Genomic DNA, 55,418 nt, shown 5'->3' with positions numbered 1-55,418 from the left:
AAACCGCTTCTGTGGCGTTAATCGAAAACTTGCAGCGGGAAGAACTGTCTTCTATTGAGGAAGCGCATGCTTATGCTAGGCTGCTTGAGCTGCATGATTTAACACAGGAGGCACTCGCACAGCGCTTAGGAAAAGGGCAGTCTACAATCGCGAATAAGCTTCGGTTATTAAAGCTGCCTCAGCCGGTCCAAGAGGCGATTATGGAGAAGAAAATCACCGAGCGCCATGCCAGAGCACTGATTCCGCTGAAACAGCCTGAGCTCCAAGTCACACTGCTCACAGAGATTATTGAGAAAAGTTTAAATGTAAAGCAGACGGAAGACCGCGTGGTGAAAATGCTGGAGCAAGGCCAGAGAAAGCCAAAGCCGAGACGCAAAGCATTCAGCAGAGATACAAGAATTGCGATGAACACGATTCGCCAGTCACTATCAATGGTGGAAGACAGCGGTGTAAAATTGAATACGGAAGAAGAAGAATTTGAAGAATATATTCAATTAACGATCCGCATACCAAAATAGAAGCTCTCCTGAAAAGCAGGAGAGCTTTTTATATTTTTAATAAAAGGTAATCACTTACTTTTAGTGAATATTATTATATTAGAATTCTTTTCTTTGAGCTTGTGGATAAACTCTTCAGATTTTTGCGGTGAAATCACTGCATGTCCCCATCCCCCCTGATAATATATCGTGATGGCATGGCGAGAGCCGATCAGACGAAAACCTGACCACAGCTTCTTTTTTTGAACCACTTTTTCGATTTTTTCGTAAGGAATTTGATGTTTGATCAGTCCGGCTTTAATGATCAGGTGGTGCTCCTTCAATACATATTTCAGGTCAATAAAGCTCCAAATGATGAGTCCATTTAAAAGAGTCAGCAGAATAAAAATGATCCAGCCGGAAACTCTCATATTTCCCAGCACAAAAGGAACAATGGCATCTGCTTGTATCAGTAATATGAGAAACACAATCATCAGCGTAACGGGTACATCTCTCTTCGTTTGATAAATCATTTTCTCACCATCCTGTTTCCACGTTCTGTACTGTGACTTCTTCTTTTTTTCTTTAAGAAATTCCTTTTTTAAGTCAAAAAAACATAGAAATTGCAGAATTTATAAGAGAAAGCATAAAGCGTGCTTGAATTTTCAATTATTTCCCTTCTGATTCGGAACAAAATGATGAAAAAAATGAAACGCTTTAATCTTTTTTTGATAGAATAGAAGCAAGATAGTACATGTTCATGTGAAAGTAGGTGACATCGTGGGAAAAATCATAGCAATTACGAACCAAAAAGGCGGGGTCGGCAAAACAACGACGTCTGTCAACCTTGGGGCATGTTTGGCTTACATAGGGAAAAGGGTTCTGCTGGTAGATATTGATCCGCAGGGAAATGCGACAAGCGGATTAGGGATTGAAAAAGCCGATGTAGAGCAGTGTGTGTACGATATTTTAGTAGATGATGCAGATGTAATAGATATTATTAAAGCAACGACAGTAGAGAACTTGGATGTGATTCCTGCGACGATTCAGCTTGCTGGGGCTGAGATCGAGCTGGTTCCTACAATATCAAGAGAAGTGAGATTGAAGAGAGCGCTTGAAGCAGTAAAGCAAAATTATGATTATATTATCATTGATTGTCCGCCGTCATTGGGCTTGCTGACGATTAACGCCCTTACTGCCTCGGATTCCGTTGTGATTCCTGTACAGTGTGAATATTATGCCTTGGAGGGTCTCAGCCAATTATTAAATACAGTACGTCTTGTGCAAAAGCATTTGAATACTGATTTAATGATTGAAGGTGTATTGCTGACAATGCTTGATGCACGGACAAACCTTGGCATTCAAGTGATTGAAGAGGTTAAAAAGTATTTTAGGGATAAAGTATATAAGACAGTTATTCCGCGTAATGTCCGTCTGAGTGAGGCACCGAGTCACGGAAAACCCATCATTTTATACGATCCGCGGTCAAGAGGTGCGGAAGTATATTTAGATTTAGCAAAGGAAGTGGCTGCGAATGGCTAAAGGCCTTGGAAAAGGGATTAATGCGTTATTTAATCAGGTGGATTTGTCTGAAGAGACAGTTGAAGAAATTAAAATTGCCGATTTACGCCCTAATCCTTATCAGCCAAGAAAACACTTTGATGACGAGGCATTAGCTGAACTAAAAGAATCTGTGCTGCAGCATGGCATTCTTCAGCCGCTTATCGTCAGAAAATCTTTAAAAGGCTATGATATTGTTGCGGGTGAACGGCGTTTTCGAGCGGCAAAGCTGGCAGGTTTAGATACAGTGCCGGCCATTGTCCGTGAATTATCAGAGGCGTTAATGAGGGAAATTGCTTTATTAGAAAACCTTCAGCGTGAAGATTTATCTCCGCTTGAAGAGGCTCAGGCATATGACTCCTTGCTGAAACACTTAGATCTCACGCAAGAACAGCTTGCCAAACGTCTTGGGAAAAGCAGACCGCATATTGCGAATCATTTAAGACTGCTGACACTGCCAGAAAATATTCAGCAGCTTATTGCCGAAGGTACGCTTTCTATGGGACATGGACGCACGCTTCTTGGCTTAAAAAACAAAAATAAGCTTGAACCGCTTGTACAAAAAGTCATTGCGGAGCAGCTTAATGTTCGCCAGCTTGAGCAGCTGATTCAGCAGTTAAATCAAAATGTTCCACGTGAAACAAAGAAAAAAGAACCTGTGAAAGACGCGGTTCTAAAAGAACGGGAATCCTATCTCCAAAATTATTTTGGAACAACAGTTAATATTAAAAGACAGAAGAAAAAAGGCAAAATCGAAATTGAATTTTTCTCTAATGAAGACCTTGATCGGATTTTAGAGCTTTTGTCTGAACGAGAATCATAAATGAAAAAACCATCTTTCAAACGAAGATGGTTTTTGTTTTATATGCGCCCAGTGAGCCTTTGCAGCGGGTTAATGCGTTCTTGCCTCCACTCTGTCCGATCTGTTAAACTCAAACCTTCCGCTAGAACATTTGCCATATTCATGACCAAGTTGAGTCTAGTGTTTTGTAATACAAAATATTCCATGAAACCGCTCACATTCACGATTCCGTTAATATGAAGATCTCCCACTTCAGGAAGGTCTTTTTGTACACCGGCTCCGGGCTTTAATGGCCCGTCCCCGATTTGAAATGAACCCACACTCTTAACGCGGCCTAAGCATGCATCGACTGCTATAACAAATGGGTTTTTATGTAATTTATGAATGTCATTGATTTTATCCTTCATGTTCACAGCATGGACGGGGTCAGATAAGGTTCCGTAGACATGGAATCTGGTGAGCTGCATCTGTTTGAGTTTCATTCCTACGAGCGGGCCTAATGAGTCACCGGTTGAACGGTCTGTTCCGATACAAACCACGACAATTGGTTTGCCGGCAGCTTTACGTAAGGATGAAGAAAGGATGGTTTGGATTTGTTTTGCCGCTGCAGCATCTGTATGTGAAACATATTGCTTTACTCGTTCCTGAGAGGAAAAAAGCCCGCCTTTTCGATTCATGGGTTTCACTTCCTTGTTATAGTAGGTAACGGAATTGCTATGGTGTGTGTGTAGTTATGTAAGGTTGTTTACAGTATATCCAGCAGTATGATTTTTTATGCTTTGTGTATGGCACCGGAGATTTTAAAAAAAGTAGAGGGCATGATATGAATGGTTAGTGGGTGAATTACAAGTATTGTCCCCCATTGCCTCGATCATGATCAAGCAATGGTCTGCTTATGAAACACTTGAATAGGTAGGAATGGTTAGAAAAAAGTGAAGAGTGAAGTTCACTTCTTCATTCCGCGCGGACAAACAAATAAATATCTCTTTTTAGACTGCCTCCATTAGCAGTCTTTTTTTATGTGTATTTCGTATGATAATTCCACCTTGTATTTAAATGTCTATGAAAATATGGCATGTTTGCTTTCTTTTATTTATATAGTAACAATAACGGGAACAAGCTGAACTTTGTCTATGAGGTGATAGTGTTGTGGAGAGCCGGAATGAAGTGGATGCTGCTCATATTAGGGAGCCTGATCGGGGCCGGATATGCGAGCGGTCAGGAGATATGGCAGTTTTTTGGGGCGGAAAGCGGACTTGCTATTGTGCTGTTTACAATTATGTTCATTTTCTCGTCTTATATTGTGATGAAAATCAGTTTTAAAGTTCAATCCACTCATTTTCTGCCGGTTCTGGAGCATTTAATGGGGCCATGGCTGGCGAAAATTTATGATGTCCTCATCATTTTTTATTTGTTTTCGACGACTATGGTGATGATTGCCGGAGGCGGTGTGACCCTGCAAATGTACAAGCTTCCTTTCTGGTGGGGAATCGCGCTGATTTGCATCGTGACAGTGTGTTTGTTTTTGTGGGATGTGAAAGGAATATTATCTATAAATAGTATTTTGATTCCTGTGTTAGTAGCGGGGCTTTTATATGCGTTGATCTCCTTTCAGAGCACACATCACCATACGTGGACGATTGATTTGTCTCAGCAGTATAACTGGCCTGCGAGCATTACGTTTACCTCTTTAAACATCCTTTCAGTTGTTGCGATTTTATCCTCTGTTGGGAAAGAGATGAAAGGGCTCGGAGAAGCAAAAATCGCAAGTGTGGCAAGCGGTCTTATTTTTGGCGTGATCTCATTTGTTTATAATGAAACGTTGGTGGAGCTGGCGGGCTCCCTTTCTCAGTTTGAAATACCGCTGTTTGCCGTTCTGGAGGGTGCGCCTTATTTCCTTTTTTTATGTATGACGGCGGTGCTGTGCCTGGCGATTTACACGACGACGGTAGCTGGTTTGCTGGGGCTGTCCAGCCGGCTGATGGCGTTTATTCATATGCCTAGATGGATGATTGTGTTGATTTTGTTAGTGTTAATGGTACCTTTTACTTCTTTCGGATTTTCTGATTTGATCGCGTTCTTGTATCCGATATATGGGATGCTCAATTTGTATTTGTTAGTTTGTCTGCTCTTATATCCTATTTTGAGTAAATGGAAATAAGAGGATGGATTTCTTTTCGGGTATCTTGATTGCTCTTATGATCAGTTTTTTTGTACAATAGATACAGCAGTTTAGGAAAAGAGGTGAAGGGTCTTGGCGGATAAAGACTTTGGCCTGAATGATATCGTAGAAATGAAAAAACCGCATCCATGCGGAGCGAACAGCTGGAAAATTATACGCATGGGAATGGATATTCGAATTAAGTGTGAGGGATGCTCTCACAGTGTTATGATTCCGAGAAGAGAATTTGAAAGAAAACTAAAAAAAGTACTAGTCAAGCATGAGGAGCCTACTTCATAAATAGGCCGACACTCATGCTTTTTCATATAGAAGGTAAGGAGTAGACGGCGATGAGCAAAGTGCATCAGTCGGCATGTCCGCTGAATTGTTGGGACAGCTGCGGCTTTTTGGTGACTGTTGATGATGGAAAGGTAACAAAAGTGGACGGAGATCCCAACCATCCGATTACGGAAGGCAAAATCTGCGGCCGCGGCAGAATGCTTGAGACAAAAACAAACTCGCCTGATCGGCTTCGCTATCCAATGAAAAAACAAAATGGCGAGTTTGTGCGGATTTCTTGGGAGCAGGCACTTGATGAAATTGCCGACAAACTTCGGGAAATCAAGGAAACGTCGGAGACGACTGCTGTTTTGCACAGCCATGATTATGCGAATAACGGTCTGTTAAAAGCGCTTGATCAGCGTTTTTTTAATGGATATGGCGGCGTGACTGAAATCGTCGGAAGCATATGCTGGGGCTCCGGCATCGAGGCGCAAAGCTGGGATTTTGGCCGTTCGTACGGGCACGGCCCGCTTGATATTTACAACAGCAAGCATGTTGTTGTGTGGGGAAGAAATGTATCAAGAACAAATATGCACTTATACCATCACTTGCAGCAGGTGAAAAAGAAGGGCGCCACGATTACGGTGATTGATCCGATATTCAATCCGACTGCCAAGCTTGCCGACCGCTATATCTCTGTAAAGCCTGGAATGGACGGCTGGCTTGCGGCAGCCGTTTTGAAGGTTCTGATTGAGACGGGAAGAACGGATGAAACGTTTATTTCTGAGCATTCTGTCGGTTTTGATGATGTGAAAGAGCTTTTGAAGACCGTTTCTCTGGAAGAGTTTATTGTGAAAACAGAAACTTCTATGGAGGAGCTGGAGTATTTGGCTGGTTTGTATGCTGATGGTCCGGTGTCTACTTTTATGGGGCTTGGCATGCAGCGATATAAAAACGGCGGGGAAACGATTCGATGGATTGATGCACTTGTTGCGGCAAGCGGAAATGTCGGAATTAAGGGCGGCGGCGCGAATTTCGGAAATGTCCAGATTGGTGAGAGCTTTGCAAAAACAAAGCTGACGCTGCCGGAATTAAAAACAACATCCCGTTCTTTTTCAATGATGACACAGGCTGAAGAAGTGTTGACCGCTGCTGATCCTGCGATTGAGATGATTATTGTGACGTGCGGAAATCCGCTGACTCAGGTGCCGAATACAAATAAGGTGAGACAAGCTTTTGAAAAGGTTCCAATGACGGTCGCGATTGATTCCATTATGACGGATACCGCAAAGCTGTGTGATTATGTTTTGCCGACTGCCACTGTTTTTGAAGAAGAAGATATCTACTATTCCAGTATGTATCATCATTATGTTCAGTACGGGAAGAAGCTTGTGGAGCCGCAGGGTGAAGCGAAGTCGGACAGCTGGATCTGGTCAGAGCTTGCAAAACGTCTTGGGTTTGGCGAGCTGTTTGAATACAGCACTCAAGAATTTTTAGAGATGGGGCTTTCTTCATTGGAAGCAGAGGATGTGACACTTGAGCGTTTAAAAGAAAAAGGCCACCTCCCTCTTCCAGTAAAACAGGTGCCGTGGAATGATTATCAGTTTTTGACGCCGAGTGGAAAATTTGAATTTACTTCGTCGCTAGCTGAGCAAAAAGGATTTAGCGGCTCGCTTCAATTAAATGTGCCCGAAGAATCTGTTTTCCATAATGAGGAGTTAGCTGGAAAGTACCCTTATACGCTCTTATCCATTCATCCGCAGCGTTCCAATCATTCACAGCATGTGCCGTTTATTGAAAAGCTTCAGCACGTTCAGGTCGATATTTCTCCAGATATAGCGGCTGAGCAGGATCTTCAGGATGGAGACGAAGTTGTTATCTTTAATGACCGCGGACGCTTGAAGGGCAAGGTGAAAGTGATGAAGCAGGCTCATGCGAAGACGATTAATATAGATGAAGGCATGTGGGCGGCTTTTGGAGGGTCAGTCAATGCACTGACAAATGATACAAATTCTGATAATGGAATGGGAAGTACGCTTTTTGACTGTTTAGTAGGCTTGAAAAAAGCATAATCAAAGGGATTGGCAGGCTGAAAATGCTTTTTTGTCAGCTTGTCTTTTCCAGTGAACCTCCTTATAATTGCTCTAGGTTCAAAATACGTTCATACAATGACGGTTTTATATAGAGGAGATGAAAGAATGGCTTTAACAGCTGGAATTGTTGGTTTGCCGAACGTCGGAAAATCAACACTATTTAACGCAATTACACAGGCCGGTGCCGAATCAGCCAACTACCCGTTCTGTACAATTGATCCGAACGTGGGAATTGTAGAGGTACCGGATGATCGTCTGCAAAAGCTGACTGAGCTGGTCAACCCGAAGAAGACTGTGCCGACTGCTTTTGAATTCACTGATATTGCAGGGATTGTAAAGGGCGCATCTAAAGGAGAAGGACTCGGCAACAAGTTCCTATCTCATATTCGCCAAGTTGACGCGATTTGCCACGTTGTCCGTGCTTTTTCCGATGACAACATTACACACGTTTCCGGAAAGGTTGATCCGATTGATGACATTGAAACGATCAACCTTGAGCTGATCCTCGCTGATATGGAAACGGTTGAAAAGCGGATTACACGCGTCAGCAAGCTTGCGAAGCAAAAAGATAAAGACGCTGTATTTGAGTTTGAGATTTTATCTAAACTGAAAGAAGCGTTTGAGAGTGAAAAGCCTGCTCGATCTGTAGAATTCACTGAAGAGCAGCAAAAGCTTGTGAAGCAGCTCCATTTACTGACTTCGAAGCCTATTTTGTACGTGGCCAACGTAAGTGAAGATGAAGTTGCTGATCCATCTGGCAATGAAAATGTAGCGAAGATTCGCGAGTACGCTGCCGGCGAAAACGCAGAAGTTATCGTTGTTTGTGCAAAAATCGAATCTGAAATCGCTGAGCTTGAAGGCGAAGAAAAGCAAATGTTCTTGGAAGAGCTGGGCATTCAAGAATCAGGTCTTGATCAGCTGATCAAAGCGTCTTACTCTCTTCTCGGCCTCGCAACATATTTCACAGCCGGAGAACAGGAAGTCAGAGCTTGGACATTCAAAAAAGGCATGAAAGCCCCTGAGTGTGCAGGAATTATTCATAGTGACTTTGAGCGGGGTTTCATTCGTGCTGAGACAGTTGCTTATGAGGATCTTCTTGCGGGCGGCGGCATGGCAGGAGCTAAAGAGGCAGGAAAAGTCCGTCTTGAAGGAAAAGAGTATGTGGTTAAAGACGGAGATGTTATTCATTTCCGATTTAATGTATAGGATGCAGTTGTAAAGGAACAAGAGCTTTGGTATAATATAAAATTGTGAGTAATAGAATTATTGCTCCTTGCCCATTATGGGCCGCTTAGTCCAAAAGGAGGTGCAAACAGATGAGAAAGTACGAAGTTATGTACATTATCCGCCCAAACATTGACGATGAGTCTAAAAAAGCAGTTATCGAGCGTTTCAACAACGTTCTGACTTCTAACGGTGCGGAGATCACTGGAACAAAGGATTGGGGTAAACGTCGTCTTGCTTACGAAATCAACGATTTCCGCGACGGTTTCTACCAAATCGTAAACGTTCAATCTGACGCTGCGGCAGTTCAAGAATTTGACCGTCTAGCTAAGATCAGTGACGATATCATTCGCCACATTGTTGTTAAAGAAGAAGAATAAGCAATTTTGAAATATATAATGGTAAAAGGTGGTCTTTCTTATGCTTAACCGAGTTGTATTAGTCGGAAGACTGACAAAAGACCCAGAGCTTCGTTATACGCCAAACGGTGCGGCTGTTGCTACGTTTACTCTTGCTGTGAATCGTACATTTACGAACCAGTCCGGAGAACGTGAGGCCGATTTCATTAATTGTGTCACTTGGAGAAGACAAGCCGAAAACGTTGCAAACTTCTTGAAAAAAGGAAGCCTTGCAGGCGTAGATGGCCGTTTACAAACAAGAAACTATGAAAACCAGCAAGGACAGCGTGTCTTCGTGACAGAGGTCCAAGCTGAAAGTGTTCAATTTCTTGAGCCGAAAAACGGCGGCGGTTCTGGTTCAGGTGGATACAACGAAGGAAACAGCGGCGGAGGCCAGTACTTTGGCGGAGGCCAAAATGATAATCCATTTGGGGGAAATCAAAACAACCAGAGACGCAATCAGGGGAACAGCTTTAATGATGACCCATTTGCCAACGACGGCAAACCGATTGACATCTCGGATGATGATCTTCCATTCTAATGTGATTATCGCCTAAAATGAAAAAGAAAGGAGGGAAATGACAATGGCAGGAGGACGCAGAGGCGGTCGTGCGAAACGCCGTAAAGTGTGTTATTTCACTTCTAACGGTATCACGCACATCGACTACAAAGATGTAGATCTTCTTAAAAAGTTTGTTTCTGAGCGCGGTAAAATTTTACCACGTCGTGTAACTGGAACAAACGCTAAATACCAACGTAAATTGACTGCAGCGATCAAACGCGCACGTCAAATGGCTTTACTTCCATACGTAAGCGGTGAGTAAGCTGATGCGTAAAGAGCAAGGACCTTCGGGTTCTTGCTCTTTTTTATAGGGGGGAGGATGAAACATGAAGTTGATTTCATGGAATGTAAACGGCCTGCGGGCTGTGATGAGAAAAATGGATTTCCTCTCTTATTTGAAAGAAGAGGATGCAGATATTATATGTCTTCAGGAAACGAAGATACAGGACGGCCAGGTTGATCTCCAGCCTGAAGGCTATCATGTGTACTGGAATTATGCAGTGAAAAAAGGATATTCCGGCACAGCTGTTTTTTCTAAGCAAGAACCGCTGCAGGTCATCTACGGTATCGGAGTAGAAGAGCATGACCAAGAAGGCAGAGTGATTACGCTGGAATTTGAAAACGTGTTTGTGATGACTGTTTACACGCCCAATTCCAGAAGGGGATTAGAGCGGATTGATTACCGCATGCAATGGGAAGAGGCTTTATTGTCTTATATTCTTGAATTGGATCAGAAAAAACCAGTGATTTTATGCGGTGATTTGAATGTAGCTCATCAGGAGATTGATTTGAAAAATCCAAAGGCGAACCGGAATAACGCTGGATTTTCAGATCAAGAAAGAGGGGCATTCACTCGTTTCTTAGAAGCTGGCTTTGTTGACTCTTTCCGTCATGTTTATCCTGATCTTGAAGGCGCTTATTCCTGGTGGTCGTATCGTGCCGGCGCCCGGGACAGAAATATCGGATGGCGGATTGATTATTTTGTTGTTTCTGAAAGCCTTAAGGAACAGATTGAAGATGCCAGTATATCAGCGGACGTCATGGGTTCCGACCATTGTCCTGTTGAACTTATCATCAATATATGATGAGATAGCAGTAAGGATTTTACACTTACTGCTTTTTTTATATGAAAAGGAGAAAGAGATGGCAAATATAAAAGAGATCGCAAGACTGGCAAATGTATCTGTTTCGACTGTCTCGCGTGTATTGAATCATCATCCGTATGTATCTGAAGAAAAGAGAAAGCTTGTTCATCAAGTCATGAAGGAATTGGATTATACACCAAATCGCGCAATCGATCTCATTCGCGGGAAAACCCATACAGTCGGTGTGATTCTGCCTTATAGCGATCATCCCTGCTTTGATAAAATCGTTAACGGAATCACCAAGGCGGCTTTTCAGCATGAGTATGCAACGACCCTTCTCCCCACCAATTATAACCCCGATATTGAAATCAAATATTTAGAGCTGTTAAGAACGAAGAAAATAGACGGTCTCATCATTACTCCCGCGCCAATCATTGGGACAGCATTTTAGCTTATCAGGAATATGGGCCGATCATCGCTTGTGAGGATACCGGAGACATTGATGTCCCTTGTGCTTTTAATGACAGAAAAGCTGCTTATGTAGAGAGCTTTCGCTATTTAAAGAGCCGCGGACATGAGAATATTGCTTTTACGTGTGTCAGAGAAGCTGATAGGAGCCCGAGCACGGCTGATAAAGCTGCGGCCTATAAAGCTGTCTGCGGAAGGTTGGAAGACCGCCATATGCTGTCCGGATGCAACGATATGAATGATGGTGAGCTGGCAGCCGAACATTTTTATATGAGCGGGCGGGTTCCGACTGCTATTTATGCAAATAGTGATGAAGTGGCAGCTGGAATTCATCTATTTGCCAAAAAGAATAATTGGGATGTTGAAATCATAGGCGAGGGGAATACTTCTATCAGCCGTGTTCTTGGTTTTCCGTCGCTTGATTTGAACCTTGAGCAGCTCGGCATCGCAGCATTTTCTCTATTTTTGCAGGATGAACCCGCTGATATCAAAATTCAGCATAAATTTAAGAAAAAAGCTTGAACTGAAATGCATTTCATACCTTATAACTTCATTGAAGGCGAAGGAGGAGGAAGAAATGCAGATTGAACATACAGCGGTCTGGGTCAATGATTTAGAGCGAATGAAATCTTTTTATGAAACGTATTTTAATGGCGAAGCGAATGATTTGTATCATAATGAGAAAAAAGATTTTAAGTCTTATTTTATTACGTTTGATTCCGGAGCAAGGCTGGAAATTATGAAAAAAGGGAATGTGACCGATCCGCCCTCACAAACAATGATAGGCTGGGCACATATTGCCTTTTCCGTTGGGAGCCGGGAGAAAGTTGACGAACTGACTAATCGATTGAAGGCGGATGGTTTCGCAGTAGTAAACGGCCCGAGGACAACAGGAGACGGCTACTATGAAAGTGTGATTGAGGATGATGAAGGAAATTTGATCGAGATTACAATCTGACATGGAGTGACTTAAATGCTGAGGACAGAAAAAGAAAAAATGGCAGCCGGAGAATTATACAATTCGGCAGATCAGCAACTATCACTAGAACGCAAACAAGCGAGACAGCTGATTAGACAATATAACGAAACACCGGAAGATGATGCAGTGCGGACGGAGATTTTGAAGGAGCTGCTCGGTTCGGTTGGGGATCAAGTCACGATTTTGCCGACATTTCGCTGTGATTATGGCTATCACATTCATATCGGAGATCATACATTTGTTAATTTTGACTGTGTCATTTTAGATGTGTGTGAGGTGCGTATCGGCCGTCATTGTTTGATTGCGCCAGGTGTACATATCTACACGGCCGGTCATCCTCTTGATCCGATCGAAAGGAAATCCGGGAAGGAGTTCGGTAAGCCTGTGACAATTGGAGATCAAGTTTGGATTGGAGGCCGGGCGGTGATTAACCCGGGAGTGACAATCGGTGATAACGCAGTGATTGCGTCTGGATCTGTTGTCACTAAGGATGTACCCGCTAATAGTGTTGTAGGCGGAAACCCCGCGAGGATTTTGAAGCAATTGTAATGAGATCAGTGCGGCAGATCCGCACTGACTTTTTTAAATCTGTTTCGCATTCGTATTAGGACCGAAGAAGATTAACAGCAAGGAGCATGCGAGCCAGCAGCCCCCAATAAATAAGAAGACGCTGATATAGCCGAGCTGAACGGCAATAAATCCGACAAGCAATGAGCCAAAAATGTTTGAAAAACGGCCAAGACCATAGGCTAAACCGCTGCCAGACGAGCGGTATTCAGTCGGATAAGGTTCAGATGTATAGGCATATAAGTTCGAGGTAAAGACCCGTTCTGTGATATTCACGATAAAACCAAATACAATGATCATGATGGGAATAAAAGTCATACCATATAAGAGCCCGGCGATGGCCGTCAGAAACGCACTCGCAGCTAAAATCCATTTTCTTTGAAATCTTTCAGAAATCATGGAGCCGAGCAGTGCGCCAAGCGGAGCGCCGACGGAATGCAATACGTTATACCACAATGTATTTTCCATGGTGACGCCATTGCTTTTTAGCAGGCTTGGAACCCATGAGGCAAATCCGTAAAATCCAAACGTTTCAAAAATCCATACAGCAGATAATATGATGGTGATTTTGAGGTTTCTGCCTTTCAATAAGCCTGCGTAACCTGCATGCTGCTTAACAGTTTCACTTACTTTAGGCTGGGATGCTGCCGGAAGCGGGCCTTTGTCCTTTTCAACCTGTGCCTCAATTCGGTTGAGGATCGCATCGGCTTTCGCATATTCCCCGCGATTTTCGTGCCAGCGAGGCGACTCTTCCAGCCGTCGAATAAAGAAAAAATAAATAAGGCCGACGGCACCCCATACAAATACTAGCCTCCATCCCCATGAACCAAGAGGAATGACAAAGGCAGACACAATGTTGGTGATCGGAACCCCGATCAATCCAATCATGGCACAAAAAGAAATATATTTTCCACGAACACTTGAAGGGAAAAATTCCGCCAAATAGCTATTCGTAATGACCATGGCGGCTGCAACGCCAAATCCGGTGAGAAAACGGAATGTCATTAAAGATGGAATGTCCCATGCCGCAGCATTGCATAGCGATGCGATTGAGAAAACAAAGACAAATAGATTTAAGGCTTTTTTGCGGCCGATTCGATCGGACAGCCGTCCGCCCAGTGAAGCGCCTAAAAACATGCCTAAAAACGAAGCAGCCGTTACGTTAGCAATAGTTGAAAGCGGGATGCCCCAATGCTCGATCAGTGCCGGCGCTACATTGCTGAGGGTAAATAAATCTGCGAGATCAAAGAAATAAACAATGCCGAGAGCGGTTAACACTTGGAAATGAACGCGTGAAATCGGAAGGCGGTCTAAACGATTCGCTGCGTTTGAGAAAGGATGTGTATTCTTTTGTTTGAAGATCGTATTCATAAAAAACCCCCTTTTGAGTAGTAAGAAAAGACTGAAAATTTCCCTCTTGGGACTATTATAAGTATCTTGGTTCATTGGCAACAGAGTTCAAATCACTAGATGGAAGAACTAAATTCACACTTTATATTTTCATTTTGCTTAAAAGATTTCCAAAACAGTAGATTCATAGACCAATTTATGCAAATATATAGTAATATTCTCATTGAAAGGAAGAGACATAGAAGGAATGAATTCATTTATCCGTCCTATAGAAGGAAACAATACGTTGTGGAGATATTTTTTCGCTTTTTTGGTGATGGTAGGGTTATATGTATTCGGGAATATAGCTTACCTTTTCGCGATACTGTTCACGGTTATTGTGAATCACAATATCACGTTTGATTTGGATGAAGCTGTGCTGAGTGATCCCCTCGTAGATCTTTATTTGTCCCATGTGATTTATTTATTCGCCATTCCGGGAGTTTGGCTGGCTGTGCGCTTTATTTTGAAGCGGCCTTTCCGAACTGTGATTACACCAAATTCAAAGATGAATTGGCGGAGAATTTCCTTTGGTTTTATTGCTTATTTCTTGCTGATGATCGCCGTACAATTGATTGATTTTGTGATTCATCCAGACAATTATTCAATGCAAGCCTTTGATGCATCACGATTTATCTGGCTGCTAGCGGCTGCCCTCATTTTGGTTCCGATTCAGACATCAGCTGAGGAACTGTTTTTCAGGGGATTTTTGCTTCAAGCTTTCGGGAGATTGACGAAAAATCCTCTATTTTTGACACTGATTGTCGGAGGATTGTTTGGCGTATTGCATTTTGCTAATCCAGAAATGAACAACGGTGCTGTCTGGGCAGGAATTGAGTATTTAACATTTGGTTTTGTGTGGACCTATTACACGATTAAAACAGGAAGCATCGAAATATCACTTGGCGCCCATGCCGCGAATAATATGTTTTTGTGTATGTTTATTACAGAAAAAAACAGTGTGTATGGAGGAATTCCTTCTCTCTTTACGGTTACGCGGGGGAACCCGATGTGGGAGGCTTTCTTTACGATAGCGGTCAATCTTGTGTTTGCGGGGATCGCTTTATGGTACCATAAGAAATCAAAAAGTAAGCAGCAAGGGTCTTAATCCCTGCTGCTTATTAACGTGTGGATCGCTTCTTCAATATTTGTTGTCGGCTGCTGGCAGGCGAAGTTTTCACAAATATACACGGTTGTTTTGCCATCTATGATGCGGTAGTCTGCCGCGAATGGCGCAATGTCTTTGCATTGATCAGGATGCTCTGCTACCAGAATGGAGTCGTTAGGCTTAAAGGCTTTTTGGAGCTCTGTTATGATTTGTTTTCTGGCTGGATCGTCTGCGCTGCCAAAAATAACGATTTCTTTCTTAGGCATCAGATGTCTTAACACACTTTGCATAAAGAAAGCATGGCCGCTCGGATACGCGTCGATGTCTGGCTTGAACACGGAAAACATCGTTTCTGCTTTTTCAATTAGTGATAAGTCGCCTGTGACTTGCCCGAGACGCAGCAGCTGAACAGCTGCCACACTGTTTCCGGAAGGCACGGCGCCGTCGTACACTTCTTTTTCCCGTACGATTAAGGCTTCTGCATCGTGTCCGGTGAAGTAGAAGCCGCCATGCTCATCATCCCAAAATAAGCCGATCATATCGTCTGCCAGTTTCTTCGCTTTTTGTAAATAAGATAGATCAAACGAAGCTTCATAGAGATCCAGATAAGCCCATAGGAGAAAAGCGTAATCGTCGATAAAGCCTTTGTTTTTCACTTCGCCATCACGATATCGGACCATCACACGGCCGTCGATGATTAATTTGTTTTCAATAAATGTGATGGCGTCTTTCGCTAGGCTGAGATATTTCGGCTCCTGGTATACCTTTGCCGCTTTCGCAAGACCCGCGATCATCAGCGCGTTCCATGAGGTCAGCACTTTATCATCGATATGCGGATAGGTTCTTTCCTCGCGTATCTTCAAGAGCTGCTGTCTTGCGTCTTCGAGTTTGAGACTGAGCTCTTTTTCGGTTAACCCGGCATCCTCTTTGATTTGTTCCCACTTTGTGTGAATGAGGTTAGGAATATTTTTGCCTTCAAAGTTTCCTTCTTCAGTGATGTCATACACTTGGCAATACAGCGTTCCGAGATCGTCCCCGAGCGTTTTCAGAATCTCTTCCTTTGACCACACGTAGTACTTTCCTTCTTCTCCTTCTGTATCCGCGTCTAAAGCAGAGAAAAAGCTTCCGTCTTCATGAGTCATTTCCCTCTGAATGAACGTAATGATCTGCTCACAAATCTCTTTATAGCGGCTGTTTTGCGTGACCTGATAGGCTTCTATATAAGCAGTCAGCAGCAGCGCATTGTCGTACAGCATTTTTTCAAAGTGGGGAACGAGCCACTCGTCATCGGTCGAATAGCGGGCGAACCCATAGCAGATATGATCGTAAATGCCGCCATTCGCCATGCTGTCCAGCGTTTTCGTCACGTTGTATAAAGCGTTCTCCTGCCCCGTATTGTGATGATAACGAAGCAAATACATCAGCATATGGGGCATCGGAAATTTCGGTGCCTGCCCGAAACCGCCGTAGATCGTATCAAACCCGCTGGCAAGCTGCTGGAATGTCCGGTGAATCGCTGACTCGCTAAGGCCTTCGCCTGATTTGGCGGCTGTTTTGGTCTGCAAATGTTTAGCGGCGTTCTCCGCAATATCCTCGACATGCTCGCGGTCGTTCGCAAACGTCTCAGACAGATGCTCAAGCACATCAACAAAACCGGGACGATTGAATTTGCTCGTCTTTGGAAAATATGTACCCGCGTAAAACGGCTTTTGATCAGGCGTGATAAACACATTCAGCGGCCAGCCGCCCTGCCCGGTCATCAGCTGGCAGATTCTCATATAAACAGAATCCACATCCGGCCGCTCTTCCCGGTCGACTTTAATCGCTACAAACCGTTCATTGAGAAGACGTGCGATTTCTTCGTCTTCAAAGCTTTCGTGGGCCATAACATGGCACCAATGGCAAGTCGAATAACCGATGCTGACCAGAACCGGCTTGTTTTCGCGTTTTGCTTTTTCGAAGGCTTCTTCTCCCCACGGGAACCAGTCCACAGGGTTGTGGGCGTGTTGGAGTAAATATGGGGACTTCTCAGCGATTAATCTATTGGGTTTATTGTTAGTGGGCATGGGATCACCTTCTTTCTATGTTTTTTTAAGTATTCTCTTTCCTCTATTTAATATACCAGAAGTTAAGGCTCGTCATCATTTGTCTGTGAGGTATTCCATAATGAAAACCAAGGGCTATAAACCCTTGATAGATCCATTATTTCACCTTTGAACTATAAAGATGGGTCTTCAATCGTAATTCTTTAACAAGATTGCTGAATTATGTCCGCCGAAACCAAAAGAATTTGAAAGCCCATATTTCAATGGAAGGTGTCTCGCTTCTGATACAACATCTAAGTTGCAATCTGGATCTTGCTTCTCTACATTAATAGTTGGCGGAATCATTCCTCGTCTCAAACTTTCCACTAAAGCAATTGCTTCTACTCCGCCAGCAGCACCAAGCATGTGCCCAGTCATTGACTTGTTTGCAGTTGTTGGAATTTCACGTGAATGTTCACCAAATAATTTCTTAATAGCTAGAACTTCTGAACGATCACCTACTTGTGTACTGGTTGCATGAGCACTAATAACATCAATTTCACCTGTTGATATATTTGCACTTCTCAATGCTTTTTTCATGGCTAAGTAGGCACCCTTACCTTCTGGGTGTGATGCTACCATATGATGAGCATCTGAACTAGCTCCGTACCCCACTACTTCACATAATATCGGCGCATCTCTAAGAATAGCGTTTTCTAATGATTCTAATACTAAGATACCTGCGCCTTCACTCATAACAAAGCCATCTCTATCTGTATCGAATGGACGGCTGGCTCGACTTGGCTCTTGGTTTCTTGTAGATAATGCATGGGCGTTTCCAAAACTAGCCAAAGATAACTGTGTGATTGCAGCTTCTGCTCCACCGGCAAATATAATATCTGCTTCATCATTTCGGATAGCATTAAAAGCTTCACCAATAGAGGTGTTCCCGATTGAACAGGCTGTGACTGGTGATAATGATGGTCCTTGTGCTCCTAATTTTATGCTTATTTGAGCTGCAGCTGCATTTGAAATCATCATTGGCACAAGGCTAGGGCTTACTCTCGCGGGACCTCGTTTATTTAATACATTCACATTATCAACAAGCGATTGTATGCCTCCGATTCCTGAACCAACATATACCCCTAAACGTTCAAGATCAACATTATCTAACTGTAATTGTGAATGTTCTAATGCTTGTTCGGCTGCTGCTAAGGCAAACTGACTAAAACGATCTAATCGTTTTGCTTCTTTTCTCCCCAATATTTCATCTGCATCGAAATCACGAACGATTCCAGCTATCTTTGTTTTATAATCAGCAGTATCAAAAGAATCAATTAGAGATATTCCCGAGTGTCCTTTAACTAGTTGATTCCAAAAGCTATTCACATCATTTCCTAGAGGAGAAATAACTCCCATTCCAGTAATGACAACTCTTTTCATGATAATTCCCTCCTTGTTTTTATTAACTTTAGCTATTGTGTTATCCTATTACAAGTTGTTGTTTATCCTAGTATAATTAATACTATTTTAAAGGGAGATCTTAATGAAACCTGAAACAAGACTTCAAGCTTTATCGGAATTTTTAAAGAACCAACGTTCGAAAATTACTCCCCAAATGGTTGGTTTACCTGTAGGAACCCGCAGAAGAACACCAGGACTAAGAAGAGAAGAAGTGGCTCAACTAGCCGGTGTAAGTCTTACTTGGTATACATGGTTAGAACAAGGAAGAGATATAAAAGTATCTACTTCGGTATTAGATGCTATTTCTCGAGCATTACAATTAAATAACGATGAAAGGAGATATTTGTATGCTCTAGCGTTAGAGGAAGGGGTGAAACAACCCTTTATAAATGAGAAAGAGAAGGAAATCAGTCCGGCTTTAGTAAAAATTTTGCAGGAACTTCGTTATTGCCCAACGATTATATCAGATAGAAGAAGTCAGATTGTTGGGTGGAATCAAGCAGCAGCTAATGTATTTTTGGATTTTGAACAAATCAATCCGGCAGAAAGGAATATAATACGCTTACTATTCGCAAGAAAGGAATTTAAAAGTTTAGCAGTGAATTGGGAGCATTTTGTTAGAGGATATATCGCAATATTTAGAACGTATTATGGACAGTATGTGGCTGATGACTGGTATGAGCAATTTATACAAGAAATGGAACAGGCATATCCTGAGTTCCGTAAAATTTGGAATGAAAATGAGATTAGCTCTGCTCCTGAAGTATTAATTGAGTTTCGTCATGCTAAGGCAGGTAAAATGTTGTTTAATCTGACTTCATTACAAGTGCATGGGGATACTGATTTAAGATGCAGCGTCTATACTCCAGTTGAGAATACTGAAACTGAGCTTAAGTTAAAACGGTTAATTGAAGGCTAGCTATCGTTTGGAGAGTAGAAGTTATTCAAGTAATACTTCCTTTACTTTGTTTAGACTGTAAATAAAAAAACAACTAGTATATAGTTCCCATTCGTTTATTGTATTTGGATGAAGTTGTTGTGTGCATCTAATATTTGAAAGATCCTATGCCACCAAAAACAAGTTATAACCCTGTTGTAGTAGTGATGGAGAAAATATTAAAAATAGAAAACCTCTATCTGGTTACACAAGCTTTTAGTGGGTTTTATAATTAATCAAAAAAAAATCGATTTATTTGCTTGCATTTATTTTAAAATCATGAGTATTATAAATACATCAAAAAAAATTGATTAAAGAAGGCGATATGAATGGTTGAGACGAAATCAGAACTACTTCAGAAATATGAACAAAAATTTAAGGCTCTTGCTGATCAGAAACGATTAGAGATCATGTATGAACTTTGTCAAAGGGGAAAAACCTGTGTTTGTGATCTGACTGAGATTTTTGAGGTGACACAATCTAAACTTTCTTATCATCTTAAAATTTTATTAGATGCCAACTTAATAACGAAAGAGACAAAGGGAACATGGAGCTATTATGATTTAAATGATGAGGAAGTAAATAGTTTATTATCAGAAGAGCTTTGTTGTGTATTTAGAAAAAAAGGTGAAGGAGATTGCTGCTAAAAAATTTTTAGTCATTAAATCAAATTTTTTTGATTAATATATAAGAGGGGGAATTAAAATGAAATACGTTCATGTAGGGGTAAATGTTGTCAGTTTGGAGAAATCGATCAATTTTTATGAAAAAGTTTTTGGAGTAAAGGCTGTAAAAGTAAAAACAGACTATGCAAAGTTTTTATTAGAGACTCCTGGACTGAACTTCACTTTAAATGTCGTAGATGAGGTGAAGGGAAATCAAGTGAATCATTTTGGATTCCAAGTAGATAGTTTGGAAGAAGTTTTGAAACACAAGGAAAGGCTTGAAAAAGAAGGTTTTTTTGCACGTGAAGAAATGGATACGACTTGTTGTTATGCAGTCCAAGATAAATTTTGGATTACTGATCCAGATGGAAACGAGTGGGAGTTTTTCTATACCAAATCGAACAGCGAGATTCAAAAACAAGATTCCTCCTCTTGTTGTGTAACACCTCCAAGCGATAGTAAAACGAACTCTTGCTGTTAATAAAAAGGTGAGGATAAGTAATGAAACGTTTATCATTTTTAGACCGTTATTTAACCATCTGGATTTTTCTTGCGATGGCATTGGGGATAGGATTAGGTTTTATATTTCCGGGCTTTGTTGACGGATTAAACAAATTACAAGTTGGAACTACATCTATCCCTTTAGCAATTGGATTAATATTAATGATGTATCCTCCACTAGCAAAGGTTCGCTATGAAGAAATCGGCCGGGTATTTAAAGATATTAAAGTATTAATTTTGTCTTTAGTGCAAAACTGGATCATTGGTCCGACTCTCATGTTTATTTTGGCTATCATCTTTTTGCCAGATAAACCGGAGTATATGATTGGACTTATTATGATTGGATTGGCTCGCTGTATTGCGATGGTTATTGTGTGGAATGACTTATCAAAAGGTGATACAGAATACGCGGCAGGATTAGTTGCTTTCAACTCAATTTTCCAAATGCTTTTTTTCTCAGTTTATGCTTACATTTTTGTAACAGTTATTCCGCAATGGTTAGGGATGGAAGGAGCAGTAGTGAATATTACGATGGCAGAAGTCGCAAAATCAGTATTCATTTACCTTGGAGTTCCTTTTATTGCAGGAATGGTGACACGTTATATTTTTGTAAAAGTGAAGGGGAAAGAATGGTATGAAAAAGTGTTCATTCCTAAAATTAGTCCAATTACGTTAATTGCTTTGCTATTTACAATTATCATCATGTTTTCCTTAAAAGGTGATGTAATTGTTAGCTTGCCGTTAGATGTTGTTCGAGTTGCGATTCCATTATTGATTTACTTTGTTTTAATGTTCTTTGTTTCCTTCTTTTTAGGAAAGAAAATCGGGGCAAACTACGCTGTAACCACTACTTTAGCTTTTACAGCAGGAAGCAATAACTTTGAATTAGCGATTGCTGTAGCTGTTGGTGTGTTTGGAATTCATTCGGGTGCAGCATTTGCCGCCGTAATTGGTCCGCTTGTAGAAGTGCCGGTCATGATAGCACTTGTTAAGGTTGCTTTATGGTTTCAACGAAAATACTTTCGAAGTCACTCGATGTAGAGGTGGAATATATGGAGAATAAAATTATTTACTTTTTATGTACAGGGAACTCTTGCCGAAGCCAAATGGCTGAAGGATGGGCTAAACAATATTTAGGTGATGAGTGGAAAGTATATAGCGCGGGGATAGAGGCACATGGATTAAATCCGAATGCTGTTAAAGCGATGAAAGAAGTTGGTATAGATATCTCTAATCAAACGTCAGATATCATCGACTCTGATATTCTGAACAATGCTGATTTAGTTGTTACGCTTTGTGGTGATGCTGCTGATAAATGCCCGATCACGCCTCCACATGTAAAACGTGAGCATTGGGGGTTTGATGATCCAGCAAAAGCACAAGGGACAGAAGAAGAAAAATGGGCGTTTTTCCAAAGGGTTCGTGATGAAATAGGGGATAGGTTGAAGGAATTTGCAGAAACAGGGAAATAAACTCTTTTGTTAAAGGATGCATATTTATATGTGTCCTTTTTTTATTAATGTGTAGCTATACGAACTTGGCACCAATGGCAAGTCGAATAACCGATGCTGACCAGAACCGGCTTGTTTTCGCGTTTTGCTTTTTCGAAGGCTTCTTCTCCCCACGGGAACCAGTCCACAGGGTTGTGAGCATGTTGAAGGAGATATGGTGACTTCTCAGCGATTAATCTATTGGGTTTACTGTTAGTGGGCATGGATCACCTTCTTTCATTTGTTTTAATTACATTTAGGTACCACAATAATTATAAATAAATACAAAGCTTAGCCGATTTACTTAAAAGAGGGAGAAGGAAAATAATATAATGTTTAATTATGTTAATGAAGGAAGACACCGTCCTTTTCAGTTTTCTTTTATTACAGGAGAATGGATATTTTTTTTTAGCTCTGTTAAATTTGATGTTGATAATTCCATAGTATTAAGGGGAACCCATTATTTATGGATTCCCCTTTAGTTCATAAGAAAAATTACTGTCGAGTGTTACCTAACAATATATACTTTGGACTGAAAGATTTTTTAGCCATTCCAATGATAAACGATTTGCACAACGCCAGAGGAAAATGTTCTTGTATTCAGCATTTTTAAATTTAACCTCTGTTTTAAATCAATAAACAACGGTTTTCCTTCTCCCAAAACAACAGGGTGAATAGATAATCTAAATTCATCAACAAGCCCCAAATTTATAAAAGTTGTTATGAGACTCGCTCCACCATATAGCCAGATGTCTTTACCAGGCTTTTTCTTTAATTTATTTACTTCTTCAAGAATATTATCATTTATAAATATTGCTTGATTATCAATCTCATGTTGTGTTCTGGAAAAAACATATTTCTTTTTACTATGAATTAATTTCCAAATTTCCTTTTCCGTATCAGGGTCTTCTTTTATGGGGATATACTGTCCCCATAAATCGTAGCTTTTTCTACCATATAAAATAGTATCAATTTGATTTAAGAAATCAGTAAACCCCATATCAGGGTCCATAATACACCAATCAACTTCTCCATTTTTCCCTTCAATAAAACCATCTAGAGTAACTGCTAAATCTAAAATGATTCTTCTTTGTTTTAAGTTATTTGTCATAACTATTCATCCTTTTACATAAGAAGTTGGTAGAAATTCTTCTTCCACTCATACACGAGATGGATTAAGTTGCGTTTGTGGACAGAGTGAAGAACAATATCCTAAAATGAAAGTGCCCACTACTCTTTGCAGCTCGATTAGCAGGAACACTCTTTATCTTCACTTGGTTAAATGAAAGCTCTGTTCGATTAAGTTATAGATTTCGCTTTCTGGATCTGTCCGTTCTAAAACAATTGAAATCCAATGTTCCTTATCCATATGATATCCGGGTAAGATATTTTCCCCATTTCTTAAGCCATCACTTATGTCAGGGGGGCATTTTAAATTCAGAATATCTATTTCGCCATGTCCTTCCAGGCCTAATTTTTCTGGGAGAACATTCATGATAAGACCGTACCATTTTTTGTTTGATGTATGTCTCAAAGAAGCATAGTTTGGGTATTTCCCCCACGGATAATCAGGCGATGTACCGTATTTTTTTTTGACGTGTTTAAAGATATCTTCTCTTGTCAACATACTCAACCACTCCTTTATTCACTCTAATTTCTTCTAGGAAAAACCAAAGAGCGATCCTTGGTTGTCCTTTGGATACTTCAATAGAGATGTCACCAATGGCAGAAGCTGTGTCAAAGCTCCCTCTCTCCATGGGTACTATTCAACAGGGTTGTGGGCGAGTTGAATGAAGGATGATATTTCTCATTGAGTTTACTGTTAGTGGGCATGGGATCATCTTCTTTGCTCTTGTTTCTATTCTTTTTTACTGTACCACAATCCTTTGATGAAATACTTCATTACGATAGTGAAATTTATATATAAGGTAATGGATGTCTTATCTATTGCTGTTCTCTTAAAGAGTGCACTTTTGGAAGCTGTTATTGAATAGTATCGAAACGAGTTTACTAAATATTATCTCGATTGGCGGAGATTGATTTGATCATTAAAATGACTCAATTGAATATGAAAGATTTCAATAAACCAAACGAACCTTTCGTTGTTTTAGGGAGAATGATACCTGCTTTTGAAGACGGTGTTTGGACATATACTGTGGAACGATTTTCTAAACCTTATTTTAAACAATATGAAGATGATGAAATGGATGTTAGTTATATGGAAGATGAAGGGAAAGTTGTTTTTTTATATTATGGTGAAAGCAACTGCATCGGCCGGATTAAGATTCGTTCTAACTGGAATGGGTATGCACTAATAGAGGACATTGCTGTTGCAAAAGACTATAGAAAGAAAGGTGTTGGAACAGCATTATTACATAAAGCGATTGAGTGGGCAAAGGAGAATCGCTTTTGTGGTCTTATGCTTGAAACACAAGATATTAATGTCTCAGCTTGTCGTTTTTATGCCAAACATCACTTTATAATAGGTGCGGTTGATACGATGCTTTATTCCAACCTTCCAACAGCAAATGAAATTGCGATTTTTTGGTACTATAAATTTTAATTTATCATAAAATTATCGAACGAAACGAAGCTTGTTTTGCGTTTTGTTTTTCAAAGAAGAGGTTTTTTAACCCCTTCTTTTCTTTGATAAGAAGTGTCTTTCCACAATAGGCATAAAAACGTGGAGGATCATTCCTCCCAAACAGACGGTTAATAGGGTTCCGATGCCGATAGGGCCTTTAAAGATGATGGCTAATACTAAGAAAAGAGCGTATACCAATGTTCTTGAAAACAAGATTGTTCTTTTGGAGAGATCTCGGATAATAAGTGTTAAATGATCGATGGGTGTTGATGCGAATTTCGTCTGAAGATAGATGGCTGTTCCAAGACCGATGAGCACCAAACCAATTCCGAAACAAATCAGTTTGCTTAACAACGCGTTTAGATAGATGGTGTTTTTTACAACAAACAACCATAGGTCAATGCCTATTCCAGTAATGAATGCTGTAATCAAGCCTAGCAAAAGAGGTTTTTTTCTCGTTAATATAGCGTTGCAGATTAAGAGGATCACAGAAATAAGGACCTCCCAGCTTCCTACGGTAAGTCCGACTTCTTTTGACAGACCAACCAAAAGGGCATCGAAGGGTGATGTGCCCAGTTCTGATTGTATGGTTAAGGAAATGCCCAAACTTAATATGAGTATGCCTAATCCGTAAAAAATATATTTCATGTTAAATCCGCGATATTTCTTTTGTCATCAGGACGTGAGGGATGCCGTCTTCCATAAATTCCTGTGAAGAAATCTGGTAGCCCAGTTTTTTATAAAAGCCTGTTGCTTGTGTTTGACCATGCAGCTTACATGCAGTCAGTCCTTTTTCTTTTATGATTTCTTCTAACCCGTTTACGATGACTTTCCCCAATCCGTACTTACGGTAAGGTTTTAGGATGCAGATTCTTTCCAGCTTTGCTGTATGGTCAACGATGCGCACACGGCCCGTGCCGACAGGCTGATTCTCATAATATACCAAGACATGCTGGCATTGTTCCTGGAGCGTATCAAATTCATCGAACTCTTCGGATTCAGATACATGTTGCTCCTCAATGAAAACCGTCTTTCTAATATTCAAAGCTTCATGTAAATCAGCTTCAGTTGTTATTCTTTTTATATTCATTATGAATCAATCCTTTTCTGATATTAGTCTGGACTGTACAGCATGCATGTGGTCTTATAATAGTAAGGGTAAAACATTTTTGTTGTAATTGCAACAAAAATATGTGAGGGGTTTTAGGAATGAATGATATTTTGCGTGAGATCGGCATGATAGCAAGAGCGTTGGATTCCATAAGCAACATCGAATTTAAAGATTTGGACTTAACAAGAGGGCAGTATCTCTATCTCGTACGTATATACGAAAATCCGGGAATTATTCAAGAAAAATTGGCGGAAATGATAAAAGTGGACCGGACAACGGCCGCGCGGGCCATTAAGAAGCTGGAAATGCAGGGATTTATTCAAAAACTGCCGGATGAGCAAAATAAAAAAATAAAAAAACTGTTCCCGACTGAGAAAGGAAAAAAGGTATATCCATTGTTAAGAAGAGAAGGAGAACATTCCACGGAAGTGGCCTTGTCCGGTTTTACTTCAGAGGAAAAGGAAACCATTTCTGCACTCCTTCATAGAGTGAGGAAGAATATAGAACGTGATTGGGAATATGTCAAGAAGGGGAACAAAAGGGATTATTAATGGACAATGTTAACAAGTCGAGCTGATGCTGGCGAAAATCGGCGTCTCCTCCTCAAGAATACCAGTCTGCTGGAGTGTGGGGCCATTTTCAAGATAATCTGCCTGGTCCGTTCACTTCTGTTTTCTTTAAAAACTATCAAAAAATCTCCAAAGGGAGTGGTTTTGATGAACTTGAGACAGCTATCAGAACATGTCTTTCAATGTGAATTTGAGCTTGATGTGCCTCTTCGTATCCCGGTTCATACTTGGTTTATCAAAGATGGTGATGATATTTATATTGTTGATACGGGAATAGAACGTTTTGCTGATGCTCAAATTAGGGCAGCACTCGCGATCGGCGATCCAAAAGCCATCTTGCTTACTCATGGCCACAGTGATCATATCGGAGGTGCATCAAAATGGTTAGAGAGATTTGATATTCCGATTTTTGCGCACCAGAAAGAACTAAAGTACATCAATGGGGAAGAGCCATATCCGAACAAAAATGAAGTGGAGAACACAGGGGTAGCCCATGTTGTCCAGCCGCTGACGGAGCAAACGCTTGCTCACCTGCCTCTGAAATACTATTTAACACCTGGCCATTCTCCGGGTCATGTCGTGTATTATCATAAAATCGATCGTACTCTTTTAACGGGTGACCTTTTTATCACAAGTAAGGAGGATTTACACCCACCTATAAGAAGATTCAGTGTTGATATAAATGAGAATATTGATAGCGGCTCAATCATAGATCAAATCAAACCAACGCTCATTTGCTCTTCACATGGCGAAGAAATTCTTTATAACGAAGAATTGTATAAAAACTATGTGGTAAGGTATAGGGATTAATGGAAGTAAGAAAAAACATACCAAATGAATTGGTATCTTTAGAGGGGATTTAAATATACTCCGAAATCTCAATGAGGTTCTGATCGGGGTCTCTTATATAAACAGATAGAATCGGGCCGAGTGCACCGGTTCTTTTTATTGGGCCTTCCTCGACATTGACGTTTGTTTTCTTGAGATGCTCCATCACTTTATTGATGGGTTCATCCGTGATCATACATAAATCGACAGATCCCGGGAGCGGGTGCTTGGCTTTAGGTTAGAATTCATGACCGGCCTCATGCAAGTTGATTTTTTGATTGCCAAAACACAAGACTTTTCTGCCTGCGCCAAATGTTTCTTCTTCCATTCCCAAAACAGATGTATAAAAGTCGATCGTTTCTTGAAGGTTTTGTACAGTCAACACCAGATGATCAATTCGTTTGATCAAGATGAATTCCCTCCTTTTAGGGTAATCGAAATAACGAAAATCATCACAATCACTAGATGACCTGCTTTATAAGATAGATTTACAGGTGCTACAAATAAATACTGACGGCAGAGTAAACAAGCAGCAAACACATAATAGTGCGAAATGCTTTATCGTATTTGTCAAAGAGTTTTTTGAACACAGAGCCGAATCCTGACCATAGCAGCAGCGCCAGCCAGCCGAGAATGATGGCTAATGTGAGATAAAGAATGACCGATGTCATTGAATGCTGGAACGGAAGGATAAATGCACTCATCAATGTTAAGAAGAACAGAATGCTTTTGAAATTGATCATTTGAAAAATAAAACCTGATAGAAAAGAAGAATGCACATCTTCAGAATCCTTCTTTGCTTTTTTGGACATGCCGACCTGCCATGCCAAATAAAGCAGATAGACTGCACCTGCTATTTTGAAGTATGGTTCTGCAACCGGAATCCAATTGTATAGTCCTATCGTAAATACACCGCTGAGAATCCCAAGGACTGCAAAACCTGCCAAAATGCCGCTATTGAAACGCCATGACCCTATAAAGCCAAACTGCCGCGCTTCATTCATCATTAAGATGTTGCTCGGGCCAGGCGTAATGGATGTCAAAATCACATACGAAAGAAAAGCTATTATACTCATAAAATCACCTTCATTTACTAATGTCGTACGGGGCAGTTTTTATTGTATGATAATGATATCTATAAATAAAATTGAAATATAAAAAGTCATTATCATTTTTTTTAATAGATCATAAAAGGAGAAATCGTATGGAGATCAGACATCTTATCACGTTTCAGACCATCGTAGAAAAGGGGAGCTATACAGACGCCGCGGCGAAGCTAGGCTATACGCAATCCACGATCACCACTCACGTCCAAGCGCTGGAGCAGGAGATCGGAGGGGCATTATTCACGTACGAGAAAAGGCGTTTAAGACTGACTGTTTTAGGAAGGGAATTGATCCCTTTAGCTGAGGATTTACTATCAACCCATGAACAAATCAAGAATATGCAAAACGTTCACGAAGTTAAGGGTGTGTTGAAAGTAGCGGCACCTGAGTCGTTAACCATTTCCAGACTTGGACCGATCATAAGGGAATTTTCACTGAAATATCCTCATGTCAAAATCATCTTAAGCAACGGCACATGCGGACAAAATCAGGTGGATTTGTTAAGCGGACGGGTCGATGTCGCGTTAATGGTCTATCCGGAGATCAATATTGAAAAGTGTGTTCATTACACATTAACCGAGGAGGAGATAGTCCTTGTGGGCAGTATGGATGGACCGGATCATTTTGATGATTACAAACAGGAAAACAACAGCCATTTCTTTATCACAAATGAAGAGGGCTGCAGTTACCGGTCGATGTTTGAACGATACCTTGTGAAGCATGACATCAGCGGTTTTCAAACGATGGAGCTGTGGAGTATCGAAGCAATCAAACAAACGGTTATGAGCGGACTTGGATTTTCTGTTTTGCCGTACATCACAGTAAAAGAAGAAGTGGAAGCGGGGAAGCTGAAAATTCTTCAGCATGGTGAAGCCCTTGATCCGATTTACTCACACCTGTTACTCAAAAAGAAAAAATGGCAGCTGCCTGCCGCAGAGGCTTTTGCGGAGCTTGTTTTACATTCAATTCATGAGCAAAAGGAGTGAGTGTCAGGCTCACTCCTATTCTATTTAAATTACGGCTGTGAGCTTTGGTTTTACAAATTTCATGAAAATCCCTCTGACTAATGGGCCCATAATCAGTAATTGCAATGGATAGGCCAGGATGAAATTTTTCAACACAATCATAAGATAAGCACTGAAGAGGCTGTCCCCGTTCAGCCCATTTGCTAGAACTGCTGTCACTAAACCGAACACAGACATACAAAGTACCATGCCAATCACCATACAAGTTGACATGGCAAGGATGACATGAATTTTTTTAGTCTTGTCGAACGGCATACGGAATGCAATCTTCTTGGCGAGGGGGCCCACTAACAGTAAATCGAACAGGAGGGCGACCATAAAACCGATGACCATTTCAAAAACGGTCATCAGTGAAAAATCCTGAATGGCTCCGTTGATGATGGCATTGTAAATCGACATGACGCAGACCATTCCAAAACACATCATCACGCCAAATATAAGACTCTCTTTTTTATTTGCTGGCATACAATCATTCCTTCTCTTCATAATCGGTGATTAGTATACCAATGAACTGTTCATGCTCATAAGTGACAAATTTGTGAACAATCTATAGCGCAGAATCGTCTTGTTTTGTCATCAGCACATGCGGAATGCCATCAAACATAAATTCTTCTGATGCAGTCTGATAGCCTAGCTTTTCATAAAAGCCTGCCGCCTGTGTCTGGCCGTGCAATTTGAAGGCAGAAATGCCTTGTTCTTTCACAATACGTTCTAATGCATCGACGATTATTTTTCCCAGACCGAATTTGCGGTAAGGCTTCAGAATGCAGATTCGTTCCAGTTTCCCCGCGTGGCCAACGATACGGACACGTGCAGTGCCAACAGGTACATTCTGATGATAAGCCAGGATGTGCTGGCAATCACCGTGGAGTGTATCGAACTCATCGAATTCATCCGAAATGGGACAGCCTTGTTCCTCTACAAATACTGTCTTTCTGATTTCAAACGCTGTATGTAAATCCTGTTCTGACGTGATTTTTTTGACATTCATGTTTGAATCCTCCCTACTCAGAAAAATGGCTGATGACGTATTGTTTAAAGGTCTCAGCAACCGGTGATAAAAACCTGCCTTTTATCCAGGCAATTCCTATGACACGCTGACATTCCGGCCAGCTGACGTGGATTTTGGTGATCTTGCTTTGGTCTAAGCTTTTCAGGTCTGGCAGAATAGATATGCCCAGTCCGGCTGCCACAAAACCTGCGGCAGTAGCTGCTTCTTCTCCTTCAAACATAATGTTCGGCTGTATATCAGCCTTCTCAAACAGCTCATCGACCGTCATCCGAAGCGCATAGCCCTTTTTCAATAAAATAAAACGCTCCCCGGCAATCTCATTCAGGGTAATGCTTTCGCGACTGGCTAATGGGTGATCATTTGGCACAAATACAAAGAGTTCTTCACTCCACAGCTTGATCCATTGGATCGGATTTTCAGGCTTAATCGAAGCGAGGAGACAGAGGTCCAGATCCCCGGATTTTAATCGTTCAAGCAGCCAATAAGAGTGGTTTTGCTTCAGCTGGAAGGCAATGTTGGGGTATTCCTGCTGAAAGGAGCCGATGAGATCGGGCACGAGCGTGGTGCCTAATGTATGTAAAAAACCGAGAGAGACTATGCCTTGGTCTGGCTTTAATAAAGCTTGGATTTCTTCTTTTCCTTCGGTGTACTCCTTCATCATCGCCTGAACCCGCCGCAAAAAAATGTGTCCGTATTGATTTAAGCTAATGGATCGTCCTTGCCTGTCAAATAGCGGGACGCCCAAATGATTTTCCAGCCTGGCGATAGAGCGTGAAAGCGCCGGCTGTGTGATGGAGAGGCTTTTTGCGGCTTTCGTGACGTGCTGCACCCGGGCCAGTGTTTGAAAATATTCAAGTTGTTCCCATTCCAATTATCATCCCTCCTTATTACATATAAGCATAAAAAGGATATTTTATATGCATTATACAACATATATCAACGGTGCTAAGATAATAATATAAACAGACTCGAGGATGTTTGAAATCGGAAGAAATAAAGGATGGTTGTTTATGAATTACAGTGCTCCACAACATGATGAGGGACCGATAAAGTCCCGATGACATACATTCAAAAAGGCACACCGGTTTTTCGAAAAATTACGTTTGCTTTCTTCGCTGCGGGTTTCAATACATTTGCGATTCTATATTGCGTACAGCCGCTCATGGAGGAATTCACGAGGGAATTTCATGTGACGCCTACTGCGGCGAGTCTTTCTTTATCTGTTACCACAATGCTGTTAGCTGTGAGCATGCTTGTCTTTGGTTCATTATCCGAGGTGTGGGGGCGCAAGCCGATTATGGGTATTTCCATGCTGGCCGCATCGGTTCTCTGTCTGGCATCGGCCTTTAGTCCGAACTTTCATACACTGCTCGTATTGAGAACCGTTCAAGGCGTTGCGCTCGCAGGCCTTCCGTCGATTGCGATGGCTTATCTTGGAGAAGAAATTGAACCCGGAAGTCTTGGATCAGCGATGGGGCTGTATATCAGCGGAAACGCAATCGGCGCCGTTTTCGGAAGGATCGTTTCCGGGCTCCTGAGCGAGTACTTGAATTGGCATATGGCGATGGGATCAATTGGTGTCATTAGTTTGATTGCTAGTATTATATTTTTTATGAATTTGCCGCAATCCAGGCATTTTACGCCAAGAAAATTGAAGCTCGGGAAATTGGGAATGTCTCTGATCGGCCACTTGAGGGACCGTAAACTATTCAGCTTGTTTCTCATTGGTTTTTTGCTGCTCGGAAGCAATGTTGCATTGTTTAATTACATTGTGTACGTGCTGTTGGGCCCGCCGTATTCGCTTAATAAAGCATTTTCCAGCTGGATCTTTATTGTGATGATTGTAGGCATTTTCAGCTCGTCTTTCATTGGAAGAGTGGTTGATCGGTATGGCTATCCGAAAATATTGGTGATGAATATTTTCATCGTCATTGCAGGTGCTTTATTCACGATAAACAGTATGCTGGCAGTGAAAATTCTGGGAATTGCCCTCTTTACATTCGGTTTTTTCGGAGGGCATTCAGTTGCCAGCAGCTGGGTGGGCAGGAGAGCCCTTCACAACAAAGCACAGGCTTCATCGCTGTATTTGTTCTTTTATTACGCCGGTTCAAGTGTTTTCGGAACAATCGGAGGGCTATTCTGGTCTGCTTTTCACTGGCTGGGCGTTGTCGGTATGATCACCTTCATGCTGCTGGTTGCGTTATGGCTGTCGGGATACTTGGCAAGAAGTGTGAAAATGCCGGATAAAAGGAACGAAAAAGGATTGAATTGATCAGTAAAAAAGGACCGTTAGCGGGTCCTTTTTTTATTTCCAATGGGCAGGGATTCGTAAAGACAGCGGCAGCTTTGTGTTCGAATCGCCGTTGGCGGCGTTCACCTGTGCCTGTGTCAGAAAGATGCTCCCGGTCAGGTCGGCGCCTCTGAGATCAGCGTCTCTCATATCTGCACCGATAAAGTCTGTCATTCTCAAATCGGCATTTCTCAGATCTGCGGCTATGAGCAGTGCCCCTCTTAGGTTTGCTCCTCGCAAATCAAGCCCTTTCAGTTTCGCGCCGATCAGGACACTTCCCTGGCTGACTTTTTTCGGGAGTTTTGGATGGCGGGCTTGGGCACGCACCAGTTCACTCGTTTTTAACAGCCATTCATTGACCTCAGCTCGATGCTCGTCCACCTGCAGTGTCAGCAAGCGCTCTTTGCTGAGTCTGGTGAGCCTTTCTATTTTTTCGAAACTGGTTCTCAGTTCAGAATGAATCGGCTTGGCTATATCTATAGATAGAGCTTCATGTAAATACCAGAGCATTTCGTGCAGCTGCTGCATGATAGGAAAAACGTCAAACATCTGGTTGGCCGTTTCGGGGCTGTTTCGCCAATCCTTTCCCTCATAAGTGATTTGGGATACTTTTTGGCCGGCGCCAAAGCATTCATATGCAGAGCAGCCTCGAAATCCTTTTTCTCTGAGATCTTTATGTATAGAACATTGATAGTTTGATTGTAAGTTGCGGCAAGGCGTGCCCCCGTCTTTATCAAAAGCAAAATCTGCCGACTTCGCATAAGGCAAGGCGACACAGCACAGGCCAAAACAGTGCTGGCAATCCGCACTTAAATCATGATGTATATTGTCATGTAACGTTACTTCCGCAGACAATATTGTCCACCCCTTCACTTGGGTACTTTGTTAAATATATGCTATTTGATTATATAGGAAATATTGATACTTTTCATTTTGTTTTTACGGCTTCAGTGATGTAACGATGTATAATATATCCAATCATGATGATTGGGGGAATTCATTTGGAACAGCAATTGAAAGACATCATCTCTGCGTGTGATTTGGCAATTCAAAATGAAGATTTTGATACACTGATGAATTATTATTCGGAAGATGCCGTTTTAGTTGTGAAGCCGGGCATGATCGCGCGAGGTAAAGAAGAAATCAAAAAAGCGTTTATGGCAATCGCGGACTATTTCAATCATCATATTGTCCCGACACAAGGGGAAATGATCATTTTGGAAGCAGAAGACACTGCACTGGTCCTTTCTCAGACACTGCTTGATTCGGATAAAAAGGACTCCGAGTATACGATGGAAAGAAGGGCGACCTATGTATTTAAGAAGAATGCGCAAGGCGAGTGGCTTTGTGCAATCGATAATTCATATGGTACGGATTTAATTGGTGTGTAAGATATGTCTTTGATGTGCCATTCCTGCATATAATGATTCATTCAGCTGATTAGGGAAGGTGACACAATTGAATTTATATGACATCAGAATGGCTCCTTATTGGTTTTATGAAGGCAGAGGACTTGTTCAACATCCATACGTATTTCGGCAGCCTGTCTCCTCACGTGCAATCATTGCATCTACCCGCGGCGATGTCACGGGAGACGGCGTTATTGACGAGGTCTTTCTAACTGGAAATCAAATACCCGGCAGCCCGTTATGGAGAAATATCACATTGGTGATCCGTGATGGCAGAACCCATCAGGAGCAGCAGATTCAGCTTCAAAACAATATGGGATACAATCCGTCACTTTTTCTGGGGGATATGACAGGCGACAAGATTGAGGATGTGGCAGTGGTAATGGACACAGGGGGAAGCGGCGGTGCTATTTATGCATATGTGTTTGCCTATCTAAACAGGCAGTTCCGGCGAATTTTCAATTCAGATGTATTGAATGATGAATTAAAGTACAGTGTGAGGTATCAAAATCAATATAAAGCGAGCGTCATCAGTCATCAGCAAAACGAAAGGTATATCCTCGACCTTACTTACAAGGGCAGGGAATATTTGAATGAGATTTATAACAGCCAAGGTGTGTTAAAAATGCCGATAGAAGGATGGGTGAATCCTTTATCGGGTTTGTATCCGGTTGATTTTGACAGAGACGGTGTATACGAATTATTGGCGTACCAGCGGATAGCGGGAAGGTATAACGCCGACTCATTGGGATATGTTCAAACCGTATTGAAATGGAACGGACGGCGTTTTGCCGTTGACCGGCAGAATGTTTCGATTGTTGGCGGTGCTGTCTCGTAATCCTGATGGCTGTCACCCTATAAAGGGTGACAAAACACTACAGGTGTTCTGCAACGACAACCAAATAATAAGATAAACCGGTTTGCTGCTCTTCTAACATTCCTCTATGGAAATCATCTTGCATAAAAAAACGTGTTTGTTTTACGTAATCTTCTTTACTTGTCGGATGCCCGTTCTGATTTAGGAACTTAAGATGATTCATGACATGCTCTTGCACGGAAGGATCATGATACGTTACACCGTTTCTTAAAAAATCAGCCATCCTATCAAGAAAATGTTTAGCCTCTATTGCCATTTTGTTCATTTCATCGACATTGATTGTATGTGTATCCAATTCAAAATCGTAACGCTCTTTTAAATACCCATTTTGTTCTGCTAAAGATTGTTTCCATTCTTCAGCGCTTTCAAATCCTTTAAACATTACCTTGTGATCCATGTTTTCGCCTTTTCTCGTGTATTCTAAAGATGTGTTGACTGTTTGAATGAGACGCTGATACTTTTCAATTTTCTTTTCAAACAGCTTTTTTTGTTTTTCTAATGTACTTGTTCTTTCAGCATCCTCATTTAGTAATGTTTTGATTTCTGACAAAGGGATATCTAATTCTTTGTAAAAAAGGATTTCCTGCAGTCTTTTTAGTTCGTCAGCACCATAGTACCGATATCCGGCTTCGCTTATTTCCTTTGGGGCTAGCAAGCCGATTTTGTGGTAATGATAAAGCGTTTTAATTGTGACATTCGCAATATTGGATAGTTCTTTTACTGTTAATTTCACCATCCGACTCCTCCTTTCTTCTTTCACTATGAGGCCTTACCTTTGGTAGGAGTCAAGGATAAAATGGTGGTGTTTTCGTCCGAAGACAGCCTAGTGAATGTGGGAGAAAGAAAATAACACCTGGCGGATTCAAAGAAAAGAGTGCTTTTCAGCAAGCACTCTTCATTCCAGTTTAATTCGTTTTACATCCCCTAGTACAAACACATAAAAAACCAATCCCAGCAACAGCACAAAACCAGCTACCAGAAAGCTGAGCGTAAAGGAGCCTGTCACATCAAACAAATACCCTGTCAGTGACGCAGCAATAATGCCTCCGAACAGGTTGTTTGCGAGATTCACCATGGAGCTCAGCATGGATACGGAACCGATCGGCGCGAGTTCTGCGGAGATGGACCAGCCGACCGGAGCGGTTGCGGAAATTCCGGCGAGTCCGATGGAAATGCAAATAATGGCTACGGTAATATTGTTCGTCAGAATGGAGCCTAAAAAGAAAAAGCCAAAGCTCATTCCGACTATGATTACGGTTCGGTACACCTTGGTGTTAGGATAGCCTTTCTTAATAAAATAATCGACGAGCCAGCCGCCGACGGCAATTCCGGAAATGGTTGAGATCAGCCACGGCACTGCCGTAAATAAACCGGACGACATGAGATCCATACCGTATGTATGTTTAAAGAAAGTCGGAAGCCAGGTGAGCAGCAGGTTGAATGTATACCCGTACCCTGTAAATCCGATCATTAAGCCCCATACTTTCCGATTGGTGAAAAGCTTTTTTAAAAGCGGGCCCGTTTTGTAAGGGATTTGCTCTGTTGTAATGGCATTGTGTTTTTGAATATAGTTTAGTTCACTTTTAGAAATACGTTTGTGCCGTTCAGGCTGTTCATAATACTGCCAGAAAAAGATCGTAAACAGCACATTGATGCATCCAATCGTCAAAAAAGCGACACGCCAGTCAAATGTTGTGACAAGAAAGGCGACCAATGGCGCGCCGATTACATTTGAAAACTTGGCGGCCGAATCGAACAGTGAGTTTGCCAATCCCCGCTCACTTGGAGGAAACCAGAGAGCGGTTGCCTTAGAGGCAGCAGGGAACGCAGAGGCGCTCGTCAGCCCAATGAGAAACCGGAACAGATACAACAGCAATTTTCCTTGCAAAAAAGCAAGAAGGATCGTTAAAAAGCTCCATATTGTCATTCCAACCCTCGTGACCCATGCGACCCCAAAACGGTCCAGCAAACTTCCGACAGGCAGCTGCATCAGTGTATAGGAATAGGTGTAAATGGAAAACACGATGCCGAGTTCAGTTGCAGTAAGGTGAAACGAATCTTGTATCGCAGGGGCCGCTACCGAGATGGCCACTCGGTCAAAATAATTAAGAATAATAATGCCGCTAAGTAACGAAGATATGTACCATCTGGTATGCCCAGGCCGTTTCACGCGCTCTTGACTCATGATGAAAACCTCCTCTGTCATAGCATGATCTCCTGATGGAAAAACCATTCAAATTTTAAATACCACAGCGCGCTTTTATATAAACGGCAGGAATTTGACTGGAACAGATCGGTGCTTTAGAATGAAAGTAATAAAAATGAACACTCCAAAGGGGAGTAGCTTTCACAGTAAAGTCGTCATTACGGGACAAGGTGTCCTCGGCTTTGCTGGCAATCTAATTGTTAGCGAGACCTTTGCCAAATCTGATTTGGTGAAGGTCTTTTTGTTTCAGGAACTTCACCAAATTGGTGGAGTTTTTTCATTTTTATCAAAAAGGGAGAGGAGCATCAGAATGTCTAAGCTGAAAAAGTGGCTGAAGCGTGAATTGGTGAGGAAAGGGCTGCCGTTAGCGAAAGAGAAATTGATTCCGATCTTAAAAGAAAAAATGAAAAAGAAACGATGAGGGGGCTGAAGATGAAGATCATTTTGACAGTACTTGCCGGAGTGGGACTTTTGAGTGCAGGCGGATGCGGCATGCTTGATCAGGTGAACGACGGATTGAACTATACGAGTGAAGCAGCGGGTTATGTGGAGAAGGTGAAGACATTTGCAGAGGAAGCGCCTAAATTAGCTGAGAAAGCTGTAAATGACACCGAGGCGAAAGAAAAACTTGAAGCGCAGCTTGAGTCGATTCAGAAGGCTGCCGCTGATTTTAATGAATTAACGCCGCCTGATGCCGCAGCGGAGATTCATCAAACCATTCAGGAGCATAACGAAACCTTGCAGAAAAGCGCTGAAGATGTGTTGAAACAAGCAGAGGAAGGCAAGGTATCGCTTAAAGAATTGGAGCAGTCAGACCTGGTCCAAAACGCAAAGCAAATTACTGATGTGATGGGACAAATTGAGAAGCTGAGTGAATAAGAAAAAGCATCCCGACGCGGGATGCTTTTTCTTATTCAGCCATTGCGTCTGTTAAGACAGGAACGACTTGTTTTTTACGGGAAACAACGCCTTTCAAGAGGGCTGTGTTGTTTTCTAATGTAACGTTGAACGCTTTTTCCACTTTCGCTGCTTCGTTACCGATTGCAAGAGCAAGTGAATCATTTTCTAAGATATCTGTGATAACGAGAAGGAACAGATCAAGATTCTTCTCAGCCACAACTTTTGAGATCACAGCTTCTAATTCAGCTTGGCGTTTTTTCACATCTTCAATGTCCACTGTGTTTACTTGTGCGATTTCGACTTTCTTGCTGCCGAGCGTAAATTCTTTCGCATCAAGAGAAATGAGCTCTTCCACTGTTTTTTTGCTTAAATCAGCGCCTGCTTTCAGCATGTTCAAGCCGTATTCTTCAGCATCTACGCCAGCGATTTCCGCAAGCTCTTTTGCTGCCGCTACGTCTTGGTCCGTGCAAGTTGGAGATTTAAATAACAGGGAATCAGAAATGATCGCAGACAGCATAAGGCCGGCAATTTCTTTCTCGATTTTCACGTTATTCTCTTTGTACATTTTGTTTAAGATGGTAGCCGTACAGCCTACAGGCTCAGCACGATAGTAAAGCGGCTCAGCTGTTTCAAAGTTAGCGATGCGGTGATGGTCGATAACCTCTAAAACCTGAACCTCTTCAATGTCTTTGATGCTTTGCTGGCGTTCGTTATGGTCAACCAGGATAACGGCGTTTACTTCGTTTGCAGCTGTTTCAACAAGGCGCGGGCTTTCTTGTTTGAAATAGTCAAGCGCGTATTGTGTTTCGCCGTTGACTTGTCCGAGGCGGACAGGCTCAGCATTGAAGCCGAGTTTGTTTTTCAAATCAGCATAAGCAATCGCAGAACAAATCGTGTCTGTGTCTGGGTTTTGGTGTCCGAAAATAAGTATCTTTTCCATGATAGCTCCTATCCTTTTTTTAAGTAGTGTAATCTTTATATAGTTTAACACGTCTTGCTGCAGGTGTAATCATGCAAACCCTTAAAAATTGATGTGAATAAGAAGCATTTTCTTTGAGCTAAGGAGAAAAGGTGTGTAAAATACTGGGTAGCTTAGTTGCAAAATGTAATGTAGTATCAAAAAAGGTACTATTGGAGGGTCAAGAATGAGTGGAAAAAAGAATATATACCCGAACAAAGAAGGCTGTCCAGTTGAATTTACTCTAGATGTCATTGGCGGAAAGTGGAAAGGAATTCTTTTTTATCACATGATAGATGGCAAGAAACGGTTTAATGAGTTTCGGCGAATCTGCCCGAGTATTACTCAAAGAATGCTTACTCTTCAGCTGAGGGAGCTGGAAGCGGACGGCATCGTGCATCGTGAGGTTTATCAACAGGTGCCGCCCAAGGTTGAGTACTCTCTGACGGAATTTGGGCGAACGCTTGAACCGATTGTTTTGCAAATGAAAGAATGGGGAGAATCCAACAGAGACGTGCTGGAATCTTATCGTTCGAACGGCTTACTGAAGGATCAGCAAAAATAGCAGCAAAGGGAACTCCTTTGCTGCTTGTTTTATTTCATTGAAATGGCTCTGTTGGCGTTTCTGACATCGTTTTTCAACAGTTCAGAAAGGTTGTAAGACGGATAATATCCATGCTGATACATGTATCGATAAACTTGGGCGTGCAGCTGGATGGCAGCATTCAGCTGTTTGACCAGTACGTTTCTTAATTGAGGTGTTGCTGTTTCTGTAATTGCGATGGCATAGCTGCGGACAGATGTTTTGGCAAAACCGAGCAGGTCACCGCTGTAAAATGGGTTATCTGCGCGTTCTTCTTCCTCATCCTCTCTGTGCGGAGCCTGTGGAAAGAACGGAAGAAGCTCTCTTAAATTTTGCTCAACACCCTGAATAGACACGTTATAAAGCTGTCTGAGCTGAGGGTCTTTTACTTCTCTTATCATTTTCTTCAGTTTAATGAGTCCGTTTGATTGAAAAGCAACCAGCTCGTGCATTTCTAATGTTTCATGCCAAGCCAATGTTCTGCGTTCATCCATGTGAAAATTCTCCTTTATCGATCAGATTCCATATCAGCATATGCCCAACGCTCAATGTTGTTCATGATGTTTTGAAGTTTTGAAAAAGGGAAATTCACCTTATATAGGATACGGGTTGAGAACATGCACAAAGAGGTGAAACACAATGTGGGACATGATAAAGAACTTTTTCTTGTTTAGCAGCGGCGTTCTGCAAGCAACAACCCTTTTACTGGTGATCTTAATTTTTATGTATGTCAGAAAAACGAAAAAGAAAAACAAGGAATCTTCTGGCTTTATGGATGATAAACATTAATTGTGATGGGCATTCTTTTCAAAGAATGTCTTTTCATTTTTTATGTTTCACATGAAACATTAGCGTCATTTTACTTGCGATTTGGACTTATGTTAAAATATAAAAGTAAAATTTAGAGATGATATAAAAACATTCGGTGCAAAGTATGTTGCAGCGATGAAAAAAGAGCAGTCGTTTATGCTGCTCTTTTCTATTCGTATGTTCAGGATGATACGAGGTGACTAAGTGAAACAAACGAGAGCTTTAATGGAAGGTGCTATTTTAATCAGTCTGTTTGCGATCATCACGCTTCTGGTCGTTTATGTTCCTGTGATTGGAACAATTCTGTTATTTGCACTGCCGCTGCCAATGATCTTGTATACGATCAGACATGGATTGAAGCTAGGGATATGGATGGGCGCTGTCAGTCTTCCGGTTGTTTTTATTGTCGGGTCCTTTAACGGGCTTATTGTAGCTTTTATGTCAGCTTGCGCCGGCATTGCCATGGGACATTTTTTCAAAAGGAAAGAGCCTGGGCACGCCATTATTTCGGGCGCTCTTATTTATATGCTTAGTATTGTCTTCTATTTTGTGATAAGCATTCAGTTTTTGGGTATCAATATCATTGATGAGGCGATGACACAATACCGGCAATCTCTTGATATTGTAGAAACTGTAACGAAGCAGTCGGGCAATGCTGAACAGTTTGAAAAGCAATTAAAACTGATGGAAGAACAATTGGGTATCGTTCAATATCTTTTTCCAACAGCTATTGTGATGGTAGGAGTTATTTTTTCTTTCCTCAGTTACCTTATCGCTAAGCCGCTCTTAAGGCGATTCTCCCCCGATATTCCTAATCTAAAGCCTTTTAGAGAGTTGAAGTTTCCGCAAAGTGTTGTAGTACTGTATTTGATTATTGTCATGCTCTCATTTTTGCCTTTAGAAAAAGGCCAAATGCTGTACTCTATCGCTTTAAATGGGGAGTTTATACTCGGGTTTCTGATTTTCATCCAAGGTTTATCATTTATCTTTTTCTATTGCCATAAGAAACAATATCCAAAGGCTGCGGCTGTGATTGCTGTCATACTTGGGTTTGTGCATCCGGTCTTCATGGCAGCCATTCGCATTTTAGGCGTTTTAGATATGGGCTTTCATATAAGGAATAAGGTGAAGTGAACATGAGTTTTACTCACATGGTGGGGAGTGATAGAAATGCCAAGCTTTTATGAAAAACCGCTGTTTCGGTATCCCATCTATGCATTGATTGCTCTGTCAATTATTACAATCCTCATCAGCTTTTATTTTAACTGGATATTAGGAACCGTCGAAGTGCTGCTGCTGGCAGTTATTTTGTTTTTTATTAAGCGTGCTGATTCTCTTATTCGACAAGAGATTGATGCTTATATTTCTACGTTGTCCTACAGGTTGAAAAAAGTCGGTGAAGAGGCATTGATGGAAATGCCGATTGGAATCATGCTTTTTAATGACCAATATTATATAGAATGGGCAAATCCGTTTCTTTCCTCTTGCTTTAATGAAAGCACTTTAGTGGGGAGATCACTTTACGATACTTGTGAATCGGTAGTGCCGCTTATCAAACAAGAGGTGGAATCGGAAACGGTTACATTGAATGACCGCAAGTTTAGGGTTGTCATCAAACGGGATGAGCGTCTCTTATATTTCTTTGATGTAACAGAACAAATTCAGATTGAAAAGCTATATGAAAACGAAAGAACCGTCCTGGCATATATTTTCCTTGATAACTATGATGATGTGACACAAGGATTGGATGACCAGACGAGAAGCACGATGAACAGCCAGGTGACATCTTTGCTGAACGCTTGGGCGCAGGAGTACGGGATCTTCTTGAAAAGGACGTCTTCAGAACGCTTTATCGCTGTACTTAATGAACACATCTTAACTGAACTCGAAAATTCGAAGTTTTCGATTCTTGATGAAGTGCGGGAAAAAACCTCATTTGACGGTGTAGCGCTGACGTTAAGCGTCGGTGTCGGGGCTTCAGTCTCTTCCCTGAAAGAACTTGGCGATTTGGCGCAATCCAGCTTGGACTTAGCACTGGGACGCGGCGGAGACCAGGTAGCCATTAAGCTGCCAAACGGCAAGGTGAAGTTTTACGGCGGTAAAACAAACCCAATGGAGAAACGAACAAGGGTGCGGGCCCGCGTGATTTCTCACGCCTTAAAGGAAATCGTCACCGAAAGCAGCAATGTGATTATCATGGGGCATAAATTCCCCGACATGGATTCTATCGGCGCAGCGATCGGGATTTTAAAGGTGGCTCAGGCAAATAACAAAGATGGTTTTATCGTGATTGACCCAAATCAAATCGGATCAAGTGTGCAGCGTTTGATTGGGGAAATCAAAAAATATGAAGAACTGTGGTCAAGATTTATTACGCCTGAAGAAGCAATGGAAATTTCCAATGATGACACACTGCTTGTGATCGTTGATACACATAAGCCGTCACTCGTCATGGAGGAACGGCTGGTCAATAAAATTGAACATATCGTGGTCATCGACCATCACCGCAGAGGTGAGGAGTTTATCAGAGATCCGCTGCTCGTTTATATGGAACCATACGCTTCTTCCACAGCGGAATTGGTGACAGAGCTGCTTGAATATCAGCCGAAGCGCTTAAAAATCAATATGATTGAAGCAACAGCCCTATTAGCTGGTATAATTGTGGATACAAAGAGCTTTTCTCTCCGCACGGGCTCGCGGACTTTTGATGCGGCTTCTTATTTAAGGGCAAAAGGCGCCGACACGGTGCTGGTGCAGAAGTTCCTGAAAGAAACCGTTGATTCCTATATTAAACGGGCGAAGCTGATCCAGCATACGGTCCTCTATAAAGATAACATTGCGATTGCTTCTCTTCCTGAAAATGAAGAGGAATACTTCGATCAAGTGCTGATTGCGCAGGCTGCCGATTCGCTGCTGTCGATGAGTGAGGTTGAGGCTTCCTTTGCGGTGGCGAGACGGGATGAACAAACGGTTTGTATCAGTGCGCGGTCGCTTGGCGAGGTAAATGTTCAGATCATCATGGAGGCCCTGGAAGGCGGAGGGCATTTAACAAATGCGGCGACTCAGTTGTCCGGCATTTCAGTTTCTGAAGCGCTGGAACGGCTGAAGCACGCCATAGATGAGTATTTTGAGGGAGGCGTACAGAGATGAAGGTTATTTTCTTACAAGATGTAAAAGGAAAAGGAAAAAAAGGCGAAGTCAAAAACGTAGCAGACGGTTATGCGCATAACTTTCTAATTAAAAAAGGCCTCGCGGTTGAAGCGAACGCGTCAAACATCAGCGCGCTAAACGGACAAAAGCAGAAAGAGAAAAAAGAAGCCATTGCCGAGCTTGAGCAGGCTAAGAGCTTGAAAGAGACATTAGAAAAACTGACTGTTGAGCTTAGCGCAAAATCAGGTGAGGGCGGCCGTTTATTTGGTTCAGTGACAAGCAAGCAAATTACTGAACAGCTCCAAAAAGACCATAACATTAAAGTAGATAAGCGGAAGCTTGAACTACCGGACGGCATTCGTGCATTAGGATATACAAACGTGCCTGTGAAGCTGCATCCTGAAGTGCAGGCTGTGTTAAAGGTACATGTAAAAGAAGAAGCTTAATAGAAAAGAGGCTTGGATTCATCCAAGCCTCTTTTTTTTATTCCACGAGATAAAGAGTTTGCTGGCTTTCTCCGCCAGGTCCTCTTCGCATTCCCTGCACGCTGTTTGTGCTGCTGGAGGAACCGCTGTACTCGTCAGATGTTATTTCTTTTCCGTTTTTCTTAATCCAGGAAACAAGTTCGCTGTTGCCTGAGTTGTTTTCTGACAGAAGGAAGTATTTCACTTTGCCTTCTTTGATCAGTTTTTTCAGTTCCGACACAGTCAGAATGGGATCCGTGCCGTTAAATCCGCCCATTGCCATAACAGATTCATTTTCGTAAATGATGTATGGCGCAGCTGTTACGGTTGTCAAAGTAGCAAATAAATATTCTTCGCCGGTATTGTGTTTTCTCAGATAGGACAGGAGCCCGCTGTCGACCTCTGAAGAGAACATGTTCCCGCCGTTTGCTGAGCCTTTGAGCTGCGGGCCGGATTCAGGAAGGACGCTGTTGCCACCGTATAGAAGCGGCGTTGCTGACCAGTAAACAGGTGTGAGAAGCAGAACGCACAAGCTGATGATGGTCAGCTGCTTACTGAACGTATGGCTGCGTTTAAGCATCAGAAGTGCAAGGGTGATACCGAGTCCTACGAGTCCCAGGACATACATCCACACACTGCCGATTTGGCTTGTATAAGCACTCAGAATATACACCTGGAACACGGTTGTGATCAGAACGGCTGCCGGCAGAAGATAGCTGGACCAGTCTTGATTATTTTTGTATAAGCGGTGCATCGTATACCATCCGATACCAGAAAGCGCGGCAATCGGCGGTGCCAGCATAATCAAATAATACTGGTGGAAGAATCCTGCGATGCTGAAGAAGCCAGCCACGGGAACAAGCCAAGCCGCCCAGAATAGCGTTTCTTTCATTTTAGCAGTATGTCCGCGGCGATCACGGTACCAGCTGACGATTGCGCCCAGTAATCCGATCAATGAGAATGGAAGCATCCAGCTGATTTGGCCGGAAAGTGCTGATTGGAAAAGACGAAGCGGTCCAGGATCACCGGTGCCGAACATATTCACGCTTTTTCCGCCTCCACCGCCAGGCCCTCCATTTCCAGGTCCGTTGCCACCTGTGGGAGGTGTGCCTCCGCCTCCATTGAGAGCGCCGGTTTGTCCGTTAGGCGGCTGAGGCGCCTGTGAATGGTTTCCGAATGATTGATTTCCGTTCTGAGAAAAAGATGAACCGTTGTCATTTGGCGCTTGCATGTTGTCTTGATTCTGCATGTTCCCTCCGCCAGCAGCATTCATATCACCCTTTGCCAGGCCCGTAGTTTGCCCAAGCAGACGCTCTGTGCCGTTGTAGCCAAAGGCCAGTTCTAGCACTGAGTTGGTCTGGCTGCTTCCTACATAAGGCCGGCTTGAGGAGGAGGCTGAATCGACTGCAATCGCCCATGAGAGTGAAAGGCCTGTCAGAAGGACAAGAGACAGAAGCAGGGACCCGATTTTTTTCTTCAGAGAAACCCGGGATGCAGCCATGTAGAATAACACAAATGCAGGCAATACCATAAACGCTTGCATCATCTTCATATTAAAGGCGAGCCCAATCAGGGCAAATGCCGTCAGCAGCCAAACCAGCTTACCTTGTTTTACTGCCCTAAGCAGACAAGTTGAACCGAGCAATAAGGTAAAAACAAGCATGCTGTCAATATTGTTTGTCCGGCTGACAGCTACTGCGATAGGGGTCAGTGCCATGACAAGTGCGGCAATGCGGGCCGTTCCAACTCCAAAAGTCGGCTTAATCATTCTGTAGAGTAGAAAGACAGACCCAACTCCGGCAAGAGACTGGGGAATGATGACACTCCACGTGTGAACACCGAAAATCAGTGCGAAAATCGTTTGAATCCATAACACGACAGGAGGCTTATCCACTGTCACAAATCCAGAAGGGTCAAATGACGCATAAAAGAAATTATGGAAGCTTTGCGTCATGCTTTTTACAGCCGCCAAATAGTACTGGTTCGCTGTGTCCTCCTGCCAAATGTGATACGTATTCAAAAAAACTGCTCCCAGCAAAATAAAAATAAGGGCTGCGTCGAATCGTTTGGTTTTCATCGTTTTTCACCTCTTTATGGTGTCTAATTGTAAAAAACAAATATGAAAAACTTATGAATAAACCATAAATATTCAAAGAAAAAAGCGGAGATATTTTCCCCGCTTTTATGCTGAATTTCTTTGTTTTTCTGACTGAAAAATGTATCGATCTCGTCCGGCTCCCTGTCCGGCTGCTCCCATTACGATCAGGGCAGCAATGAGAAGCACAATCGGCATCGTCCAAGAATGCGTCTGGTCAAAGAGATAGCCGACAAAGATTGGCCCGACTGCTGCCAGCAGGTAGCCGAATGACTGAGACATGCCTGACAGCGCAGCGGCCTGTTGGGCATTTTCACTGCGGAGACCAATCAAAGTGAGCGCCAGACTAATGCTGGAGCCTTGCCCGATACCGATAATGATCATCCAGATGGCAAGCAATGTATGGCTTCCGCCCGCTAATAATCCGCAGAGGCCGATCAGATAAACTGAGGCCAGCGCCGCAACGATACCGCGCTGCTGTTTCACACGGTCAGCTAAAACTGGTGTCAGAAAAGTGGAAGGCAGACTCGCAAATTGCATGAGTGATACCATCCATCCGGCTGTTGCCGTATCAATTCCGTGTGAACGGAGAATTTCAGGAAACCAAGCGATGCTGCTGTAAAATAAAAACGATTGCAGGCCCATAAAGATGGTGACATACCATGCCATTTTGGAAGCCCAAATGGAACTGGATTGCAGCTTCATTGTCTGGTTTGCCGTATCTCGATGGCGCAGCTGAGGTATCCAGATCAACAATGCAAGCAAAGCCAGCCCGCCCCATAAGAGAAAGGCTTGTTTCCATCCGCCATTCATCTGGGTCGCTAAAGGAACGCTGACACCCGATGCTAAAGCTGCGAATATATTCATTGATGTCGTATACAGGCTGATCATGATCCCTGGCTTTTCAGGGTATTTATGTTTGATTAAGCTTGGCAAAAGCACGTTTCCAATCGCAATCCCGACTCCGATAAGTGCCGTTCCGAAAAACAAAGCGGCAGTATAGCCGGTAGAACGAGTCAAAACACCGATAAGCAGTATCACGAGACCTAGCCATAAAGTTCGCTCATTTCCGAGGCGCTGTCCAAGCTTAGGTGCAAGTGGAGAAAGAACTGCAAACGAAAGCAGCGGCAGTGCGGTCAAAAAACCGGCTGCCCCATTGGACATGTGCAGCTCTGCCCGGATAGAGCTGATGACCGGACCGACTGAAGTGATCGCGGGCCGTAAGTTAAAGGCGATAAAGATAATGCCGGTGATCAGCCAAAATGATTGGATTTTTTTATTATGTGGATGTGGCAAAGCAGTTACTCCTCTTTTCTAACATATACATGAAATTATCCCGAAACAGGTAAGCAAGTATGTGAATGAAAGCTATGATTTGTCCTCTTTTTGCAGTTCAGCCATTTTGGCAAGCAGAATATGCTGAGGCATATGCATGATCTGTTCAAGCGGCAGATTCAAGGACTCTGCAAGCTTTTGTGCAGTTTCAGCAGAAATTTGCAAAGGTCTCACAAAAGATCCCTCCTCTCTTCTGTCCATTGTACAAGAATCAGATGTGAAATGTAAGAAGATGTCACAAAGGAATAGAGCAATCGGAAAATGGCCGTTATAAAAGAGGTAAGGAGGGTTCTTATGCACGCACCGTTATCCTTATTAAAACAAATGCTGAAGGAACACCAAATAGACACTGAAAAAGCTTTCACTTTCGAAGAATATATAGCAGTGAGGCTAAAGCTTCAGGAGCTGATGGGGAAATTTGCTTCGATCGGGGAGTGGGATCTGTATCAAAAAGCGGCAGATTTGATGATGCACATAGGCATCCAATGGATGAAATAAACTGATAACCGCTAAAAAACCCTCGCTGCAGCGAAGGCTTTCATTCATTAAAATGAGTGTTCTTCTTCCACATTTTTAAACTGGTCATAAATTACAAGCTTAGACGGACTGTTTTCCTTAGCCACCTGTTTGGCCTTTTCAATAGCGGCGTCTTTAGACGTATACAAAGCTGTCGGCGCTACATTCTCCACCTCAATAAACCAGCCGTCCGCATCAACATTAGGTGTAATCGCATATTTCTTTATCATCTTTCATTCCTCCCTCATGTTTTATTGCATTTTTCCCGCCTTTTTACTGTCCGAAACGATCCAATCTGCTAACTGAAAAAAACAGGAAACAGACAATTTTTCTATTTTTTTTCTGTAGAAATGGTAGAATGGAGGTTGGAGATTTTTTAATGAGAGGACGGTGCTTAGCATGACAGACCTTCTGAATGACCGGCTTCCCCCGCAAAATATAGAAGCCGAACAAGCCGTGTTAGGCGCTATTTTTTTACAGCCGTCTGCTTTAACACTGGCTTCAGAAGTATTGATTCCAGATGATTTCTATAGAATGTCCCACCAAAAAATCTATAATGCGATGCTGGTGCTCGGTGACCGAGGTGAACCGGTTGATCTGGTGACGGTAACATCAGAGCTTGCGAACACAGACCTGCTGGAAGAAGTAGGCGGCATTTCATATTTGACAGATATCGCAAACTCGGTGCCGACAGCGGCTAACATAGAATATTACGCGAAAATCGTTGAGGAAAAATCGATTCTTCGCCGATTAATCAGAACTGCGACAACGATTGCTCAAGACGGGTATACCCGTGAGGATGAGGTCGAGGATTTACTCAGTGAAGCGGAAAAAACGATTATGGAAGTGGCACAGCGCAAAAACACGAGTGCCTTCCAAAATATTAAGGACGTCCTTGTCCAGACCTATGATAATATCGAACAGCTTCACAATCGAAAAGGTGATATCACGGGAATTCCAACAGGGTTTACGGAGCTTGACCGGATGACTGCGGGTTTCCAGCGCAACGACTTGATCATTGTGGCTGCCCGTCCGTCAGTAGGGAAAACAGCCTTTGCCCTGAACATCGCACAAAACGTGGCGACAAAGACCGATGAGAGCGTTGCAATTTTCAGTCTAGAGATGGGTGCCGAGCAGCTCGTTATGCGTATGCTTTGTGCCGAGGGAAATATCAATGCCCAGAATCTCCGTACAGGTAACCTGACCGAAGAGGATTGGGGCAAGCTGACGATGGCAATGGGAAGCCTGTCGAACAGCGGGATTTACATCGACGATACACCGGGTATTCGAGTGAGTGAAATCCGTGCCAAGTGTCGCCGCTTGAAGCAGGAAAGCGGACTGGGCATGATTTTGATCGATTACCTGCAATTGATTCAGGGAAGCGGTCGTTCAAAGGACAACCGTCAGCAGGAAGTATCTGAAATTTCCCGTGAACTGAAGTCGATTGCCAGGGAGCTGCAAGTCCCTGTTATCGCGCTTTCTCAGCTTTCCAGGGGTGTTGAGCAGCGTCAGGATAAACGTCCGATGATGTCTGATATCCGGGAATCAGGAAGTATCGAGCAGGACGCGGATATTGTCGCGTTCCTTTATCGTGATGACTACTATGACAAAGAAACTGAGAATAAAAATATTATCGAAATTATTATCGCCAAACAGCGTAACGGCCCGGTAGGAACCGTGTCTCTTGCGTTCGTAAAAGAATACAACAAATTCGTCAACCTGGAACGGCGTTTTGATGACGCAGGCGTTCCGCCCGGCGCATAAGCCCCAAGAGCAGCTCTTGGGGTTTTTTCATTCGAAAGATGGAAGAAATACCGTTCGCTCAGCGGATGAAAATTTGAAAGCGTTTTAATAAAATGGTGCGAAAAGGAGATGGTAACAATATGGGAGAACGTTTTTCGTCTTTTCACGCAGCACAAATCCGAATTGCGCGTCCTACGGGCCAGCTTGATGAGATTATTCGTTTTTACGAAGAGGGACTGTGTTTGAAACGAATAGGAGAATTTTCACAGCACAACGGGTATGACGGTGTCATGTTCGGCCTTCCTCATGCCGATTATCATTTGGAATTCACCCAGTATGAAGGGGGAAGCACTGCCCCCGTTCCCCATCCCGACAGCCTTCTTGTTTTTTATGTGCCGAATGCAGATGAACTGGCAGCGATCACTTCAAAGCTAAAACACATGGGCTATCAAGAGGTCGAATCAGAGAACCCGTACTGGAGCAATGGGGGCGTGACGATAGAGGACCCGGACGGCTGGCGGGTCGTTTTTATGAATTCAAAAGGGATATCAGGCAAGTGATTCTTTCTTATGCTAAAGGATGAAAGTTTCACAAGCTTTTTATGACAAAACAGTGAGAAAACGCTTATAAAACGAATGGAAGCGAACGAATATAGATTTACAATAATTTAATGTTCGGATTTACAATTGACTTTCTGTTTCTTCACTGATAAACTTGATTTGTTTGAATAGAATCGTTTTGAAAGGTTAACGGAGGTGCACGGACATGTCTTCAGTAGTTGTAGTAGGTACGCAATGGGGCGATGAAGGGAAAGGTAAAATTACAGATTTCCTATCAGAAAATGCAGAAGTGATCGCCCGTTATCAAGGCGGAAATAACGCAGGGCATACAATCAAGTTTGACGGAATCACATATAAGCTTCACTTAATCCCGTCTGGAATTTTCTATAAGGATAAAACGTGTGTAATCGGAAACGGAATGGTTGTAGATCCGAAAGCATTAGTCACAGAGCTTGCGTATCTTCATGAGCGCAACGTGAGTACAGATAACCTGAGAATCAGCAACAGAGCTCACGTCATTCTGCCGTATCATTTGAAATTGGATGAAGTGGAAGAAGAGCGTAAAGGGGCTAATAAGATCGGCACAACGAAAAAAGGAATCGGCCCTGCTTACATGGATAAAGCAGCCCGCATCGGAATTCGCATCGCGGATCTGTTAGACCGTGACGCGTTTGCAGAAAAGCTTGAGCGCAATCTTGAAGAAAAAAACCGTCTTCTTGAGAAAATGTACGAGACAGAAGGGTTTAAACTTGAGGATATCTTAGACGAATATTATGAGTACGGCCAGCAGATTAAAAAATATGTTTGCGATACATCTGTTGTCTTAAACGATGCTCTTGATGAAGGGCGCCGTGTATTATTTGAAGGCGCACAAGGGGTTATGCTCGATATCGACCAAGGAACATACCCGTTTGTTACGTCATCTAACCCGGTTGCCGGCGGTGTCACGATCGGTTCTGGTGTCGGCCCGACCAAAATCAAGCACGTTGTCGGTGTATCAAAAGCATATACGACTCGTGTCGGCGACGGTCCTTTCCCGACTGAGCTGAAGGATGAAATTGGCGATCAAATCCGTGAAGTCGGACGCGAATATGGAACAACAACAGGCCGCCCGCGCCGTGTCGGCTGGTTTGACAGCGTTGTTGTCCGCCACGCCCGCCGTGTGAGCGGAATTACAGATCTTTCTCTGAACTCTATTGACGTCCTAACAGGAATTAAAACGTTGAAAATCTGTGTGGCGTACCGCTACAAAGGCGAAATTATTGAAGAATTCCCAGCAAGTCTTAAAGCACTTGCTGAATGTGAGCCGGTTTATGAAGAAATGCCAGGCTGGACTGAGGATATTACAGGTGCGAAGAGCTTGAGCGAGCTTCCGGAAAATGCGCGCCATTATCTTGAGCGTGTGTCTCAGCTGACAGGCATTCCGCTTTCTATTTTCTCTGTCGGTCCAGACCGCTCACAAACAAATGTCCTTCGCAGTGTGTACCGCGCGAACTAAATAGAATATGTCTGCAAGCCCCTATATCAGGGGCTTGTTTTTTGTTTGAAAGCCGCATATAAGTTGGTCTGAGAAAAAAATATGAAAAAAAACCAAAAAAGTTATTGCCACTTCTATTTGTTCGTGATATTATAAATCTCGTTGTTACGGAAACTGCTTCAATAGAGTACAAGATGAGAACTAGATCTAAGTCGTTTGCTCTATAGAAATTCCTACATCTTTAAGAGCCATTAGCTCAGTTGGTAGAGCATCTGACTTTTAATCAGAGGGTCGAAGGTTCGAGTCCTTCATGGCTCACCATTTCGTGAAGGCCCGTTGGTCAAGCGGTTAAGACACCGCCCTTTCACGGCGGTAACACGGGTTCGAATCCCGTACGGGTCATTGATTTACTTTAGCGTTATTGCTAAATTCCTTATTTGTCTGTGAGAGCTGACACGACAGCTCTCCGGGCAATTACTGTAAGGTCCGGTAGTTCAGTTGGTTAGAATGCCTGCCTGTCACGCAGGAGGTCGCGGGTTCGAGTCCCGTCCGGACCGCCATTTTACTTTACTTAGTAGAGAAAAATAAAACATTTGGCTCGGTAGCTCAGTTGGTAGAGCAACGGACTGAAAATCCGTGTGTCGGCGGTTCGATTCCGTCCCGAGCCACTTACCAAACGCATCTGCAATCGTAGGTGCGTTTTTTCTTTTAGGAAAAAGGCAAACATGAGGAGTGTTATAATAGAAGAAAAAGGGAGAACCGGCCCTGCGGCCGGTTCAAAGAAGAAGACGTCATTGATAAAGACGCACTCCGGTGAGGGGAGGTTTCAATAAAGTTATCTTTTTTAAAAAAAGTTGACCAGCATGACAATAGATAAACAACTGGCGATAAAGGTGAAACATGTGTTTTTTTTCTAAACCTTTATTTTTTTTATCTTTTGACCTTAAACCGTTATAATAGACAAGGACCCATTCTTTACATGGGCCATAAGTGATGAAACGAATGTTATATAGATGAAATGAAGTCATTCGGCAGGAGGAAAATCAAAATGATGGATAAAAAGATCCTTGTAGTAGATGATGAAAAACCGATTGCAGATATATTGGAATTTAACTTAAGAAAAGAAGGCTATGAAGTGCACTGTGCCCACGACGGAAACGAAGCCGTTGAAATGGTAGAAGAGCTTCAGCCTGATTTAATTCTTTTAGATATTATGCTCCCGAATAAAGACGGCGTTGAAGTATGCCGCGAAGTCAGAAAGAAATACGATATGCCAATCATTATGCTGACGGCTAAGGATTCAGAAATTGACAAGGTTATCGGGCTTGAAATCGGTGCTGATGACTATGTCACAAAACCATTCAGCACACGCGAGCTCTTGGCGCGTGTAAAAGCGAACCTGCGCCGCCAGCTGACAACAGCGCCTGCGGAGGAAGAGCCTTCCTCTAACGAGATTCATATCGGCTCTCTCGTCATCTTCCCTGACGCGTACGTTGTATCAAAACGAGACGAAACAATCGAATTGACTCATCGTGAGTTCGAATTGCTTCATTATTTAGCAAAACATATCGGACAAGTGATGACCCGTGAACATTTGCTTCAAACCGTTTGGGGCTATGATTACTTCGGCGATGTCAGAACGGTTGACGTAACAGTCCGCCGGCTTCGTGAAAAAATCGAGGACAACCCGAGCCATCCAAATTGGATCGTCACACGCCGCGGTGTAGGTTATTACTTGAGAAACCCAGAACAGGACTAATGCCCATATGAATAAGGTTGGTTTTTTTCGGTCGATCCAATTTAAGATTACCTTGATTTATGTGCTTTTGATTATCATTGCCATGCAAATCATTGGTGTGTATTTTGTCAATCAGGTAGAGAAGTCGCTGATCAGCTCTTATGAACAATCGCTGAATCAGCGAATCGACAACCTTTCTTATTATATCGAACAAGAATATAAGAGCGATAACGACAGCACAGTTATAAAGGATGACGTCAGCCGTATTTTGAATGACTTCACGAAAAGTGATGAGGTTCGGGAAATTAGCTTTGTAGATAAAAGCTATGAAGTGGTCGGTTCTTCAAAGCCGTATGGTGAGGAAGTGGCTGGGAAACAAACGACCGATCTGATTTTCAAAAGAATTTTTTCTACCAAACAGTCGTATTTAAGAAAATATTATGACCCGAAAAGCAAAATCAGAGTTCTTATTTCCGCGAAGCCCGTTATGACTGAAAACCAAGAGGTTGTCGGCGCGATCTATGTTGTCGCGAGTATGGAAGATGTCTTTAATCAAATGAAGACGATCAACACGATACTGGCGTCCGGCACAGGTTTGGCACTTGTTTTGACGGCTCTTCTCGGTATTTTTCTGGCAAGAACCATTACCCATCCGCTTTCAGATATGCGAAAGCAGGCGATGGAGCTTGCGAAAGGGAATTTCTCGAGGAAGGTTAAAAAGTACGGGCATGATGAAATTGGGCAGCTGGCCACAACGTTTAACCACTTAACGAGAGAGCTTGAAGATGCCCAGGCGATGACTGAAGGAGAACGCAGAAAGCTAGCCTCTGTCATTGCCTATATGACAGACGGCGTAATCGCCACAAACCGAAATGGAGCGATTATTCTCTTAAACAGCCCGGCGCTGGAGCTGTTGAACGTTTCACGTGAAACAGCCTTGGAAATGCCGATTACGAGTTTGCTGGGGCTTCAAGAGAATTATACTTTTGAAGATTTAGTGGAGCAGCAGGATTCGATGCTGCTTGAAATTGAGCGAGATGATGAATTGACGGTGCTTCGCGTGAATTTCTCTGTGATTCAAAGGGAACATGGCAAAATTGATGGTTTAATCGCTGTCATTTACGATGTAACCGAACAAGAGAAAATGGATCAGGAACGCAGAGAATTCGTTGCGAATGTATCACATGAGCTGCGGACGCCGCTTACGACAATGCGCAGCTATTTAGAAGCGTTAGCTGAAGGCGCGTGGGAAAATAAAGACATTGCTCCGCGCTTCTTAATGGTGACGCAAAATGAAACAGAGCGTATGATCCGGCTTGTCAATGATCTGCTTCAACTGTCGAAATTTGACAGTAAAGATTATCAATTTAACCGGGAATGGATTCAGATTGTCCGGTTTATGTCGCTTATTATTGACCGTTTTGAAATGACAAAAGAGCAGCATGTGGAGTTTATCCGCAATCTGCCGGACAGAGATCTGTACGTCGAGATTGACCAGGATAAAATAACGCAGGTGCTCGATAATATTATTTCTAACGCTTTAAAATATTCACCAGAAGGCGGACATGTCACGTTCTCGATTGATGTCAATGAAGAGGAAGAACTTCTCTATATCAGCGTGAAAGATGAAGGGATCGGCATTCCGAAAAAAGATGTCGAAAAAGTCTTTGACCGCTTCTACAGGGTGGATAAAGCGAGAACGAGAAAACTTGGCGGCACCGGTCTGGGATTGGCGATTGCCAAGGAAATGGTACAGGCGCACGGCGGAGATATTTGGGCGGACAGCATAGAAGGAAAAGGCACGACGATTACATTTACTCTTCCATATAAAGAGGAA

61 protein-coding genes, 4 tRNA genes and 3 pseudogenes (2 of these 68 running past the window's edge) are annotated in these 55,418 nt (G+C 42.5%); 44 read left to right on the top strand and 24 right to left on the bottom strand.

The features are described 5' to 3' along the window. Positions 1–518, top strand: the 3' portion of a protein-coding gene (gene noc, locus AC0OMU_RS21875) for a nucleoid occlusion protein (protein ID WP_003226829.1). The gene continues 334 nt to the left of window position 1, outside the view; only the last 518 of its 852 coding nucleotides appear in the window; the start codon falls outside the window, past its left edge; it ends in the stop codon at positions 516–518. A gap of 50 nt (positions 519–568) precedes the next feature. On the opposite strand, the gene AC0OMU_RS21870 is transcribed toward noc, so the two are convergent. Beyond that, a complete protein-coding gene (locus AC0OMU_RS21870) occupies positions 569–1,009 on the bottom strand; it encodes a PH domain-containing protein (RefSeq protein ID WP_181220381.1) in 441 nt (146 codons plus the stop codon). A 247-nt stretch (positions 1,010–1,256) separates the two neighbouring features. On the opposite strand from AC0OMU_RS21870, the gene soj reads away from it, so the two are divergent. Together soj and spo0J are read left to right on the top strand one after the other, a co-directional pair. Continuing rightward, positions 1,257–2,018 carry a sporulation initiation inhibitor protein Soj gene (gene soj, locus AC0OMU_RS21865; protein WP_003219244.1) on the top strand — a complete coding sequence of 254 codons (762 nt, stop codon included), beginning with the start codon at positions 1,257–1,259 and terminating at the stop codon, positions 2,016–2,018. After that, complete coding sequence (spo0J, locus tag AC0OMU_RS21860; protein ID WP_003226832.1) at positions 2,011–2,859, top strand: stage 0 sporulation protein Spo0J; 849 nt, start codon at positions 2,011–2,013, stop codon at positions 2,857–2,859. The genes soj and spo0J overlap by 8 nt, the downstream gene beginning before the upstream one ends. A gap of 38 nt (positions 2,860–2,897) precedes the next feature. On the opposite strand, the gene yyaC is transcribed toward spo0J, so the two are convergent. Beyond that, a complete protein-coding gene (gene yyaC, locus AC0OMU_RS21855; RefSeq protein WP_003226834.1) occupies positions 2,898–3,515 on the bottom strand; it encodes a spore protease YyaC in 618 nt (205 codons plus the stop codon). 467 nt (positions 3,516–3,982) lie between these two features. On the opposite strand from yyaC, the gene AC0OMU_RS21850 reads away from it, so the two are divergent. From AC0OMU_RS21850 to AC0OMU_RS21800, 11 genes and pseudogenes are all read left to right on the top strand, one after another. Then, a complete protein-coding gene (locus AC0OMU_RS21850; protein WP_080109064.1) occupies positions 3,983–4,999 on the top strand; it encodes a YkvI family membrane protein in 1,017 nt (338 codons plus the stop codon). A gap of 93 nt (positions 5,000–5,092) precedes the next feature. After that, positions 5,093–5,299, top strand: a complete 207-nt coding sequence (locus AC0OMU_RS21845; protein WP_003226838.1) for a DUF951 domain-containing protein — start codon at positions 5,093–5,095, stop codon at positions 5,297–5,299. A gap of 50 nt (positions 5,300–5,349) precedes the next feature. After that, positions 5,350–7,353 carry a molybdopterin-dependent oxidoreductase gene (locus AC0OMU_RS21840; RefSeq protein ID WP_474241564.1) on the top strand — a complete coding sequence of 668 codons (2,004 nt, stop codon included), beginning with the start codon at positions 5,350–5,352 and terminating at the stop codon, positions 7,351–7,353. Positions 7,354–7,479: 126 nt separating this feature from the next. Next, complete coding sequence (gene ychF, locus AC0OMU_RS21835; RefSeq protein WP_015483981.1) at positions 7,480–8,580, top strand: redox-regulated ATPase YchF; 1,101 nt, start codon at positions 7,480–7,482, stop codon at positions 8,578–8,580. Positions 8,581–8,690: 110 nt separating this feature from the next. Then, positions 8,691–8,978 (top strand): 30S ribosomal protein S6, encoded by a 288-nt coding sequence (gene rpsF / locus AC0OMU_RS21830; protein ID WP_003236622.1) that lies wholly within the window; start codon positions 8,691–8,693, stop codon positions 8,976–8,978. 40 nt (positions 8,979–9,018) lie between these two features. Further along, positions 9,019–9,537: a single-stranded DNA-binding protein SsbA gene (gene ssbA, locus AC0OMU_RS21825; protein WP_003219228.1), complete on the top strand. Its 519-nt coding sequence runs from the start codon at positions 9,019–9,021 to the stop codon at positions 9,535–9,537. Between the two features lie 43 nt (positions 9,538–9,580). Beyond that, positions 9,581–9,820, top strand: a complete 240-nt coding sequence (gene rpsR, locus AC0OMU_RS21820; RefSeq protein WP_003219224.1) for a 30S ribosomal protein S18 — start codon at positions 9,581–9,583, stop codon at positions 9,818–9,820. Between the two features lie 64 nt (positions 9,821–9,884). Further along, positions 9,885–10,643 carry an exodeoxyribonuclease III gene (gene xth / locus AC0OMU_RS21815; protein WP_064671669.1) on the top strand — a complete coding sequence of 253 codons (759 nt, stop codon included), beginning with the start codon at positions 9,885–9,887 and terminating at the stop codon, positions 10,641–10,643. Positions 10,644–10,701: 58 nt separating this feature from the next. Next, a pseudogene (gene ccpB, locus AC0OMU_RS21810) lies at positions 10,702–11,633 on the top strand (transcriptional regulator CcpB). A 55-nt stretch (positions 11,634–11,688) separates the two neighbouring features. After that, on the top strand, positions 11,689–12,069 hold the full coding sequence (locus AC0OMU_RS21805; RefSeq protein WP_015483980.1) for a VOC family protein: 381 nt from the start codon (positions 11,689–11,691) through the stop codon (positions 12,067–12,069). A 15-nt stretch (positions 12,070–12,084) separates the two neighbouring features. Beyond that, positions 12,085–12,639, top strand: a complete 555-nt coding sequence (locus AC0OMU_RS21800; RefSeq protein ID WP_474241563.1) for a sugar O-acetyltransferase — start codon at positions 12,085–12,087, stop codon at positions 12,637–12,639. A 33-nt stretch (positions 12,640–12,672) separates the two neighbouring features. On the opposite strand, the gene AC0OMU_RS21795 is transcribed toward AC0OMU_RS21800, so the two are convergent. Then, on the bottom strand, positions 12,673–14,028 hold the full coding sequence (locus AC0OMU_RS21795; RefSeq protein WP_181220376.1) for an MFS transporter: 1,356 nt from the start codon (positions 14,026–14,028) through the stop codon (positions 12,673–12,675). Between the two features lie 226 nt (positions 14,029–14,254). Between AC0OMU_RS21795 and AC0OMU_RS21790 the strand changes: the two genes are divergently transcribed. Beyond that, the gene (locus AC0OMU_RS21790) at positions 14,255–15,154 is read left to right on the top strand and encodes a lysostaphin resistance A-like protein (protein ID WP_474241562.1); all 900 of its coding nucleotides are present in this window, start codon (positions 14,255–14,257) and stop codon (positions 15,152–15,154) included. Here the strand turns inward: AC0OMU_RS21790 and AC0OMU_RS21785 are convergent. Further along, entirely contained in the window at positions 15,151–17,220 is a 2,070-nt protein-coding gene (locus AC0OMU_RS21785) for a thioredoxin domain-containing protein (RefSeq protein WP_474241560.1), read from the bottom strand. The two genes, AC0OMU_RS21790 and AC0OMU_RS21785, sit on opposite strands and share 4 nt — an antisense overlap. A 168-nt stretch (positions 17,221–17,388) precedes the next feature. After that, positions 17,389–18,621, bottom strand: a complete 1,233-nt coding sequence (fabF, locus tag AC0OMU_RS21780) for a beta-ketoacyl-ACP synthase II (RefSeq protein ID WP_015483977.1) — start codon at positions 18,619–18,621, stop codon at positions 17,389–17,391. Between the two features lie 103 nt (positions 18,622–18,724). Here fabF and AC0OMU_RS21775 point away from each other — a divergent pair, with 103 nt between their 5' ends. From AC0OMU_RS21775 to arsC, 5 genes are all read left to right on the top strand, one after another. Further along, positions 18,725–19,561 (top strand): helix-turn-helix transcriptional regulator, encoded by an 837-nt coding sequence (locus AC0OMU_RS21775; RefSeq protein WP_047183513.1) that lies wholly within the window; start codon positions 18,725–18,727, stop codon positions 19,559–19,561. Between the two features lie 347 nt (positions 19,562–19,908). Beyond that, complete coding sequence (arsR, locus tag AC0OMU_RS21770) at positions 19,909–20,226, top strand: arsenical resistance operon transcriptional regulator ArsR (protein WP_015385207.1); 318 nt, start codon at positions 19,909–19,911, stop codon at positions 20,224–20,226. Positions 20,227–20,284: 58 nt separating this feature from the next. Next, positions 20,285–20,725, top strand: coding sequence for an ArsI/CadI family heavy metal resistance metalloenzyme (locus AC0OMU_RS21765; protein ID WP_309530330.1), 441 nt, complete (start codon positions 20,285–20,287; stop codon positions 20,723–20,725). Between the two features lie 20 nt (positions 20,726–20,745). After that, positions 20,746–21,786, top strand: coding sequence for an arsenite efflux transporter Acr3 (acr3, locus tag AC0OMU_RS21760; protein ID WP_327845141.1), 1,041 nt, complete (start codon positions 20,746–20,748; stop codon positions 21,784–21,786). Positions 21,787–21,797: 11 nt separating this feature from the next. Beyond that, positions 21,798–22,217, top strand: coding sequence for an arsenate reductase (thioredoxin) (arsC, locus tag AC0OMU_RS21755; RefSeq protein WP_015483976.1), 420 nt, complete (start codon positions 21,798–21,800; stop codon positions 22,215–22,217). Positions 22,218–22,279: 62 nt separating this feature from the next. Here arsC and AC0OMU_RS21750 read toward each other — a convergent pair. The 3 genes and pseudogenes from AC0OMU_RS21750 to AC0OMU_RS21740 form a co-directional block, all read right to left on the bottom strand. After that, positions 22,280–22,459: pseudogene (locus AC0OMU_RS21750) on the bottom strand (DUF255 domain-containing protein); the annotation flags it as partial. A 320-nt stretch (positions 22,460–22,779) separates the two neighbouring features. Further along, positions 22,780–23,346 (bottom strand): dihydrofolate reductase family protein, encoded by a 567-nt coding sequence (locus tag AC0OMU_RS21745; RefSeq protein WP_474222408.1) that lies wholly within the window; start codon positions 23,344–23,346, stop codon positions 22,780–22,782. Between the two features lie 159 nt (positions 23,347–23,505). After that, positions 23,506–23,862 carry an MmcQ/YjbR family DNA-binding protein gene (locus AC0OMU_RS21740; protein WP_047183510.1) on the bottom strand — a complete coding sequence of 119 codons (357 nt, stop codon included), beginning with the start codon at positions 23,860–23,862 and terminating at the stop codon, positions 23,506–23,508. A gap of 414 nt (positions 23,863–24,276) precedes the next feature. Here AC0OMU_RS21740 and satA point away from each other — a divergent pair, with 414 nt between their 5' ends. Then, complete coding sequence (satA, locus tag AC0OMU_RS21735; RefSeq protein WP_474222406.1) at positions 24,277–24,798, top strand: streptothricin N-acetyltransferase SatA; 522 nt, start codon at positions 24,277–24,279, stop codon at positions 24,796–24,798. A 66-nt stretch (positions 24,799–24,864) separates the two neighbouring features. On the opposite strand, the gene AC0OMU_RS21730 is transcribed toward satA, so the two are convergent. After that, positions 24,865–25,467 carry a YczE/YyaS/YitT family protein gene (locus AC0OMU_RS21730; RefSeq protein ID WP_047183508.1) on the bottom strand — a complete coding sequence of 201 codons (603 nt, stop codon included), beginning with the start codon at positions 25,465–25,467 and terminating at the stop codon, positions 24,865–24,867. 1 nt (position 25,468) lies between these two features. Further along, complete coding sequence (locus AC0OMU_RS21725; protein ID WP_047183507.1) at positions 25,469–25,909, bottom strand: GNAT family N-acetyltransferase; 441 nt, start codon at positions 25,907–25,909, stop codon at positions 25,469–25,471. Between the two features lie 119 nt (positions 25,910–26,028). Between AC0OMU_RS21725 and AC0OMU_RS21720 the strand changes: the two genes are divergently transcribed. Together AC0OMU_RS21720 and AC0OMU_RS21715 are read left to right on the top strand one after the other, a co-directional pair. Continuing rightward, positions 26,029–26,481 (top strand): MarR family transcriptional regulator, encoded by a 453-nt coding sequence (locus AC0OMU_RS21720; RefSeq protein WP_003226875.1) that lies wholly within the window; start codon positions 26,029–26,031, stop codon positions 26,479–26,481. Between the two features lie 165 nt (positions 26,482–26,646). Continuing rightward, entirely contained in the window at positions 26,647–27,309 is a 663-nt protein-coding gene (locus AC0OMU_RS21715; RefSeq protein ID WP_100506048.1) for an MBL fold metallo-hydrolase, read from the top strand. A 49-nt stretch (positions 27,310–27,358) separates the two neighbouring features. Here AC0OMU_RS21715 and AC0OMU_RS21710 read toward each other — a convergent pair. Continuing rightward, a pseudogene (locus tag AC0OMU_RS21710) lies at positions 27,359–27,736 on the bottom strand (VOC family protein). An 88-nt stretch (positions 27,737–27,824) separates the two neighbouring features. Then, the gene (locus AC0OMU_RS21705; RefSeq protein WP_100506043.1) at positions 27,825–28,403 is read right to left on the bottom strand and encodes a LysE family translocator; all 579 of its coding nucleotides are present in this window, start codon (positions 28,401–28,403) and stop codon (positions 27,825–27,827) included. 128 nt (positions 28,404–28,531) lie between these two features. Between AC0OMU_RS21705 and AC0OMU_RS21700 the strand changes: the two genes are divergently transcribed. Next, positions 28,532–29,419, top strand: a complete 888-nt coding sequence (locus AC0OMU_RS21700; RefSeq protein WP_181220369.1) for a LysR family transcriptional regulator — start codon at positions 28,532–28,534, stop codon at positions 29,417–29,419. Between the two features lie 24 nt (positions 29,420–29,443). Here AC0OMU_RS21700 and AC0OMU_RS21695 read toward each other — a convergent pair whose 3' ends face one another. The 3 genes from AC0OMU_RS21695 to AC0OMU_RS21685 all read right to left on the bottom strand — a co-directional run bounded on the left by AC0OMU_RS21695 (position 29,444) and on the right by AC0OMU_RS21685 (position 31,341). After that, positions 29,444–29,923, bottom strand: coding sequence for a DUF2798 domain-containing protein (locus AC0OMU_RS21695; RefSeq protein ID WP_047183503.1), 480 nt, complete (start codon positions 29,921–29,923; stop codon positions 29,444–29,446). Positions 29,924–30,005: 82 nt separating this feature from the next. Further along, complete coding sequence (locus AC0OMU_RS21690; protein WP_474241558.1) at positions 30,006–30,449, bottom strand: GNAT family N-acetyltransferase; 444 nt, start codon at positions 30,447–30,449, stop codon at positions 30,006–30,008. A 13-nt stretch (positions 30,450–30,462) separates the two neighbouring features. After that, on the bottom strand, positions 30,463–31,341 hold the full coding sequence (locus AC0OMU_RS21685) for a LysR family transcriptional regulator (RefSeq protein WP_327830172.1): 879 nt from the start codon (positions 31,339–31,341) through the stop codon (positions 30,463–30,465). 186 nt (positions 31,342–31,527) lie between these two features. Here AC0OMU_RS21685 and AC0OMU_RS21680 point away from each other — a divergent pair, with 186 nt between their 5' ends. Next, a complete protein-coding gene (locus AC0OMU_RS21680) occupies positions 31,528–32,742 on the top strand; it encodes an MFS transporter (RefSeq protein ID WP_474241556.1) in 1,215 nt (404 codons plus the stop codon). 33 nt (positions 32,743–32,775) lie between these two features. On the opposite strand, the gene AC0OMU_RS21675 is transcribed toward AC0OMU_RS21680, so the two are convergent. Further along, a complete protein-coding gene (locus AC0OMU_RS21675; RefSeq protein ID WP_063335910.1) occupies positions 32,776–33,615 on the bottom strand; it encodes a pentapeptide repeat-containing protein in 840 nt (279 codons plus the stop codon). Between the two features lie 146 nt (positions 33,616–33,761). Here AC0OMU_RS21675 and AC0OMU_RS21670 point away from each other — a divergent pair, with 146 nt between their 5' ends. Further along, positions 33,762–34,151, top strand: coding sequence for a YybH family protein (locus tag AC0OMU_RS21670; protein WP_181220364.1), 390 nt, complete (start codon positions 33,762–33,764; stop codon positions 34,149–34,151). Positions 34,152–34,218: 67 nt separating this feature from the next. After that, on the top strand, positions 34,219–35,007 hold the full coding sequence (locus tag AC0OMU_RS21665) for a hypothetical protein (protein ID WP_181220363.1): 789 nt from the start codon (positions 34,219–34,221) through the stop codon (positions 35,005–35,007). Positions 35,008–35,044: 37 nt separating this feature from the next. On the opposite strand, the gene AC0OMU_RS21660 is transcribed toward AC0OMU_RS21665, so the two are convergent. Then, positions 35,045–35,782: a MerR family transcriptional regulator gene (locus AC0OMU_RS21660; RefSeq protein WP_100506037.1), complete on the bottom strand. Its 738-nt coding sequence runs from the start codon at positions 35,780–35,782 to the stop codon at positions 35,045–35,047. Positions 35,783–35,941: 159 nt separating this feature from the next. Beyond that, positions 35,942–37,252, bottom strand: a complete 1,311-nt coding sequence (locus AC0OMU_RS21655) for an MFS transporter (protein WP_014478548.1) — start codon at positions 37,250–37,252, stop codon at positions 35,942–35,944. A gap of 100 nt (positions 37,253–37,352) precedes the next feature. Here AC0OMU_RS21655 and AC0OMU_RS21650 point away from each other — a divergent pair, with 100 nt between their 5' ends. Both AC0OMU_RS21650 and AC0OMU_RS21645 read left to right on the top strand, forming a co-directional pair. Further along, positions 37,353–37,673 carry a hypothetical protein gene (locus AC0OMU_RS21650; RefSeq protein WP_003226899.1) on the top strand — a complete coding sequence of 107 codons (321 nt, stop codon included), beginning with the start codon at positions 37,353–37,355 and terminating at the stop codon, positions 37,671–37,673. Between the two features lie 11 nt (positions 37,674–37,684). Beyond that, positions 37,685–38,131 (top strand): DUF6376 family protein, encoded by a 447-nt coding sequence (locus AC0OMU_RS21645; protein WP_181220362.1) that lies wholly within the window; start codon positions 37,685–37,687, stop codon positions 38,129–38,131. 31 nt (positions 38,132–38,162) lie between these two features. On the opposite strand, the gene AC0OMU_RS21640 is transcribed toward AC0OMU_RS21645, so the two are convergent. Continuing rightward, on the bottom strand, positions 38,163–39,092 hold the full coding sequence (locus tag AC0OMU_RS21640; protein ID WP_015385181.1) for a manganese-dependent inorganic pyrophosphatase: 930 nt from the start codon (positions 39,090–39,092) through the stop codon (positions 38,163–38,165). Positions 39,093–39,297: 205 nt separating this feature from the next. Here AC0OMU_RS21640 and hypR point away from each other — a divergent pair, with 205 nt between their 5' ends. Next, the gene (hypR, locus tag AC0OMU_RS21635) at positions 39,298–39,675 is read left to right on the top strand and encodes a transcriptional regulator HypR (protein ID WP_014478546.1); all 378 of its coding nucleotides are present in this window, start codon (positions 39,298–39,300) and stop codon (positions 39,673–39,675) included. Between the two features lie 29 nt (positions 39,676–39,704). Here hypR and cotF read toward each other — a convergent pair whose 3' ends face one another. Further along, positions 39,705–40,187 carry a spore coat protein CotF gene (gene cotF, locus AC0OMU_RS21630; protein WP_003243364.1) on the bottom strand — a complete coding sequence of 161 codons (483 nt, stop codon included), beginning with the start codon at positions 40,185–40,187 and terminating at the stop codon, positions 39,705–39,707. 145 nt (positions 40,188–40,332) lie between these two features. Between cotF and AC0OMU_RS21625 the strand changes: the two genes are divergently transcribed. The 4 genes from AC0OMU_RS21625 (at position 40,333) to rplI (ending at position 44,099) form a co-directional block, all read left to right on the top strand. Continuing rightward, entirely contained in the window at positions 40,333–40,482 is a 150-nt protein-coding gene (locus AC0OMU_RS21625) for a hypothetical protein (RefSeq protein ID WP_003226909.1), read from the top strand. Between the two features lie 225 nt (positions 40,483–40,707). Continuing rightward, a complete protein-coding gene (locus AC0OMU_RS21620) occupies positions 40,708–41,637 on the top strand; it encodes a YybS family protein (RefSeq protein ID WP_063335905.1) in 930 nt (309 codons plus the stop codon). 36 nt (positions 41,638–41,673) lie between these two features. Then, the gene (gdpP, locus tag AC0OMU_RS21615) at positions 41,674–43,653 is read left to right on the top strand and encodes a cyclic-di-AMP phosphodiesterase GdpP (protein ID WP_003242517.1); all 1,980 of its coding nucleotides are present in this window, start codon (positions 41,674–41,676) and stop codon (positions 43,651–43,653) included. Then, positions 43,650–44,099 (top strand): 50S ribosomal protein L9, encoded by a 450-nt coding sequence (gene rplI, locus AC0OMU_RS21610; protein WP_003226915.1) that lies wholly within the window; start codon positions 43,650–43,652, stop codon positions 44,097–44,099. Before gdpP ends, rplI begins: the two co-directional genes overlap by 4 nt. 37 nt (positions 44,100–44,136) lie before the next feature. On the opposite strand, the gene AC0OMU_RS21605 is transcribed toward rplI, so the two are convergent. From AC0OMU_RS21605 to AC0OMU_RS21595, 3 genes are all read right to left on the bottom strand, one after another. Continuing rightward, positions 44,137–46,194, bottom strand: coding sequence for an ArnT family glycosyltransferase (locus AC0OMU_RS21605; RefSeq protein WP_474241555.1), 2,058 nt, complete (start codon positions 46,192–46,194; stop codon positions 44,137–44,139). A 105-nt stretch (positions 46,195–46,299) separates the two neighbouring features. After that, complete coding sequence (locus AC0OMU_RS21600) at positions 46,300–47,508, bottom strand: CynX/NimT family MFS transporter (protein ID WP_003226917.1); 1,209 nt, start codon at positions 47,506–47,508, stop codon at positions 46,300–46,302. Positions 47,509–47,580: 72 nt separating this feature from the next. Continuing rightward, on the bottom strand, positions 47,581–47,721 hold the full coding sequence (locus tag AC0OMU_RS21595; RefSeq protein ID WP_003242786.1) for a YycC family protein: 141 nt from the start codon (positions 47,719–47,721) through the stop codon (positions 47,581–47,583). 120 nt (positions 47,722–47,841) lie between these two features. On the opposite strand from AC0OMU_RS21595, the gene AC0OMU_RS21590 reads away from it, so the two are divergent. Then, positions 47,842–48,045, top strand: coding sequence for a hypothetical protein (locus AC0OMU_RS21590; protein WP_047183492.1), 204 nt, complete (start codon positions 47,842–47,844; stop codon positions 48,043–48,045). Positions 48,046–48,092: 47 nt separating this feature from the next. On the opposite strand, the gene AC0OMU_RS21585 is transcribed toward AC0OMU_RS21590, so the two are convergent. Beyond that, on the bottom strand, positions 48,093–48,293 hold the full coding sequence (locus AC0OMU_RS21585; RefSeq protein WP_003226922.1) for a DUF2188 domain-containing protein: 201 nt from the start codon (positions 48,291–48,293) through the stop codon (positions 48,093–48,095). A gap of 169 nt (positions 48,294–48,462) precedes the next feature. On the opposite strand from AC0OMU_RS21585, the gene dnaB reads away from it, so the two are divergent. The 9 genes from dnaB to walK all read left to right on the top strand — a co-directional run. After that, positions 48,463–49,827 carry a replicative DNA helicase gene (gene dnaB, locus AC0OMU_RS21580; RefSeq protein ID WP_003226923.1) on the top strand — a complete coding sequence of 455 codons (1,365 nt, stop codon included), beginning with the start codon at positions 48,463–48,465 and terminating at the stop codon, positions 49,825–49,827. A gap of 119 nt (positions 49,828–49,946) precedes the next feature. Then, the gene (locus AC0OMU_RS21575) at positions 49,947–50,366 is read left to right on the top strand and encodes a VOC family protein (protein ID WP_015483960.1); all 420 of its coding nucleotides are present in this window, start codon (positions 49,947–49,949) and stop codon (positions 50,364–50,366) included. Positions 50,367–50,571: 205 nt separating this feature from the next. Next, positions 50,572–51,864 carry an adenylosuccinate synthase gene (gene purA, locus AC0OMU_RS21570; protein WP_047183490.1) on the top strand — a complete coding sequence of 431 codons (1,293 nt, stop codon included), beginning with the start codon at positions 50,572–50,574 and terminating at the stop codon, positions 51,862–51,864. Positions 51,865–52,088: 224 nt separating this feature from the next. Next, positions 52,089–52,164, top strand: a tRNA-Lys gene (locus AC0OMU_RS21565). A gap of 9 nt (positions 52,165–52,173) precedes the next feature. Next, positions 52,174–52,245: transfer RNA gene (locus AC0OMU_RS21560), tRNA-Glu, on the top strand. Between the two features lie 81 nt (positions 52,246–52,326). Continuing rightward, a tRNA-Asp gene (locus tag AC0OMU_RS21555) sits at positions 52,327–52,403 on the top strand. 35 nt (positions 52,404–52,438) lie between these two features. Then, a tRNA-Phe gene (locus tag AC0OMU_RS21550) sits at positions 52,439–52,511 on the top strand. A gap of 383 nt (positions 52,512–52,894) precedes the next feature. Further along, positions 52,895–53,602 (top strand): cell wall metabolism DNA-binding response regulator WalR, encoded by a 708-nt coding sequence (gene walR, locus AC0OMU_RS21545; RefSeq protein WP_003244363.1) that lies wholly within the window; start codon positions 52,895–52,897, stop codon positions 53,600–53,602. 7 nt (positions 53,603–53,609) lie between these two features. After that, on the top strand, positions 53,610–55,418 hold the 5' portion of the coding sequence (gene walK / locus AC0OMU_RS21540; protein WP_009968432.1) for a cell wall metabolism sensor histidine kinase WalK. Its footprint extends 27 nt past the window's final position; only the first 1,809 of its 1,836 coding nucleotides appear in the window; it begins with the start codon at positions 53,610–53,612; its stop codon lies off the right edge, out of view.

Source organism: Bacillus sp. FAU18 (genome assembly GCF_056033885.1).
Note: the sequence above shows the minus strand (reverse complement) of the source record. Positions and strands in the feature narration are given on the sequence as shown.

What these genes read in the sequence shown, in the direction of transcription:
- AC0OMU_RS21870 (WP_181220381.1), bottom strand. Translation starts at nt 1,009, where the DNA reads ATGATTTATCAAACGAAGAGAGATGTACCCGTTACGCTGATGATTGTG.
- spo0J (WP_003226832.1), top strand. Translation starts at nt 2,011, where the DNA reads ATGGCTAAAGGCCTTGGAAAAGGGATTAATGCGTTATTTAATCAGGTG.
- yyaC (WP_003226834.1), bottom strand. Translation starts at nt 3,515, where the DNA reads ATGAATCGAAAAGGCGGGCTTTTTTCCTCTCAGGAACGAGTAAAGCAA.
- AC0OMU_RS21840 (WP_474241564.1), top strand. Translation starts at nt 5,350, where the DNA reads ATGAGCAAAGTGCATCAGTCGGCATGTCCGCTGAATTGTTGGGACAGC.
- ychF (WP_015483981.1), top strand. Translation starts at nt 7,480, where the DNA reads ATGGCTTTAACAGCTGGAATTGTTGGTTTGCCGAACGTCGGAAAATCA.
- rpsF (WP_003236622.1), top strand. Translation starts at nt 8,691, where the DNA reads ATGAGAAAGTACGAAGTTATGTACATTATCCGCCCAAACATTGACGAT.
- ssbA (WP_003219228.1), top strand. Translation starts at nt 9,019, where the DNA reads ATGCTTAACCGAGTTGTATTAGTCGGAAGACTGACAAAAGACCCAGAG.
- rpsR (WP_003219224.1), top strand. Translation starts at nt 9,581, where the DNA reads ATGGCAGGAGGACGCAGAGGCGGTCGTGCGAAACGCCGTAAAGTGTGT.
- xth (WP_064671669.1), top strand. Translation starts at nt 9,885, where the DNA reads ATGAAGTTGATTTCATGGAATGTAAACGGCCTGCGGGCTGTGATGAGA.
- AC0OMU_RS21805 (WP_015483980.1), top strand. Translation starts at nt 11,689, where the DNA reads ATGCAGATTGAACATACAGCGGTCTGGGTCAATGATTTAGAGCGAATG.
- AC0OMU_RS21800 (WP_474241563.1), top strand. Translation starts at nt 12,085, where the DNA reads ATGCTGAGGACAGAAAAAGAAAAAATGGCAGCCGGAGAATTATACAAT.
- AC0OMU_RS21795 (WP_181220376.1), bottom strand. Translation starts at nt 14,028, where the DNA reads ATGAATACGATCTTCAAACAAAAGAATACACATCCTTTCTCAAACGCA.
- AC0OMU_RS21790 (WP_474241562.1), top strand. Translation starts at nt 14,255, where the DNA reads ATGAATTCATTTATCCGTCCTATAGAAGGAAACAATACGTTGTGGAGA.
- AC0OMU_RS21785 (WP_474241560.1), bottom strand. Translation starts at nt 17,220, where the DNA reads ATGCCCACTAACAATAAACCCAATAGATTAATCGCTGAGAAGTCCCCA.
- fabF (WP_015483977.1), bottom strand. Translation starts at nt 18,621, where the DNA reads ATGAAAAGAGTTGTCATTACTGGAATGGGAGTTATTTCTCCTCTAGGA.
- AC0OMU_RS21775 (WP_047183513.1), top strand. Translation starts at nt 18,725, where the DNA reads ATGAAACCTGAAACAAGACTTCAAGCTTTATCGGAATTTTTAAAGAAC.
- arsR (WP_015385207.1), top strand. Translation starts at nt 19,909, where the DNA reads ATGGTTGAGACGAAATCAGAACTACTTCAGAAATATGAACAAAAATTT.
- AC0OMU_RS21765 (WP_309530330.1), top strand. Translation starts at nt 20,285, where the DNA reads ATGAAATACGTTCATGTAGGGGTAAATGTTGTCAGTTTGGAGAAATCG.
- acr3 (WP_327845141.1), top strand. Translation starts at nt 20,746, where the DNA reads ATGAAACGTTTATCATTTTTAGACCGTTATTTAACCATCTGGATTTTT.
- arsC (WP_015483976.1), top strand. Translation starts at nt 21,798, where the DNA reads ATGGAGAATAAAATTATTTACTTTTTATGTACAGGGAACTCTTGCCGA.
- AC0OMU_RS21745 (WP_474222408.1), bottom strand. Translation starts at nt 23,346, where the DNA reads ATGACAAATAACTTAAAACAAAGAAGAATCATTTTAGATTTAGCAGTT.
- AC0OMU_RS21740 (WP_047183510.1), bottom strand. Translation starts at nt 23,862, where the DNA reads ATGTTGACAAGAGAAGATATCTTTAAACACGTCAAAAAAAAATACGGT.
- AC0OMU_RS21730 (WP_047183508.1), bottom strand. Translation starts at nt 25,467, where the DNA reads ATGAAATATATTTTTTACGGATTAGGCATACTCATATTAAGTTTGGGC.
- AC0OMU_RS21725 (WP_047183507.1), bottom strand. Translation starts at nt 25,909, where the DNA reads ATGAATATAAAAAGAATAACAACTGAAGCTGATTTACATGAAGCTTTG.
- AC0OMU_RS21720 (WP_003226875.1), top strand. Translation starts at nt 26,029, where the DNA reads ATGAATGATATTTTGCGTGAGATCGGCATGATAGCAAGAGCGTTGGAT.
- AC0OMU_RS21715 (WP_100506048.1), top strand. Translation starts at nt 26,647, where the DNA reads ATGAACTTGAGACAGCTATCAGAACATGTCTTTCAATGTGAATTTGAG.
- AC0OMU_RS21705 (WP_100506043.1), bottom strand. Translation starts at nt 28,403, where the DNA reads ATGAGTATAATAGCTTTTCTTTCGTATGTGATTTTGACATCCATTACG.
- AC0OMU_RS21700 (WP_181220369.1), top strand. Translation starts at nt 28,532, where the DNA reads ATGGAGATCAGACATCTTATCACGTTTCAGACCATCGTAGAAAAGGGG.
- AC0OMU_RS21695 (WP_047183503.1), bottom strand. Translation starts at nt 29,923, where the DNA reads ATGCCAGCAAATAAAAAAGAGAGTCTTATATTTGGCGTGATGATGTGT.
- AC0OMU_RS21690 (WP_474241558.1), bottom strand. Translation starts at nt 30,449, where the DNA reads ATGAATGTCAAAAAAATCACGTCAGAACAGGATTTACATACAGCGTTT.
- AC0OMU_RS21680 (WP_474241556.1), top strand. Translation starts at nt 31,528, where the DNA reads ATGACATACATTCAAAAAGGCACACCGGTTTTTCGAAAAATTACGTTT.
- AC0OMU_RS21660 (WP_100506037.1), bottom strand. Translation starts at nt 35,782, where the DNA reads ATGGTGAAATTAACAGTAAAAGAACTATCCAATATTGCGAATGTCACA.
- AC0OMU_RS21655 (WP_014478548.1), bottom strand. Translation starts at nt 37,252, where the DNA reads ATGACAGAGGAGGTTTTCATCATGAGTCAAGAGCGCGTGAAACGGCCT.
- AC0OMU_RS21650 (WP_003226899.1), top strand. Translation starts at nt 37,353, where the DNA reads ATGAAAGTAATAAAAATGAACACTCCAAAGGGGAGTAGCTTTCACAGT.
- AC0OMU_RS21645 (WP_181220362.1), top strand. Translation starts at nt 37,685, where the DNA reads ATGAAGATCATTTTGACAGTACTTGCCGGAGTGGGACTTTTGAGTGCA.
- AC0OMU_RS21640 (WP_015385181.1), bottom strand. Translation starts at nt 39,092, where the DNA reads ATGGAAAAGATACTTATTTTCGGACACCAAAACCCAGACACAGACACG.
- hypR (WP_014478546.1), top strand. Translation starts at nt 39,298, where the DNA reads ATGAGTGGAAAAAAGAATATATACCCGAACAAAGAAGGCTGTCCAGTT.
- cotF (WP_003243364.1), bottom strand. Translation starts at nt 40,187, where the DNA reads ATGGATGAACGCAGAACATTGGCTTGGCATGAAACATTAGAAATGCAC.
- AC0OMU_RS21625 (WP_003226909.1), top strand. Translation starts at nt 40,333, where the DNA reads ATGTGGGACATGATAAAGAACTTTTTCTTGTTTAGCAGCGGCGTTCTG.
- gdpP (WP_003242517.1), top strand. Translation starts at nt 41,674, where the DNA reads ATGCCAAGCTTTTATGAAAAACCGCTGTTTCGGTATCCCATCTATGCA.
- rplI (WP_003226915.1), top strand. Translation starts at nt 43,650, where the DNA reads ATGAAGGTTATTTTCTTACAAGATGTAAAAGGAAAAGGAAAAAAAGGC.
- AC0OMU_RS21605 (WP_474241555.1), bottom strand. Translation starts at nt 46,194, where the DNA reads ATGAAAACCAAACGATTCGACGCAGCCCTTATTTTTATTTTGCTGGGA.
- AC0OMU_RS21590 (WP_047183492.1), top strand. Translation starts at nt 47,842, where the DNA reads ATGCACGCACCGTTATCCTTATTAAAACAAATGCTGAAGGAACACCAA.
- AC0OMU_RS21585 (WP_003226922.1), bottom strand. Translation starts at nt 48,293, where the DNA reads ATGATAAAGAAATATGCGATTACACCTAATGTTGATGCGGACGGCTGG.
- dnaB (WP_003226923.1), top strand. Translation starts at nt 48,463, where the DNA reads ATGACAGACCTTCTGAATGACCGGCTTCCCCCGCAAAATATAGAAGCC.
- AC0OMU_RS21575 (WP_015483960.1), top strand. Translation starts at nt 49,947, where the DNA reads ATGGGAGAACGTTTTTCGTCTTTTCACGCAGCACAAATCCGAATTGCG.
- purA (WP_047183490.1), top strand. Translation starts at nt 50,572, where the DNA reads ATGTCTTCAGTAGTTGTAGTAGGTACGCAATGGGGCGATGAAGGGAAA.
- walR (WP_003244363.1), top strand. Translation starts at nt 52,895, where the DNA reads ATGGATAAAAAGATCCTTGTAGTAGATGATGAAAAACCGATTGCAGAT.